Here is a 53,700-nt window from a genome sequence, read left to right on the forward strand (position 1 = left end):
CCCTGCGCCGCGCGCGGCCCCGGGCCCCAGGCCACATGATCGCGCACCATCGCAGGTGCACCGTCATCCTCGGGCCGGCAGGCACGCACCAGATCGAGGATCATCTCGACCACCGCATCGCCTACGGGCATCCGCCGCACCACCTGTTGCGCCGCCATCAATGTGTCGGCGTCGAACACCTGATGGGCAACCGCTTCTTCGGTGCCGGTTGTGGCCAGCAAGATCCCCTTCTCGGTCTCCCGATCCGGGTAGTTCACGTCAATTTTCACCAAAAACCGGTCCAGCTGTGCCTCTGGCAACGGATAGGTGCCTTCCTGTTCAATCGGGTTCTGCGTGGCCAGCACATGGAAGGGGCGCGGCAGCGGATGGTGAACGCCCGCGACCGTCACCTCCATTTCCTGCATGGCCTGCAACAGCGCTGATTGCGTCCGCGGACTGGCGCGGTTGATCTCGTCCGCCATCAACAGCTGACAAAAGATCGGCCCTTCGATGAAACGGAACGACCGTGCCCCGTCGCCGCCGGTTTCCAGCACCTCGGACCCCAGAATATCCGCTGGCATCAAGTCCGGCGTGAACTGGATGCGCGACCCGCTCAGCCCCATGACGGTTGAAAGCGTGTCGACCAGCAACGTCTTGCCCATCCCCGGCAACCCCATCAGCAACGCGTGCCCCCCCGACAGCATCGCGGCAAGCGAAAGGTTCACGACCTCTTCTTGTCCTATGATGCGCGTGGCGATGGCGGCCTTGGCCTCTGCGAGCTTTGCCCCGAGATTTTCGATCTCTTCAATGAGCTTTTCGGGGTCAGACATGGCAATGCTCCGATGAATGGTTATGTTCTCCTAGTAAAGACAACTATTGCGGCAAGCTCAAACGGCAAAAGCCAAACCCGGACAAATGATCGTGAAAGCCACCCCCGACAGCCTGATTGCGGCAGCCAAAGCCGCCCAGAAAGACGGCAAATACCCACCCGTGCACCTGTGGAACCCCGATTTCTGCGGCGATCTGGATATGGAGATCCGCCGGGACGGCACCTGGTTTTATCTAGGCACCCCGATTGGCCGCTTTCCGCTGGTCAAACTCTTTGCCTCGATTCTGAAGCTGGAGGATGGCAAGTATTTCCTCGTGACGCCCGTCGAAAAGGTGGGAATCCGGGTTGTGGACGCGCCGTTCGTTGCCGTGGATATGGATGCCGCCGGAACCGGGCGTGATCAGGTCATGACCTTCACCACCAATGTCGAGGATGTGGTCATCGCCGGGCCCGAAAACCCTATCCGCGTGGTGCGGGACGAGAGCGGAGAGCCTTCGCCCTACATCCATGTGCGCGCCGGGCTGGAGGCGCTTATCGACCGCAAGACATTCTACCGGATGATCGACCTGGGCGAAGCCCACAAGGTTGATGGCATCGAAATGTTCGGCGTCTGGTCCTCGGGTCAGTTTTTCCCGATCATCCCGGTGGCCGAGCTGGAGGGTTGAGCGGTTAGCCGCCTTGCCCCCGCAGGCAGCCGGTTGATGCGCTGAAGGGGAAGGACCAGTAGAACCGGCTATACGCCCTCTGAGGATTGCTGAACTGCGCGCAAAGCTGGAATTCGTTGCTGGCAATCCGGCGGTAGGTGAATGGCTCTCCGGTTACAGGGTCCAAAAGCGCATTGGTGGGCAAACGGGTATGTCCCGGGCAATACTCCAACAATGCCTCGATTGTCAGCACAGCAGGCAGGCCGGGTGCAGGCGTGTGTGAAGACCTTGTGTTGCAGTTAAGGACCGAGCTGATGCGTGTCAGGCCGTAGTAGCGGAGCGTGTCATGCTGATCCCGCTGCGCTTGTTCCAGCCCCCCGACGGACCAGAACCCGCCCACCATCGCCAGCACCACCACCCCGGCCACACTGGCCCCGAACCAGCGCACCGAAACCCGGCCCTGCCCCCATTCCGCGTCGCGCAGGTAGTACGTGAAAATTGAGGCCGCCACGACGCCCACGCTGAGTGACTTCAGCAAGAACTCCTGCGTCGCATCTCCGTTCAATAGCCGGTAGATCACATAGGCTGCATCCCCCAGAAACGTCAGCGCCGAAATCAGCAACGCCAGATAGGTCAACCATTTTCGCAAGGCCGATCGGCCCAGAGCAGAACCACCTTCCGCGTGCCGTTCCGACAAACGCATGAGCCACAGAAACAGCGGCATCGCCAGCACGAGCACCGAAAGCGCCCATCGGATCTGCCCCTCTACGGCCAACACGCGATAGTAGGTTTGTCCGTATTGCGGCACCCTAAGATCAATCATTGCAAACAGCAGCGAAATCAGATGCCCCGCCGTCAGGCCAAGCGCCAGGAACATCAGCGCATATAAGAATGCATCGCGTGACGCGAGATATCGGCGCGGGCGTGGCACTGGCGGCAGAAAGGGGCCGTCCGCAAAGGCCGCCAATGCGTTGTCAATGTCCCGCCGGCTCCATCCTGCCCTCGCTAGGGCCGAGGCAATCTCCTCGCGACTGCGCCCGGCGCTCAACGCCTCGCGGGTGAACTCAATCAGCTCCCTTATCGCGGCCATATCCAGTCCTCCATCTTTGGACAGTCTAGCCGACCTCGCTGTGTCCTATCTTGATCTGGCGCAATCCGGTTCGCTGCCAAACCGATGGGAGGCTCGCCATGTCTTCCCGCCGGGTCAGCGTGCGCCACCAGCCCCGTCTTTCCGCTTCTCGTTTGCCGTTCCCAGAATCCCTGCTACCTTCGCATCATGCGCGCCGTGATAGTCTTCATCTTCCTCGCAACCCCCGCCCACGCCTGGCAGTCGGGCTACGAAGGGCATCTATGCACGCTGACCCATTCCGAACCAGCAGTCGAAGTCCGGCTCACCTTTGACCCTGCAGGGCCGCTCTATACCATTACTGTGACCGCACCGGAGCCATGGCCCGAAGCCCCCTATTTCGGAATCCGTTTCGCCGGGGCAGAGCCCAACACGATCACCACTTCGCGGCACCAATTGGACACGACGGGCCGTAGCCTGACAGTCACCGACCGTGGCTTTTCCAACGTTCTGGACGGTCTGGAATTCAATGAAACCGCGAGTGCTTTTGCAGGTCTGAGCGCCGTGGATATCGACCTGGACGGTGCCGCACCCGAAGTGCAGGCTTTCCGCGCCTGCACCACCGCGCCATCCGCCTGAGCCGCTAGACCCCGCGATTGTGGCCCGGAAATCCCTCCAATCGCAGCGCAATAGATGATGGGGACTGAGACCGCGACTTCAGTTGCCCTGAACCCCATGCGGGTCCTTGACCCCGACCCTATCCAGAGGCGCCACACTCCGCGCAACTCGCGGGTCGGTGCTCAGGTCAGTTCCGCTGCCGTAGCCACAATCGCCACCAGCAACCGGGTCGCCTGTTCCAGCCGGTCGAAATCCATCAGCTCCGGCACATCGCCACTGGTGTGATAGGGCGGACCTTCGGCACCACCGTCATATAGCCCGATACACGGGAAGCCCTCGGCCTCGAACGGCATGTAATCGCTGTCCCAGATATCGGTCTGGGCGGTCGCAAGGCTCGTATGCTGCCCTGCCAAGGCCACGGCCATCTGCCCATAAGCCCCCGCCGCCGCATTGTTGGCGGGCGTTGCGTTGCCTTGATCATATTCGATGAACAAAGGTGCTGCGGGGTTGGGCGGGCGATATCCCAGCATGTCCAGGTTGACCATCAGCTCCAGCGGCCAGCGCTGTTGCGTGGCCACGGAGGCGCACCGGGCAGACCCGATCAACCCCTGTTCCTCACCGGTGAAGCCCACGCAGACAATCTGTCGGCTAAAGGTCAGCCCCGACAGGATACGCAGCGCCTCCAGCATAGCGGCAATGCCCGAGCCGTTGTCATTGGCACCGGGCGCGGACACAGCCGGATTTTCCGAGGTTGTATCCAGATGTGCGCCCACAAGGATCACCTCGCGCCCGTCCAGCGGATCGCCCCAGATCACGTTGTTGCGGACCATCCCGGCAGGCAGCGTCACCGGCTGACGTGTAATCGCCCCGCCAGGGCCAGCCGCGCCAAAGGCGCCCGCCATCCAATCCTCCACCGCGCCATAGCCCGGTCCCTCGCTCCACCTTGTGCCAAATCCTGCAAGGCTCCCCACATCCGCACGCAGCCGCGCCGGGTCGACCTGCGCCACCAGATCCGCCACCGCAGGGTTCATATCCGGAACCCGGAACTGCACCTCCGGGCGTGGCACCTTGCCAGGAGCGGCCTGTGCAAAGGCCCAGTTCGGCAGGCTGGCAGCTGCCAAGGCCCCGGCAATCAGCGTTCTACGATCGGTCATTTGTATTCCGGCTCCCGCCCCTGCATCCGCGCCATGACGGTTTCCACCTGATTGGGTGCGCCCATGATCCCGGCCTGCAACTCTGCTTCCAGCCGCAGTCCTTCCGCTGACCGGTTTTCCCACAGCGCATCGACCAAAGCCTTGCTGGCGCGCACCGCATCAGGGGATCGCGCGGACAACTCCTGCGCGAAGGCCATCGCCGCCCCATGGGGTTCATCGCTGACCCGAGTTACCAGCCCTTCGGCCAGCGCTTCCTCTCCGCTCATCACCCGTGCCGTCATGATCAACGCCTTGGCCCGGTCGGCGGGCATCAGCTTCGGCAGGCTGAGCGATATGCCCATATCCGGGATCAGCCCCCATTTGGCTTCCATGATCGACAACTTCGCCCCGGGCGCGGCAATGCGGAAATCCGCGGCCAGCGCCAGCTGGATACCCGCCCCAAAGCAAACCCCGTCAATCGCGGCAATCACCGGCACAGGCAGATTGGCCAGAGCCATCGCGGGAGCCTGAAAGCGGTTGGCAACGCCATCGGGCGGCGCCAGCATCTCGGCCTTGATCGCATCAAGTTTGCCCGCAAAGCCCATCAGAACCGAGGTATCAATCCCGGCGCTGAAATCGCCGCCCTCACCCGACAGAACCACCGCACGCAATCCCGGCTGACCGGCCAGCTTCGTGCAGGCGGCCACCAGATCCGCCAACAGCTCCAGCGTCACGGCGTTCTTCTTCTCGGGTCGGTTGAGGCGCAGTTCCGCCACCGGGCCTTCCGCGTTCAAAATCTCGATCAGGGCCATTGGCACCTCCATATCATGCCCTGCATGGGACGCCGCCCTGGCCCGACCGTCAAGCCTGACCGCGCGTCGGATCACCCCCGCGCGTGCAGAATCCGCCCGATGAGGTTCAGCAACAACTGAGCGGCAAGGATCGAGGTCGTGTCCGTGTGATCATAGGCCGGTGCCACTTCGACCAAATCGACACCCACGATCCGCTGCCTCTTTGCCAGCGCCGCCAGCAGCTCCAGCACCTCGTAATATAGGAACCCCCCGTGGCTCGGCGTGCCGGTGCCGGGCGCAATGGAGGGGTCGAACCCGTCAATGTCGATGGTCAGGTAGATATCCACCTCCGCCGGAATGCGCGCCAGAACCGCCTCGGTCCCCAGCGCGCGCATCTGCCGGACGGACAGGATGTCAGAGCCCATCCGCGCAGCGTCCTCATAGCCTTCCTTCGCAGTGGAGGACACATTGCGAATACCCAATTGCGTCAGGCCGGTGACATGGTCCTGCTCTGCCGCGCGCCGCATCGGGTTGCCGTGGCCATGCCGCACACCGTGGCGTTCATCGACAAAATCCAAATGGGCGTCGATCTGCACGATATGGATCGGCCCATGCCCGTCAAAGGCCCGCACGCAGGGGATGTTGATCGAATGATCGCCCCCCAGCACCACGGGCAGAGCGCCCCTGGCGAGGATCGCCCGAACGCCTGCCTCGATATTGGCGTGGCTCTTTTCGGTGTCGGTATGAACGATATCGGCATCGCCCAGATCGACGATCCGCGTGCCCGCGCCCAGGTAAGTCACCCCATCCTCATGGTCATAGGCCCCGGCATGACCGAAGGAAAACAAAGTCGAGGCCTCGCGGATCGACCGAGGCCCGAACCGCGCGCCGGGGCGCCACTGGGTGCCGAAATCGAAGGGGGCGCCAAGGATAGCGACATCGGCCTCCAGCCTCTCCCAATCGGGCTGGTACTCGTATTTCCCGAAGGTCGCGATGCCGGTGAAGGGCAGGTTCAGCCGCCCGCTCTCATATCCATGTGCCATGTGCCGTCCCTTTCAAACCTGCAACCAGCTAACCGCCCGGCGCGCAGGCTGGCAAGGGGCGGCCAAAATCCTTGCAAGGATTTTCCAACGCTCTTGCAAGAGCGTTCCCCGCTTGACGGCGATCCCCCGCCCGTGTCCCCTGTTGGCGCAAGTGGAAAGGGGCAGCATGACACCGGATCTCAGTAAAGGCGCGGCCTGGATGAGGGGCGAAATCGTCCCCATTGCCGAGGCCACCATCGGCGTCACCGACTGGGGCGTCACCCATTCCGACATCACCTATGACGTGGTGCCCGTCGTAAACGGCGCCTTCTTCCGCCTCGACGCCTATCTGGACCGGTTCATTGCCTCGATGCGGTCTCTGCGCATGGACGCCGGCCTCACCCGCGACGACATTTGCGCGGCCCTTCACGAGATGGTCCCCGCTTCCGGCCTGCGCGACGCCTATTGTGCGATGGTCGCCGCTCGCGGTGTGCCGCTCATCCCCGGCAGCCGTGATCCCCGCGACTGCGGCAATCATTTCTACGCCTGGTGCGTGCCGTATATCCATGTCATCAAGCCGGAGACGCTGGAAGAAGGCGCAAGTCTCTGGGTCTCCGAACACATCCGGCGCATCCCGGCCGACAGCGTCGATCCCCGCGCCAAGAACTACCATTGGGGCGACTTCACCCAAGGGCTCTTCGAGGCCAAGGATCGGGGGTATGAAACCGTTGTCCTGCTCGACCATCAGGGCAACCTGACCGAAGGACCCGGCTTCAACATCTTTCTCGTCGAAGGGAACACCGTCTACACTCCCGACACCGGCGTGCTGGAAGGCATCAGCCGCAGCACCGCTTTGGAAATCTGCGTCGAAATGGGCTTTGAAACCCGCGTGGAGCCCGTCCCCGCCAGCCGTCTGGAGACCGCTGACGAGGTCTTCCTCACCTCTTCCGGCGGTGGCGTCCTGCCAATCACCAGGGTGGGTAACCGCATCTATGGCAACGGCAAACCAGGCCCGGTTGCGACCCGGTCGCGTAAGACCTACTGGGCCTGGACCGCACGCAGTGAGTTTCGGACCGAAATCGCCTATCCCACGTGATCCCCACGCGCCCCGATCACATCTTCTGTTTCAACTCAAATCCAGTTTGACAGACTCGCAAAAAAGGCGCTGGCATCGCCCTCGCGCTGCCTGCCCGGCGCGGGGCCCGATCCCCTTCCATTTGCAACCGGACAAGGGCAGGCCGGACCTCAGACAGGATGATCCGCCATGATGATGGTGCGCTGCTATCTCGCCCCTTCCGCGATCGAAGGCCTTGGCGTCTTCGCCGGCTCAGATATCCGCAAAGGGGCCGTTGTCAGACTGTTCGACGACCGCTTCGACACCGCCTACGACAAAGAGGAACTGACCCGCGTTCCTCGCCATTTCCGCGAATTCCTCGAACGCTACACATACGATCACCCCCGCGACCCGGACTATATCGTGCTCGATTGCGACGAGGGCCGTTTCATGAACCACGCAGCGCTGCCCAATGTCGATGTCTCCAACCCCTCCCGGTGTGTCGCCACGCGAGACATAAAGGCGGGTGAGGAACTGACCTGCGATTACGCCGCCTTCGGCCATGGCACGGTTGAGCTTCACCCCTCACGCCACCGCATCGGTCAGATCATCGGCACCGCCTGACCCCTGCATTCTGGTAACAAAACCTCCGTGGTCCGGGGTTGACCCCGAAGTGGCTCTTTGAGACCCCCCGCGCAAAGGGCGGGTTGAAAAGGGCCGACCCCGGTTCGACGCAAAAGGCGGCGAAACCGCCCCGGTGACTGTACGGGGGGGTGCACACGATGTACGCATGACACCGCCGGAATTTAGCCGGAGCGACGCTCAGTGCGCCTCGGCCCAGTTCGCCCCCTGGCCTGCGTCCACTGTCAACGGAACCGACAGCTTGACCGCCGGCTCAGCCGCCCCCTCCATGACCTCTCGCGCCTTCGAAATCAGGGCATCCGTGGCATCCTCTGCCACTTCGAAAATCAATTCGTCATGCACCTGCAACAGCATCTTCGCAGGCAAGCCCTCTATCGCATCCTCCATACGGATCATTGCCCGCCGGATCACATCCGCAGCCGTGCCCTGAATGGGCGCATTGATCGCCGCGCGATGCGCAAAGCCCGCACGCGGCCCCTTTGCGTTGATCTCGGGTGTGTGGATCTTTCGACCAAACAGGGTCTGTACGTAGCCCTTTGATTTCGCGAACTCTTTCGTTGCGTCCATATAGTCCCGGATGCCGGGGAACCGCTCGAAATAGGTATTGATGAACTCCTGCGCCTCGCCCCGTGGGATGCGCAGGTTGCGCGCGAGGCCAAAGCCCGAAATCCCGTAGATCACCCCAAAATTGATCGCCTTCGCGCGGCGCCGGATCTCTGGCGTCATGTCTTCCATCGGCACGTTGAACATTTCAGACGCGGTCATCGCGTGGATGTCGTCACCGCGTTTGAACGCTTCCTTCAGCGCGTCGATACCCGCAATATGGGCAAGGATGCGCAGCTCGATCTGGGAATAGTCGAGCGAGACCAGAACGTTGCCCGGTTCCGCCACGAAGGCCTCGCGGATGCGCCTGCCCTCTTCGCTGCGCACCGGGATATTCTGCAAATTCGGATCGGTCGAGGCCAACCGCCCCGTGGATGCCCCCGACTGGATATAGCTGGTATGCACCCGGCCCGTGTCGACGTTGATGTGGTCCTGCAACGCATCCGTGTAGGTCGACTTCAGCTTCGACAGCTGGCGCCAATCCAGCACCCGGGCGGGCAGGTCATGCCCGACAGAGGCCAGATCTTCCAGCACATCGGCACCGGTCGCATAGGCCCCGGTCTTGCCCTTCTTTCCGCCCTCTAACCCCATCTCATCAAACAGAATTTCACCCAGTTGCTTGGGGCTGCCGACATTGAAGGAACGCCCGGCAAGCTCGTGGATTTCCGCCTCCAGCCCCGCCATTTTCTGGGCGAAGGCGTTGGACATGCGGGAAAGCGTATCGCGGTCGACCTTGACGCCGTGCCGCTCCATCCGCGCCAGCACCGGCACCAGCGGGCGTTCCAGCGTCTCATAGACCGATGTCACCTTCTCGCGATGCAGCTGCGGCTTGAAGCTCTGCCACAAACGCAGGGTGATATCGGCATCTTCTGCGGCGTATTTCACGGCGTCTTCAATAGCGACCTGATCGAAGGTGATCGCGGATTTTCCGCTTCCCAACAGGGACTTGATCGGAATGGGCTTATGGCCAAGATAGCGTTCTGACAGCGCATCCATGCCGTGCCCGTGCAGCCCCGCATGCATCGCGTAGGACATCAGCATCGTGTCATCAATCGGCGCGACCTCGATCCCGTAGTTGGCGAAGATCTTGGCGTCGTATTTCATGTTCTGCCCGATCTTGAGGACGCTAGGGTCCTCCAGCATCGGTTTCAGCAGAGCCAGAGCGTCTTCCAGCCCCATCTGACCCTCGGCCAGCGCGGACCCGCCGAAAAGGTCGCCCTCGCCTTCCTTGTGCTGCAAAGGCACATAGGCCGCCTGCCCCGGTTCCACCGACAGGCAGACTCCGACCAGATCGGCGGTCATCTCGTCCAGACTGGTGGTTTCCGTGTCCACCGCCACATAGCCGCGCGCGTGGGCTTTGGCGATCCAGGCGGCCAGCGCGGTGGCATCGCGCACGCATTCGTAGGCGTCGGCGTCGAACGGCACCGCCTCGGGCGCCCCGGTGTCCTCGCTGTCGGCCACGGCGGCGGGTTCGGGAATTTCGGGTGCCTCCATACCCAGTTGCGTGGCAATCCGCTTGGTCAGTGTGCGGAACTCCATCTGAGCGAGAAACTCCAGCAACACCTCTGGTTCCGGATCGCGTAGCTCCAGGTCGTCGAGCGTCACCGTCATCGGCACCTGATCGTCGAGCGTCACCAACTGCCTGGACAGGCGGATCTGGTCGGCGAAATCGATCAGTGTCTGCCGTCGTTTGGGTTGTTTGATCTCTTCCGCGCGCGCCAGCAGAGTATCCAAATCCCCATATTCGTTGATCAGCAAAGCGGCGGTCTTGATCCCGATTCCCGGCGCGCCCGGCACGTTGTCGACGCTGTCGCCGGCGAGCGCCTGCACATCGACCACACGGTCAGGCCCGACGCCGAACTTGGCCTCCACGCCTTCGCTGTCAATTCGGCCGTTTTTCATTGCGTCGAGCATCTCGACGCCGCCGCCAACCAATTGCATCAGATCCTTGTCGGAACTGATGATGGTACAGCGGCCTCCCGCTTCTCTAGCCTGACGGGCAAGGGTTGCGATGATGTCGTCAGCCTCATAATTCTCCTGCTCAATACAGGCGATGTTGAAGGCGCGCGTGGCCTCTCGGGTCAGGGGGAATTGCGGCACCAGATCTTCTGGCGCGGGTGGGCGGTTGGCTTTGTAAAGATCATAGAGATCGTTTCGGAAGGTCTTGCCGGAATGGTCGAAGATCACGGCCACATGGGTGGGCGCATCGGGGCCCTTGTTGTCCTCGATCTGCTTGAACAGCATGTTGCAAAAGCCAGACACCGCCCCGATCGGCAACCCGTCGGATTTGCGCGTCAGCGGCGGCAGCGCGTGATAGGCGCGGAAGATGAAGGCCGAGCCGTCGACCAGATGCAGATGATGCCCTTTTCCGAATGCCATGTGCCGTCCCTGTACGCGTTGATCAGGGTCCATGTGTAACGCGGGGTTCAGGCTTTGGCGAGGGTCAGGCGACCTGTGCGGCGTGGATAAAGATGGCCACGAAGAAGACAGTCGAGGCGGCCACCACGAAGCCATGCCAGATGGTGTTGTGAAAGCGCATACGCGACAGCAGCAAAAACGCCGTTCCCGCCGAATAGAGCAGTCCGCCCACCACCATCAGCACCACAACCGGGGTGGACATCATCGCCAGCAAATCCCGCCCGCCGATCACAACGGCCCATCCCATGCCAAGGCAGATCAGTGTACCGATGACCGTGGACCATTTGCGCACCAGAAAATTGCCGATGGTCGCGACAACAGCAACACCCCAGATCACCGCCAGCATGGCCTGTCCCGCGCCGGACAGCAGCGCAAAGGGCGTGTAGGTTCCAGCGATCTTCAGGTAGATGGCAGCGTGGTCAAAGCGGCGCAGCAGGTCGCGCCAGTCGGGTTTTGGAAGGTGATTGTAAAGCAATGAGGCGGTCAGCATCGCAATCAGCGTCGCGCCATAGATCGACACGCCCACGATCCCCGGCGCGCCCGTCTGCCACATGGCGGTCAGGGTGATCAGCACCGGCACCGCGCCAATCGCAAGGATCAGCGCCGCAAGGTGGACGATGGCATCGCTCAGCAATTCCGCCCGGGTATAGAGCCGGGACGCATGTGGCATCGGAACGGGATCGGAATGTATCGCCATATGCCAAAGATAACACCGCACCGTTCACCGACAAAGCGGGGCGGGCGGATGACCTAAGGGCAAGTGCGTGGATCGGCGGGGATCAGCCGTCCTGTTTGTCAGCGACCGAGGCGTGGGCGAATTTCTTGTCGCAATAGCCGCACTCGACCTCACCGGTGTCACGATCCAGCGACAGCCACACGCGCGGATGCCCAAGCGCGCCTTCGCCGCCGTCGCAGGCCACACGCCAGCTGGTCACAACTTCGGTTTCGGGGGCTTCGATGGTCATGGCTCGCGATCCTTCGCAACAAACGGGGGCTTGCAACGTCTCGACATATGGCAAATCGGCCCGCCCCCGGCAAGGCCGATCCGTTTGCCCTGCGTCAGTCCGCCCTTTTCAGCATTCGGCCAAGGGGGCGGCCGCTGAGGATATGCATGTGATAATGCGGCACCTCCTGCACGCCGGTTTCGCCGGCGTTGGAGATCAGGCGATAGCCCTCGCCGCCTTCGCCCGGCTGGATGCCCAGTCCTGCGCAGATTGCGCCGACAACGCGCGTGAAATCGGCGATCTCGGCGTCGGATGCTTCGGCTGCGAAATGGTCGTGGTTCACGTAGGGCCCCTTGGGGATGACCAGCACGTGATGCGGGGCCTGCGGGGCGATGTCGTTGAAGGCGAGCGTGTGCTCGGTCTCCATCACGGTACTGTTGGGGATCTCGCCGCGCAGGATTTTGGCAAAGATGTTCTGGTCGTCATAGGCGTAGGCCATGCGGGTGTTCCTCAGTCATCAAACAGGTAAGGGGTTTGGGCGATTTCGCGGGCGGCGTCCATATCGAGGTTGAAGAACTCTGCCAGAACGGCGGCGTTCTCCTCGGGGCTGCGATCCTGATGAATGCGGAAATGGTTGCCAAAGCCCGCCTCGCGGATGCGCACGCCTTCATAGTCGAATTCATGGCGCAAGGTGGGCAGCAGATGTTCCACCACTTCGGGCGGTGTTTCCTCACGCGCCAAGCCGACGCGATGCGCGTGGCCGATCAGGTAATCGTCATCGAAAGTGCACTGAATTTCGAGAATCCGGTTGTTCGACTTGTCCGACATGAAATCGCGCATCAGGTCGACATTGTTGGGATCAAGGCAGATCATCAGCCGATCCACTTCGTAGTAGTCAAAGAGCAGCTTCATCACCGCGCGGCGGTGGCGGTTGCGCTTGTCCAGCGTGCGTTCCAGCCCGCCCAGATGAGGGATCTCACACCCCGCCTCGTCGAACATATATTCCAGCCCGCGCGTGCGGGTGACGCGTTTCGCAGTGGCCAGCAGACGTTTGGCGACGTGCCACTTCTTGCAGACCAGCATCAGCAATTCGCGGTCCTGCCCGAGCGTGCTTTCGTTTTCCCAAAAGCGCGGTGCAAAGCGGCGGCCGATGCGGCCTCTGCCGGACAGGAACTCGAACAGTTTTTTACCCTCGTCCGAGATCGCGAAATCGCGCCGGTCCGAGGCCCACAGCTCCCCCAGACGTTCCTTCAACTCAGTCGATTCGGGGCTGATCTTGCGCGCAAACAGAAAATCCTGACTGAGCAGCAGGTCGAAATGGTCGTTATAGAAAGTGACCGGCATCCCGTAATCGGTGAACATCAGAAAGGTCAGCGTGCGCGTCTCGATTTCCCGAACGGCCACCAAATGATTCACGAGCGTTTGAAAAAAGGTCTCGTCCGGAATCCAGGTTGTGCGGAAGAAGCGAACCACATCGGGGCGGTCCTTGCAGAATTGCAGGATCTTCTCGATCGTGGATCGGCGCAGGCACCACCACTGGCTGCCGATCATGATCTGCACGTCATCGGGGATCGCACGTTCCAGATGCAGTTTCTTCTGCATGTCCATCAGCCAGTAGAATAGCCGCTTGTGCTTACGTTCATTGACCAGATGGCGGTAGACGAGCCGTTCTCCCCGCATCCCGGTCTTGATCCAGCCGGAGGTGAAGAAATCGAAGCTTTCGATATAGTCCTTGTCGTGCCTGTCCAGAAAATCATGGGCGTAGGCTGCCGATTTGATGGAGTTGCAGTCGCCCGACAACATGTAGAAGTGAGTGGCGTCCGGGAACGCCTCTACCGCTGCCTGCACCGCATTTAGCGTGGCTTGAACCAGCGACCATTCCCCCCACCCGCATTTGATCCGCCGTTTGGCGAAAGTAACGGACGGATTCTGGTCCAGCGCCTCGCGGATGCGGAGATAGCTGTCGGCACCGGCACGAGCGTCAAAATGGATGGAAATACAGTCACCAGCCGCCGTCAAACGACGCGCCTGCAGGATGATCGCCTCAGGGTCTTTATGACACAGCAATATGAAGGCAATTTTTGCCATGTGCGAAACAGACGCCTCAAACTTTCCTTATTGTTGTGCCATTACTAGTTGATAGCAGGTAAAGACAGCCTAGAGTTTCATAAAAGCCCGATCAATCCGTGGTTCGGGTAAAAAACCGTCGGAGGAAAGGCAGTATGGGTTTCCCTGGGACCTGGATGACAGAGAGCGAAAGCGTCGTCTATCGGGTGGTTCCGAAATGTGCCTGCTCGACCATCGGGCAGATCATGTATTATTCGGACAATGGCAAGTTTTTTGACGGTGATATTCACGATGCCAAGGATGGCATGCACAAATGGGCCTTTGATGCGTCTCAGCCGCTGATCGAAGCCAATGTGCGCGGGCAAAATTCCTATGCTTTCACCTGCGTGCGCAATCCCTACACCCGTATCCTGTCGAGCTTTTTTGACAAGATCTGCGGTATTCAGCGGAACGGCAAGCGCTACCGCGGCAACCTGGTGCCGCTTCTGATCCAGAAATACGGGATCGAAGTGGGCGGCGATGACGGCAAGGACGATTTCGACCAGATCGCCAGCTTCCGCCGGTTCCTCCTATTCGCACGCGACACGATCCGCTGGCGCCGCCCCATGGACCCCGACATCCACTGGTCGGCCATGTCTGGCCATATCTCGACCTTCATCGTGAATGGCGGGCGCTACAACAACATCTTCTGGACCGAGAAGTTCAACGACGGGATGCAAAGCGTTCTGGACAATATCGAGATGAAACACGACGTGGTGCTGTCCGACGTGCCCCGGTTCAACGAATCCGAAGGCCACGGACCAAAACGTGCCCACCCGGTCGAGGACTATTTCGACGACCTGTCGATGCATCTGGTCTATGAAATCTACAAGAAGGACTTCCAGCTCTTCAAATACGATTTCGAGAACCCGGCCAACAAGATGCCCGTGGGTGAGATCGACCTGGACGAGGTTCATGCGAAACTGGGCGATTGACCCTGTGACATCCCGCGCGGCTGCGCTATGACGCGCACCGGGAACACAGGAGAGCCTGCACATGAAAGCACGCGTCAAATGGGCCGAGAACCGGACCTTCATCGGCAAATCCGGCACCGGACATAACTTCGTCTTCGGCACCAAGGAAGAGGACGGCACCACACCGGGCCCCAGCCCGATGGAACTGGTTCTGATCGGCACCGGGGGGTGTTCGGCCTATGACGTGGTGTCGATCCTGGAAAAAGGGCGCGAACCGATCGAGGATGTGGTGGTCGAACTGGACGCCGATCGGGCCGAAGGGACGCCCGCCGTCTTCACCCGCATCCACATGCATTTCATCGTGACGGGCCGGGGCGTGAACCCCGCGAAGGTCGAGCGCGCCATTCAGCTGTCGGTGGAGAAATACTGCTCCGCCTCGGCGATGATGGCAAAGACCGCCGAGGTCACACATGGGTTCGAAGTCATCAACACCGCTGCCTGATACCGTCGCTTTGGGTGCTACTCCCAGACAGGGCTGACCTGTCGGCAATCGCTACAGCCGACGTTCAGCCGGACGGGGCAGGAATAGTTGTCCCCGTCCCTGTTCACGATGAAAAGGTAGGCATAGTCGCCGGAATAATTGTCCTGAAACCAGGATCCGGACGGTGTGCCATTGGCCTGATTTCCCCAATCGGACCCGTTCCAGTCACCCGTGATCGAATAGTAGCATGTCGCCTGCTGCTGGCCATGGGACTCGGCTGCTATTGGCGAAGCCGCCAGACACAGCGCAAGCGCGGGGTAAATCAGTTTCATCTGGAGAGTCTCCTTTAAAGGGGGCCCGAACGGACACCCTGACCGAGGCACGACACGCGGCCGTTGCCAGCTTCGGACCGTGCAAAAACACGTGACCAAAGGATCAGCATCACATCTCCAGCCCGATGACGCAGTAAAGCACGTCTCAGGAGAAACTCATACGAGTTTTGAATTGCCGGCCGCTCAGTGCAGGCCTGCCTCGGCAAAGACAACGGAAAGAGGCCGTTGTGGGCGGGGGCCGATATGGCCGATCACCTCTGCCGCTGCGGCAACGCCCATCTGACCGCAGGTCTTCAGGTCCCGGCCCGTGGCCAGCCCATAGATGAACCCTGCGGCGAACTGGTCGCCCGCGCCGGTGGCATCGACCGGGGTCACTTCCGTCACCGGCACATGCACTTCCTGATCATCGGCCCGGATCACCACGGGATGGCCCGACCGGGTGCAAACCACAAGCGGGCAGACCATCGCCGCCTCCTGCAGGGCGGTAGCGAGGTCCTTTGTCTGGTAGAGCGACAGCCACTCTTCCTCGTTGCCGAACACGAAATCCATCTCGTCCTCGATCAACTGCTTGAAGCTGTCGCGGTGACGGTCCACGCAAAACGGATCCGACAGCGTCAGCCCGGCCTGCCCGCCCGCATGACGGCAGGCGGCAGCGGCGGCGCGGAAGGCGGTCTTGCCCTTGTCCTTATCGAAGAGGTAGCCCTCTAGGAAAAGGTAACGGGTGTTTTCCATCACTTCCGGATCCACGTCGTCAGAGGAAAACTCGGCCCCCGCGCCCAGGTAGGTGTTCATGGACCGCTCGCCATCGGGGCTGACGAAGATCATCGAGCGCGACGTAGGCAGCGGGTCGTCATCCGTGGGCGGGTTCGGAAAGGCGGTGCCCTCCTCTACCATCTTTTCAGCGTAGAACTGGCCAAGCGGGTCGTTCTTCACCCGTCCGACGAAAGCCGTTTCCAGCCCGAGGGTGCCGATCCCCGCCAGCGTATTGCCGACCGACCCGCCGGGGGCCTGAACCCGATCACTCATCGCGGAATAGAGCAGTTCCGCCCGCTCACGTTCGATCAGCTGCATGATGCCCTTTGTGATGCCCATATTGGCCAGAAAATCGTCGTTGCCGTGTGAAATCACATCGACAATCGCGTTTCCGATGCCAACCACGTCATATTTCTTTGTCATTCGGTTTTGTCCTCGAAGGCACAGAGATCTTGGATCAGGCAGGTCGCGCAGCCGGGCTTGCGCGCCTTGCATTTGTAGCGGCCGTGCAGGATCAGCCAGTGATGGGCGTGTTGCTGAAACTCGACCGGAATATTGTCCTCGATCGCGCGTTCAACCGCATCCACATCCTTGCCGGGACAGATGCCCGACCGGTTTCCGACGCGGAAGATATGGGTGTCCACCGCCTGCGCCGGATATCGCCACCACATGTTCAGCACCACATTGGCGGTCTTGCGGCCCACGCCGGGCAAAGACACAAGCGCCGCCCGACTGGAGGGCACCTCGCCGCCATACTCCTCGACCAGGATGCGGCTCAGTTTCATCACGTTCTTGGCCTTGTTGCGGTAAAGGCCGATGGTCTTGATGTGTTCGATCAGACCCTCTTCGCCCAGATCCAGCATCTTCTGCGGCGTATCCGCGATCTCGAAGAGCTTCGCGGTGGCCTTGTTTACCCCCACATCCGTCGCCTGCGCCGACAGCGCCACCGCCACCACCAATGTATAGGCGTTGGTGTGGTTGAGTTCGCCCTTCGGTTCCGGTTCGGCAGCTTGAAACCGGGCAAAGATCTCGTGGATCGTGTGGTAGGGGAGTTGTTTGGCCATGAACGCTTAATGCCCGTCCGGATCAGAAGGGTAAAGCCCCTCAGAGCCGCCTTGCCCCAAACAGATGGGCTTTCTGGGGAACGGCGTAGCCCTCATCGCTCAGGTATGGGGACAAGCGGCGTTCAATGTCCCAGAACACGGTTTCGGCGCGGGTCTCACCCAGGGCCACTATGTCTTTTCCCGCCGGCAATGACATGACCTGATCCTTCGGATTGCCGAACCGGCGAAACAGCTCAACCGTGTCCCGCCGTTCAACGGCAAACCCGGCCTCACCCAGAAGCGTTGCAATCATGTCGCCGTCCCTGAACGAAAACGGAGCCCGCGCCTTGCCCGCTGCATCTGCTTCACCTGCTGCCTCAAGCGCGTCTGCAATTGACCCGTTGAAGGGTGAGATCTCCGCCCAACAGGTGACATAGAACACCCCGCCCGGTTTCAAAACACGTGCGATTTCGGCAAGAGCAGCTGGTTTGTCGGGAAAGAACTGTAGCCCCTGCTGCACAAAGGCAATGTCAAAGGTTTCCCCGTCGCAGGGCATATCCACCACGTCCGACGCAAACCAAGTGAACCTGTGGCGGGAGTGGGAGGGTTCAGACCGCATTGCGACAGCGACCATGGCCTCGCTGATATCCGTCCCAACGATATGCCCCGTGCCCGGCAGATGCTCGGCAATGATGCGCGCTGCAACACCCGTCCCACAGGCGATGTCGATAACATGCCCGCCCTCAGGCAAGTCGATCTTCGCCATGGTCGCCCGCGCAAGCGGTTCGAACATCGCCGGAACGGCCTTGTTTTGATAATCGGCAGCGGCCGCTGCGGTTATGTCGAAGTTCTTGTTCTGGGCCACAATGCGTTCTCCAAGTCCTCGGGACATCAAGTGTAGCCTGTCACATCATGTTCGTCATGGCCCGCACCTGGGGGGCATCGAAGAACGTCAAAACTCTGGGCAGTAATACTCCGGCAGCGGCATATTCGGCAGATCGCAGCCGCAGTGACCTTCGGGCAGCGTGATCCTTTGCACCTCGACCCCCAAGGCCCGAATGTCCCGCGTCAGCGCGCGCAAGGTGACGGCCTGCTCGGAAAAGAGCGCATCGCTCATCAGGTCATAGGCATCATAATAGCGATCGTCCCAGCTATCGGGTTCTTCGATGGCAATCCCCTGACGGCTGGTGCATTCGACAAGAACCGATCGCGCCTCGGTACGCCCGTCGACAACGTGTTGCTCGGTGAAATGCACGGCCCCCGCATTGTCTCCGTTCAGGTAGGCGATACCACCGCCATCCAGCGGGCAATCCGGTAGCGGGATCACACAGGCCATGGCCGGAGTCGCAAGGACGGCCATAACGGCTGCGGCGCAAAAGGCCGTGGCGGGTTGGGACTTGGACATGGAACGTGTCCTTCTGTTGTCGCGCCTGAAACCTCACTTGGTCACGTTTGCTTGGGCAAAGACCTCCGGGGCGATTGAAATCAGAATTGACCGGTCCGTCGCTTCGAGCCCAAGCTTGCTGCAGAGTCGTTCAGACGGGGCATTCCCGGCGCGTATCCCGGTGAAGAACCCGGTCATGCCGTGCCTGTCGACCATACGCACCATCGACTCTGCTCCGAGCAGGATGGCGAGCCCCTGACCGCGAAAGCGATCATCCGTCGCCAGCATTCCCCACCAGAACTCGCGTCCCCGGCTACTGTCTGGATGGAATTGCGCCACGCCAGCGGATGTGGCCACCACCTCTCCATCATCAGTCTGCGCATAGACGCAAACCGCCGGTCGTGTAAGACCGCGCAGGAATTGCCCCATGGGCAACAAAACCTCGCAGGAGGCTGTCACCCGGTCCAGTTGCTGCATGACCACGGCAGGGGTATCGGCATCGACCTGCCTAATTTGCAGGCCCTCGGGCAGGGACCGGCTGGCCAGCACCGCTTGCGCGGCCCGAATGGCCCTGTCCCGACCTACCCAACTGACATATTCATCAAGTGCGAGCCCCGCCGCTTCCAGCGCTGCCCGGCGCGCAGCAGCGTCCGCCGCCGAAACACCTTCGCAGGACGAGACCCCTTGAAGGCGCGCCAGCGAAATCTGCTGCGCGAGCGACGTCGGCGCCGGATCGGTCACGCCGACCGCTCGGCCATGACAGCAATAGGCGGGATCGTCTTGAAGCAGCGTCCACATCGCCGCCGCACGCCGTTGTAGCCCCTTTTGGGCGGGCGACCCAAAAAATTCATCGAGCATATACTAATCCAAAAATGCCAATCTGAACGAGCCTAGCAGGCCGCTTGTCGTCTGTCTCGCATCAAAGCGGGGGATGCCCGGGGCACTGCAAGAAGATGCGCAAGAAACGGGTCGCGGGGATAGGCGAGGCGCATTACATCTGGGGGCAGGAGACGCACCAAATGACCCCACCCGACGACACCGCCTACCATTTCAACGTGATCCGCCGCGCGCTAGACGTGATCGATGCGGCCCCCGGTCCGGGGCCTTCATTGGAAGATTTGGCCAAAAGCCTTGGGATGAGCCCCGCCCATCTGCAACGGGTGTTTTCCCGTTGGGTCGGCGTCAGCCCCAAACGCTATCAGCAATATCTGACCCTCGACCACGCCAAGCACCTGTTGCGCGACCGGTTCACGACGCTCGCCACGGCAGATGAAGTCGGGCTGTCCAGCTCTGGCCGGCTGCACGACCTGTTCGTGACGTGGGAAGCGATGAGCCCCGGCGACTACGCGCGCGGGGGGGACGGCCTGGAGATCTATTGGGGCTGGTATGAAAGCCCCTTCGGCCCGACCCTGATCATGGGGACGGAAAAGGGCATCTGCGGCATCGCCTTCGCCGCCGAAACGGGGCCAGAGGCCGCGATGGAAGACATGCTGGGGCGTTGGCCCCATGCCCGCTTCACCGAAGATCCGATGGCGTTGAAGCCCTGGGCAGATGCGGCCTTTGGTGCTGAAAAGGGCGAGGCGCGGCTCTACCTGATCGGCGCTCCCTTTCAGATCAAGGTGTGGGAGGCGTTGCTGCGCATACCCACAGGCCATGTCACTACCTATTCGGAGATCGCGAGCGCTGTGGGCAATCCCAAGGCCGTGCGCGCCGTGGGCACTGCCGTGGGGCGCAACCCGATCAGCTGGCTCATTCCCTGTCACCGCGCCTTGCGCAAATCAGGGGGGCTTGGCGGCTATCACTGGGGCCTGCCGGTGAAACGCGCCATGCTGGCCTGGGAAGCGGCGGAGGAGGACGCGCGCGAAAGCGCTTAGGCGTCAGGCTTGCGCGCGGTGATGGAGAAATAGGTTATCGCGAAGAAGAAGCGGCCCTGCCGTGCGAGCGTTCGCTGTTCTTCGGCCCATGCCTTCGCCATATCCGCGGCCTCCGGCTCGGTCTGAATGGCATAGTTGGTCATCAGAATGATCATCATGTTCGCCAGACCGTCCGGGCGCAGGCTGGTGTCGGTGAACGTGATGGGGCGCACCGAGTCCACATTGTATCCGGCGTGGGTCAGGATCGATGGCAAACGCGCGGGAACGATCCGGTCTACCAGATGACAATCCCAGATCTCCTGCATCCGCGCCATTCGCTCGGGCTGGTCACTGAACCAGGCCAGCATGTCCCAATGCGCATCGCCCACAACCAGCCGACCGCCGGGGCGCAAAACGCGGAACAGCTCTGCCGAGACGGCGGGAAGGTCATCGAGATACTCGAAAACCTGCAGGGACACAGCCTTGTCGAAACTCGCTTCGTCAAAGGGAAGGCGTTCCGCTGCCCCATCCCGAATATCTACATTGGACAGCCCCGCGCATCTTTCCTGTGCCAAAGCGCGCATTTCGGGGCTGGGATCGAGGCCAACGACCTGTCCGCGTGGCCCAACAGCGCGCGCAAGCTCCTGCGTCAGCAAGCCGTTTCCGCAGCCAAGGTCAAGGATGCGATCACCAGAGACCGGCGCCACGTCGTCAAAAACCCTGCGCCTTCGCCGGGTAATATCCGCGCCTTGATACGCCGTTTCCAGGATTTCCGCCGTTTCAGCATCAAATGTCAGCAATGGCGCCCCCCTATCCGGACTACTACCATAGCACGGAAACAGGTTCCGCTCTTCTTGGGTTACCCGCCCGCCCTGATCTGCTCCATCTCGGCTTTCAGAGCTTCCTCAAATTCTTCCCGGAACTCTGCCACCCGCGCGATATATTCCTCGTTCTCATGCGGGGGCACGTCCAGGCGGTGAACGTCCGCCACCCGCAGCATCGCCTCGCGGTCCTGGGCATTGAAGGCCGAGATCATGGCTTCTGACCGGTTGCGGTCTATCCCGAAAGCCTCGATCACCGATCGCCCCATCCTCAGGCTGCTGTCATAGGTTTCACGGATGATATCGCGGCAGCCATGTTGCCAGAGATCATAGACATGGTCGCGGTCGGTTGCGCGCGCAATCACATGGACGTTCGGATAGGTAGACGTGACGTGATGGACGATCTGGGTGATCCCTTCGCGGTCGTCGATTGCCACCACCAGCACTTTGGCCTCGGCAATCCCCGCCGCGTGCAGCAGATCGGGCCGCGTTGCATCGCCGTAGTAAAGCCGCGCACCGAAGCGGGCCATGATATCGAGCCTGCGAGAGGAATAGTCGATCACCGTCGTCTGATGCCCCGCCGCCCGCGCGATCCGGTCCACCAGCCCTCCGATCCGGCCAGCGCCTGCAATGATGACGTTAGAGCCTTCGGGCATTTCATCGGCTTCACGCTCGGCCTCTAGCGTATACCGGGGGCGGATCACCTTGTCATAAAGGATGAAGAGAGCCGGGGTCAGCAGCATGGACAAGGCCACCACCAGCAGCAGCTGATCGGCCAGCGCCGCCGGTATGACCGCATTTACCACGGTAAAGGAGAGCAGCACAAAGCCGAATTCGCCCGCTTGTGCAAGGCCGAGTGCAAACAGCCATTTGTCGGCACCCCGGATCTTGAACAGCATCGCCAGAACCAGCAGCACAGCTACTTTCAGCGCCATAAGACCAAGCGTCAGGGAAATTGTGGTTCCCAGGTTTTCAGCCAGAAGGGCAAAGTTGACCCCGGCCCCCACGGTCATGAAGAACAGGCCAAGCAGCAGCCCGCGGAACGGGTCGATATCGCTTTCCAACTCATGCCGGTAGGGCGAGTTCGCCAAAACAACACCGGCCAGAAACGTGCCAAGTGCCGGGGACAGCCCCACCAATGACATCAGCAGCGCGATGCCGACCACCATCATAAGCGCGGTTGCGGTGAACAGCTCTCGCAGATTGGCGACCGAGATAAAGCGGAAGATCGGCGTTGTCAGATAGTTGCCGCCCATAACCACCACACCAACAGCACCAAGCGTGACCAGCGCCGTCTGCCAGCCATTCAGGCCATCAACAAGGCTAAGCCCTGGCCCGTGACCACCGTCTTCCCCGTGGCCCGCCCCATGGCTCAGCGCGTCGACCAACTCGGGCATGGCCAGCAGGGGAATGAAGGCGAGCATCGGGATAACGGCGATGTCCTGCGTCAGCAGCACTGCAAAGGAAGACTGTCCACCATCGGAACGCATCAGCCCCTTTTCATTAAGCGTCTGCAGGACGATGGCCGTCGAAGACAGCGCAAAGACAAGCCCGATCGCCAAGGCAACTGAAAAAGGCTGACCAAGGGCCAGGGCCACGGCCATGACTGCTGCTGCCGTAAGGCCTACCTGCCCGCCACCAAGCCCTAAAAGCTGTGCGCGCATCGACCAGAGATTCTTGGGCTCCAGCTCCAGACCCACCAGAAACAACATCATGACCACGCCGAACTCTGCGAAATGCTGGATCGAGGTCACATCCACATGCAACAAGCTCAGCACCGGGCTTATGACAATGCCGGCAATCAGATATCCCAGCACCGACCCAAGCCCGAGTCTTGAGGCGATTGGTACGGCAATCACACCAGCAATCAGAAAGATGAACGCAAGCAGCAAAAAATCGGTCATAGATGTCCCCTTTACGAAGGGCAGAGCCTAAGGCAGAAACCAGTGAATGCAACTGGCGATTGCAGTCCTCAGCCTGTTGAATCGGGCCGCCCGAAGTGCGCGGGTTTCCGCCTGATAACAAGTTACTGCTGCCACAGCGAAAATCCGCTGCTATAGTCGCGCGGAAACCCCCGCAAAAGACCGGGTCCGGACTATTGGGAAAGGCAGCCATATGAAAACCCCCACCCGTATTATCTCTCTTAGCCTGATTTCGGTCATGGGTCTCGCCGCCTGTGAACCGGCTTATCTTCAGGATCCGAACCAGAACCGCACCCGTGACGGGGCGGTGATCGGTGGTATGCTCGGGGCCTTCCTTGGCGCTACTGCCGACAATGACAACCGGGGCCGCAATGCGGTGCTTGGGGCCGCCGCAGGGGCCCTTGTGGGCGGGGCGATCGGCCATTCGCTGGATCAGCAGGCCGCCGATCTGCGCGCCTCGATGGCCAATGAAAACGTCGTCATCGACAACCGAGGCGATCACCTTATGGTCACCATGCCCGACGGCATCCTGTTTGACACCGACAGCGCCGCGATCCGCGCCGGGTTACAGGCCGATCTGCGTGCCATGGCCCGCAACCTGCAACAATACCCGGCCTCGACGGTGGACGTGATCGGCCACACCGACAACGTCGGATCGGCCGAGTATAATCAGGATCTGTCAGCTCGCCGCGCCAGCGCGGTTGCCGGGGTGCTTCTGGAGCAGGGCGTCGACCCGGCCCGCGTGCGCAGCTTTGGCCGGGGAGAAAACGAACCGGTGGCCACGAACCTGACGCCCGAGGGCCGCCAACTGAACCGCCGTGTGGAAATCATCATCCGCCCGACCAACTGAGCTTACGCTTTCACTGGACTTCCCTTGATCTGGTCACTTAATCTGACCAATCAGAGGGAGGTCCACGAATGCCATTCCAACGCATCGACGCAGAGAAGCTGTCGCAATCGGTTGTTCGCCAGATCGAGCAATTGATCCTGCGTGGTATTCTGCGTCCGGGTGAGCGCTTGCCGTCCGAACGCGAATTGTCGGAACGGCTCGGCGTGTCACGACCCAGTTTGCGGGAGGCGATTGCGGAACTTCAGGACCGTGGCCTTCTGGCCACCCGCGCGGGGGCGGGCATTTACGTGGCCGACGTTCTGGGCAGCGCCTTTTCCCCCGCCCTGATCCGGTTGTTTGCCGCCCATGATCAGGCAGTGCTGGACTATATCGGCTTCCGCCGCGATCTGGAGGGGGTTGCCGCCGCCCGCGCCGCCGTGGCTGGAACGGAAACCGATCTCAAGGTCATCAACACAATCCTGCGCAAGATGGAAGTGGCGCACACCAAGCGGAACCCGGCGGACGAAGCGGAGCTTGACGCGCAGTTCCACCTGGCAATCATCGAGGCCAGCCACAACGTGATCATGCTGCACATGATGCGGTCTATGTTCGATCTGCTGAAAGAGGGCGTCTTTTACAATCGCCAGGTCATGTTCCGGCAGCGTAACACCCGTGACATCCTGCTGGAACATCACCGTGCCATTAATGACGCCATCCAGGCCCGCGACCCAAACGCGGCGCGCGAAGCCGTGCATGTCCACCTGACCTTCGTGGAAGAAGCACTGGACCTGCAAAACAAGATCGCCAAGAACGAAGAGATCGCCAAACTGCGCTACGCGCATGAGCAGGAACGCTAGGGAACCCAAGCCGGCGGTCGCCGATTACATGCGCCAACCCCTGCCAGATTGCCTCCTTGCTTCCGAAAATGGGCCACTCATGGCAGTCTTCGCCGGATCAAAGGAGGGTCTGAGTGATGGGCTACTATGATCTCGGTGACTACAACCGGAAAGTTTCAACAGCCTCTGACAAAGCACAAAAGTGGTTTGATCGGGGCCTTATCTGGACCTACGGCTACAATCACGAAGAAGCGATTGTCTGCTTTCAGAAAGCCCTGGCCGCCGATCCGGATTGCGCCATGGCGCATTGGGGAATCGCGTATTGCATCGGGCCCAACTACAACAAGCCGTGGGAAGCGTTCGAGGACGAGGAAAAGCCTGACTGCATCGCTTTGGCAAAAGCTTCCCTTGAGGCCGCATCCCGGGTGCTTGATAGAGTGACACCCGTTGAACAGGCGCTGATCGAAGCGCTTTCAACCCGCTACCCAGCCTCGTCAGAAATCGAGGATTTCGGACCTTGGAATGATGCCTTCGCAAACGCAATGAGGAAGGTTCACGCCGACTTCGGTCACGACCTCGACGTTTGTGCCATTTTCGCTGAGTCGTTGATGAACCGAACCCCATGGCAGCTTTGGGATCTGCCGACAGGGAAACCGGCGGAAGGCGCCGACACGCTCGAGGCCATCTCCGTGCTCGACACGGCCTTTGAATCGCTTCCGGGTGCGTGGGAACATGCGGGGCTGCTGCATATGTATGTCCACCTGATGGAGATGTCGCCGCATCCCGAACGCGCGCTCCGCCATGGAGATGCCCTCAGCACCATGGTGCCTGATGCGGGCCATCTTCTTCATATGCCCACCCATATCGACGTTTTGTGCGGCGATTACATGAACGTCGTGCTTCGCAATCACACCGCCATCGTGGCCGACCGGAAATTCCTTGAACGCGAGGGCCCCGACAACTTCTATTCCGTCTATCGGTGCCACAACTATCATTTCAAGATCTACGGCGCGATGTTCCTCGGGCAACCTACGGCCGCGCTGGAAGCCGCCGAAGAATTGATTGCAACGCTCCCGTCGGACACCCTTCGCCCCATGGCCGATTGGTTCGAAGGGTTCATCCCGATGAAACAGCATGTGCTGATCAGGTTCGGGCGCTGGCAGGATATCCTCGATCAGGACATGCCAGAGGATGAGGAGTTGTTCAGCGTGACAACCGCCATGATGCGCTATGCACGGACGGTTGCCTTGGCAAATCTTCACAAGATCTCGGATGCCGAGCGTGAACAGGCCGCGTTTTACGAGGCACTGGCACGGGTGCCCGAAACCCGGATGCTGTTCAACAACACCTGCCGCGACATCCTGAAGGTGGCCGAGCAGATGATGCTGGGTGAGCTCGCTTATCATAAGGGCGAGCATGAGACGGCTTTCGCGCATCTGCGCAAATCGGTCGAGATTGACGACAACCTGCCATACGACGAACCGTGGGGATGGATGCAGCCAACGCGCCACGCGCTTGGGGCCCTTTTGCTTGAACAGGGACATACAGACGAAGCAGAGGCGGTGTATCGCGCCGATCTGGGGCTCGATTCAACGTTGAGCCGCGCCTGTCAACACCCCGGCAATGTCTGGAGCCTTCACGGCCTGCATGAATGCCTGACCCGGCGCGGCGAAACGGTTGAAGCAGCTCATATCAAATTGCAGCTCGACAAGGCCGCCGCCCGTGCAGAAGTCCCGATCAAGGCATCGTGTTATTGCCGCCAAAAGGCGCTGGCAGCAGAGTAGCCATTGGCAAACGCAAAGGGGTCTTATCTGCCACCGCGCTCTATGATGCGCAATGGCGGCGTTGGCGACCAGCGCCCTCCACGCATGTTCACCTGCTCAAGGGGCATCGCTATTCCGGCGAGCCGCCGATCAGACCACGGTGGAAGTCCGTCTCGATCGTTTTGAACATCAACAGGTTCGGACAGGTCACGCCAAGCCACACCGCGCGCTGACTTCCAAAGACTGCTGATACCTCGACCCGCATTGCCCTCTGGCGACGCCCATGCCTCACTTTTGCACCGCCAAGCTAAGCTTCGCGCATAAGAGGGTTGGGGGAGCTGCAAGACGGCCTGAAGGGTTGAGGCCTGCGCCTGTTACACAACTTAAGGTAGCGACGATCCCGATTGGAACGGGTCACTCTTTCATCAAGCTTTTACCTTGAGCATGCCCGGAAATGGGCATGTTGAAGTGCGAGATTGTTGTTGATGACTCTATTCACAATGGAAAAGAACAATGAATTCGACAAAAGCCTTTCACTTCGTCACATCCGAAGACGGTGCCGTGACCGTCGACTGGGTGGTGCTAACCGCCGGCCTTGTTGGACTGGGCCTGGCCGCCATGGCAGTCACGTCTGCTGGTGTTGAAAACCTCTCTGGCGACATTCGCGGCGAACTGACCAGCATGGACGCAGGGCCGACATTTGGGCTGGCTGCGTGGGCTGCTGGCGCACCACTGTACTTCTCGCAGGCGGATTGGGACTCAAATCGTGACTTCTTCGCTACACGCGATGTAGCCACAAACACTTTTGGAGCGACCGAAGCACTAAGCCTTGATGCAGATCCCGGCCGTTCTGATCGCCTCTATCAGCTTGACCAAGCGGGAGCGACGATCGCTGCAATGACCGCCAACGGTGAAGACGTAGGCGCATTGCAAGCAGAATACGACGCCTTGTATGCCGAGCTGTCCTCGGCCACTTGATCCCAATTGGTTCGATGCGTGCTGTCAGGTTTGATGCAACTTGTGGTCATCTGAATACACCACGGCGCGTCTAAAGCGGGCATCGAACCCACTTTGAAGCGACGACACTTCTCCGGCGATCCCCATTAAAAGGCGATCCCGTTTTGCCAGTCGCGAGAATGGGCGCGGGAGAACGCCTCGTCACTATCATGGCGCCCTGCACCCGGAAACAATCCCGCATGACGCGTTTCAAGGACGGTGGCGACGCGGTTTCGAAACCGCGTGACAAAGGGCTTTCGAAAGCCCTTCCGCCCTACTCCGGCGAGCCGCCCGCAAAGGCGTTGCCGTTCTGCCAGTCGCAGGCTGCATCCTGCATTTCCAGGTGCAGACCAGTGCGGTCGCAGGGATGCGCACGGGCGAGGTCTTCGTTGAAACTGATCCCTAGCCCCGGTTCGTCCGGCGCCGTGACAAACCCGTTCTCTACCCGGATCGTGCCGCCGATCAGATCACGGTGAAAGTCCGTCTCGATCGTTTCGACCATCAACAGGTTCGGACAGGTCACGCCAAGCTGCACATTGGCCGCCCATTCCACCGGCCCGGCATAAAGATGGGGCGCGATCTGCGCGCCGAAGGTTTCGGCAAGGGTCGCGATCTTCTTGCCTTCCCAGATGCCGCCCGCCCGGCCAAGCGCCGGTTGCAGGATCGTCGCCGCGCCCGCGCGCAGCACGTCGGCGAATTCTGCCTTGGAGGTCAGACGTTCGCCGGTGGCGACCGGGATGCGCACCGCGCGGGCGACCTCGGCCATGGCGGCGTGGTTATCCGGCGGTGTCGGTTCTTCGAACCACAGCGGGCTATAAGGTTCCAGCGCCTGCCCCAGCCGGATTGCGCCGCCCGGCGTGAACTGGCCGTGGGTGCCAAAGAGAAGGTCCGCCTTGTCGCCCACGGCCTCCCGGATCGCCTTGCAGAAGGCAACCGAGCGGGTGATGTCTGACATTGCGGGCATATGGCCGCCGCGCATGGTGTAGGGGCCTGCCGGGTCGAACTTCACCGCCGTATAGCCGCGCGCGACGCAATCGTCGGCGGCCTCTCCGGCCATCTCGGGCGAAATCCAGAATTCGGTCGGGTGGTGATGGGCGAGCGGATAAAGATAGGTATAGGCCCTCAGCCGCTCGTTCATCTTGCCGCCGATCAGGGCCCAGACCGGGCGGTTGCGCGCCTTGCCGAGGATATCCCAACAGGCGATTTCCAGCCCTGCATAGGCGCCCATGACGGTCAGATCGGGCCGCTGCGTAAAACCCGAGGAATAGGTTCTGCGGAAGATCCGCTCGATATTCTCAGGGTTCTCCCCCTCGAAATAGCGCTGGAACACGTCCGCGATGACAGCGCGCATCGCCTCTGGTCCCACCGAGGACGCATAGCATTCGCCATAGCCCATGATTCCGCAGGCGGTGGTCAGCTTCGGCACGATCCAGTAGCGCCCGCCCATACCGGGATTGGGTGGCGCGATGACAAATATCTCAAGATCGGCCAGTTTCATTCAGCTGCTCCCTTAGCTGTGCTTGCGTCACCCTGCCCCGCCCGGCACGGTTGGGCAAGGAGGGTCTGGAATGGATGCTATCGAGATTCGCCGCCTAGGCTTGGAAGATGCCGACAACGTCCTGTCTGTCCGCGACGGGGTGTTCGACGGGCCGGTTCGCCCCGACCGACTGAAGCAAAAGCTCTCGGCACCGGGGCAGCTGCTGATCGGGGCATTTTCCGATGGCGAGCTTGTCGGAATGGCGTCCGGCGCTGTTGTACTGGAACCGGACAAGGAGCCGAGCTTTTACCTGGACGAAATCGGCGTCCACGAAGACTGGCGGCGGCGCGGGATCGGGCTGGCTCGTGCGCGTTGCGTGCTGACTGAAGCCCGCGCCATGGGCTGCGAAACGGTCTGGCTGGCGACCGAGGAAGACAACATCCCCGCTCGCGCACTCTACGCCCGCCTCGGAGGGCAGGCGCAGACAGGTGTCGTCGTCTATTCCTGGGACTGACCGGGTCAGGCTCCGCCGAGCAGGATCACGTTACGCCGGGCGTGGCCCGTCTTGGTATCGGCGATGGCCTCGTTGATCTGGTCGAGCGTCCAGCGGTTCGAGATCAGCTCATCCAGCTTGAGCCGCCCCTGGCTGTACATATCCACCATCCAAGGGATGTCGCGGGGCAAAACCGCGTCACCCATCTTAGAGCCTTTCATCCCCTGCCCTACGGCCGCGATGATCACCGGTTCGTATTCCGCCATCGCTCCGCTATGGGGCATACCCACGGCATACATCATGCCGCCACGCGCTAGCAGGCGCAGGGATTGTTCATAAGCCGGGATCGCGCCCACGGTCACGAACACCGCGTCAGCCATCTTGCCATTGGTGATCTCGGCGATGGCCTTCCAAGGTGTCTTGTCACTGGCGAGAACCCCGTCCGTGGCACCGAAAGCTTTGGCATCGTTCAGCTTTTCCTCTGACATATCCATCGCGATGATGCGGGCAGCACCCGCGATACGGGCCCCTTGAATGGCATTGAGCCCAACCCCGCCCGCACCGATTACAACAACATTCTGCCCCGGGCGCACTTGGGCCGTGTTAACCACCGCGCCGACGCCGGTGATGACCCCACAGGCCAGCAGGCTGGCCACATCGGCGGGCATCTCGTCAGGCAGCGGTGCCAGCTGGCTTTGATGGACCACCACTGCTTCAGCGAAGGCCCCGCATTCCATCGCCTTGGTTGCGGGGGTGCCATCGGTCAGGCGAATGGCGGGTTCCACCGGCTGGTTGCCGTCGCAATAGACCGGAGCTCCAGAAGCGCAGGATCCACAAGTTCCGCAGGACTTTATCAGTGTCACCAAGACCTTCTGGCCGACCGCATAGGCGGTAACACCGGGCCCGGTCGACGTAATGCGGCCCGCGGCCTCGTGGCCATACACCGCAGGCAGATCACCGCCCCAACCACCGTCGATGTAGGAGATGTCGGAATGACAGATGGCAACGGCGTCGAGGCGGACTTCGACCTCGCCCTGACCGGGCGCGCGCAGGTCGATCTCTTCAATTGTCAGCGGTTCGCCAAAGGCGCGGCAGACGGCGGCTTTTACTCGGGTCATATGAAGACTCTCCCTGCTTTTTCACGGGAGAGTGCTGTGGCTTGGTGTGCTGTGCAAGCCCCTGATGCGGCATTGAGTCGGTTCCGTAGCGACATTGTCGGCGTGTCAGGCTGGCTGTCACCCCTCTTGCACCCCCGATAGACCCCTCGGACATAGGGCAGGCCGGTTTCGCCGCCTATCGGCGTCGACCCGTGGGCGGCCCTTCTCAACCCCCGGCTGGCGCAAGAGGGGGAGAATGCCACCGGCGTAAGTCTTTGAACCAGGAAGACGGCCGGGTTGCGGTTGGCAGGCAGGTGTCGGAGAAGGGAGGGACATTTGGAGGTTTGGTGATGGCACGGATCGGGCTTGGCACCTTTGGGTTGAATGTAGTAGAAAGCGGCGACACGCACGGTGCGCCGGTGGTTTTTGCCGGGGCGCTTGGGACCGAGCTGTCGATATGGGACGAGGTCTGCGCGCGTATGCCCGCAGGGTATCGTTTGATCCGTTACGACCTGCGCGGGCATGGGGCAAGCGATGTGCCGCCGGGGCCTTATTCCATGGGCGCCATGGTCCGCGATGCTGAAGCGCTGCTGGATGCGTTGGAACTGCGCGACACGGTTTTTGTCGGGATGTCGGTCGGGGGGCTGGTGGCCCAGGGGCTGGCGGTGAAGCGGATGGATCAGATCCGGGCACTGGTGCTGTCGGGTACTGCGTCCAAGATCGGCACCAAGGCTGGCTGGCAGGATCGGATCGAAACGGTTCGAACGGCGGGTATGACCGCAATCAGCGATGAGCTGATGGCGCGATGGTTCTCGCGGCGGGTTCGGGCCGAGGGCGGCGATGCGGCGATCCGTGCAATGATCGAACGCCAAGACCCGGAGGGCTACATCGGGGTGTGTGCCGCCATCGCCGGGACCGATTTCATCACCCCGACAAGCGGGCTGCGATTGCCAACGCTGGTGACCGTGGGAAGCGAAGACAGATCGACCCCGCCTGACCTTGTGCGAGAGCTTGCGGATCTGATCCCCGGATCGCGGTTTAAACTGCTGCGGGGAGCAGGGCATCTGCCTTGCGTGGACTCGGCGCCGCTTTTCGCCGAAAAGCTATCAGAGTTCCTTACCGCCATTGGCCATGGAGAGACGGCATGAGCATCAGCCCCTTCGACAGCGCAATGCTGCGTGATCTTTTCACGGACCGAGATGTCGCGACGCTGTTTTCGGACACGGCAGACATTCGCGCCATGTTGGTGGTGGAGGGGATGCTGGCCAAGGTGCAGGGCGATTTGGGGGTGATCCCGGCCGACAGCGCGGCGTTCATTCACCGATCATCGCTGGAGGTGCAGATCGACCCGGCGGGCCTGTCACTGGCCACCGGCCAGAACGGTGTCTGCGTCCCGGCCCTGATCGCGGCCTTCCGCAAAGAGATGGAAGCGCCCGAACATGCGCAATACGCCCATTGGGGCGCGACATCCCAAGACATTATCGACACCGGCCTGGCCTTACGGATGCGTCAGGCTTTGGCGTTGATCGAGGCGCGGGGGGACCGGATGGCACAGGCGCTGGCGCGGCTGGCCGGGGACCATGCGGGTACGCCGATGGTGGCGCGCACCTATGGGCAGACTGCCAACCCCACCAGTTTCGGGGCCGTTGCGGCGGCCTGGGGCTGGCCCTGGCTGGACCACAAGGCGCGACTGGCCGCCTTGCGGCCCCGGCTTTTGGCAGTCACCCTGTCGGGCGCAGCAGGGAATGGGGCAGCACTCGGGCCAAAAGCGGCAGAGACACGGGCACGACTGGCCGAAGCTCTGAAGCTGGCCGATCCGGGCCGATCCATCCACTCAACACGAGACCATGTGGCGGAATTGGCTGGGTGGCTGACCCTTGTGGCTGGGACCATGGGCAAGATGGGTGAGGATCTGTTGCTGTTGGCGCAAAGCGACGTGGGTGAGGTGCGATTTACGGGCGCGGGTGAAAGCTCGACCATGCCGCAAAAGCAGAACCCTGTCGGCGCATCGGTGCTGATTGCGTTGGCGCGCCACGTGCAAGCGTTGAACGTGGCCGTTCAGGGCGCGGCGTTGCACCGGCAGCAGCGGGACGGAGCAGCGTGGTTCACCGAATGGCTAAGCCTGCCCGCGATGATCATGGGGGTCGCCAAGGGGCTGTCGGTTGCTGCCGATCTGGCAGAAACACTGGACCCACAGGCCGACGCGATGTCCGCGCGGCTGAACGATCCGCTCGGGCTGATTCATGCCGAGGCACTGTCCTTTGCACTGGCTGCGCATATGCCACGCCCCGAAGCGCAAGCGGTGGTGAAAACCGCCTGCAAGGACGCTATCGCAACCGGCACGCCGCTGCTGTCGGTATTGGAACGGACCCATCCGGGGCTTGGCCTGGCCGAGGTGACAGACCCCGCTCGGGCCATGGGGGATGCCCCGTCCGAGGCGCGCGCCTTTGCGCAAGCGGTGGCTGATGCGTAACCAGCTACCGCTCTATTTCATCCTGTCGACCGTGGTTCTGGATGCCATGGGGATCGGCCTGATCATGCCCGTGATGCCAGGGCTGATCCGAGAGGTTCAACATGTGGATCTTGCGGATGCCGCGATTTGGGGCGGTATTCTCGCCGCCGTCTTCGCGGTCATGCAGTTCCTGTTTTCCCCGGTGCTTGGCAATCTATCGGACAGGTTCGGACGGCGGCCGGTCTTGCTGATCTCGATGGGGATGCTGGCGCTGGACTATGTGATCATGGCGCTGGCGGGCACCATTGGCTGGCTACTGATCGGGCGAATCCTTGGCGGCATTACCTCGGCCACCCATGCGACGGCCAATGCCTATATGGCTGATATTTCCAAGCCAGAGGAACGGGCGGGCCGGTTCGGGCTTATTTCAGCAGCGTTCGGCGTGGGGTTTGTTCTGGGCCCGATGGTGGGCGGCTTGCTGGCCGGGTTCGACACGCGAATGCCCTTCTGGGTCGCGGCGGGGCTGGCGGCGGCGAATTTCGGTCTGGGACTGGTGGTCTTGCCAGAATCCCTGCCACGCTGGAAACGGCGCGCGTTTGAGTGGGCGCGGGCCAATCCGCTTGGCGGGCTCAGGCAGATCGGGAAATTGCCAGGGCTTGGCTGGATGCTGCTGATGCTCTTCTTCTACAGCGTGTCAGGCTATGTTTACCCCGTGATCTGGGCCTATTTCACCCAAGCCTCCTTCGGGTGGGGGGAGGCTTTGGTCGGGCTGTCCCTGACATTATACGGCGGCGCGATGATCATCGTGCAAGCCTGGCTGATCCGGCTTGTTATCCCCCGGCTGGGAGAGGTGCGGGCCATTCTGTGGTCCATGATCCTGGATTGCGTCATGCTGTTTGGGATCGCCCTGTCACCCTGGGGCTGGCTGATCCTTGTTTTCACCCCGATTGCCGCCATCGGGACCATCGCGACGCCTGCAATTTCAAGCTATATGAGCGCGCGCGCCAGTGAGGATCAGCAGGGCGAGTTGCAGGGGGTTCTGGGATCCGTGAATGCGCTGGCAAGCGTGGTGGCGCCGCTGGCCATGACGCAGGTGTTCTTCCTGTTCACCCGCGACGGTGCCCCCATCCATTTCCCGGGCGCTCCGTTCATTCTGGCGCTGTTGCTGATGCTGGTGGCATTGGCGCTGTTCCGGGTCGGGTTGAGGTCAGGGGATGACGCCGGCAAGCTATAGCTTTCCTGTCGGCATCACACCCAATCACACAGCCTTGCCCCCATCTGGCCAGCTTGGAGCCTGAGGCCAACCCCTTGGGGAAAGGACTTCCGAATGCGCGCCGGTTCCCTGATCTTCTCCCTCGTCGCCAAGGCCATTGTCTGGGCTATTGACCTGCCGATGACGTTTGGCGCGTATCCGTAGTGGTCGGGCTCATGCTCACGCGCTTGGGTGCAGCATCGACCGAAACCTGATTGCGCGAAAAGCCGCGTGGCGTCTGCATTGGGGGTGTACAGTGGGTGTATGCGGGGTGTAGAGGCTGCCGGCGATCTCAGGGGGCTTTGGAATCAAGGCTCCCGCCCGGCTTCCGAGAGCAGATCTTATGCCGCTCGGATTCAGCGCCGCATTCCCATCAGGCTTCAGGAAAAGAGCCCTCCAAAATGACCGCCAGACAGAAACCCCAATCAGCCCCCGCTTCGGCCCCCTCTCCGCGACCGCGGCCGGTGCAGTTTGACGATTGGGCCATGATCTAAAATCATGGAAACGAACGGAAAAGCAGGGGGCGTTATGGCACCGCCCCCTGCTTCTCTTCCGACTGCCAAAGGCGTACTTTGCGTCCCGTGAGTATTTGGCGCAAAGCGATCTGTCTGACAGGGAACAAGTTGCGTCCACTGTGGGGCAGAGACGCCACCCATCCATGTTCCAGCCAAAAGACCTTGTCCCCGGATTAGTCCATCTTATGCGAAGGATAGTGGGAAATTAGACGCGCATCCGTATGCCTGCGCTCTCCTTTCGTATAGCCCACTTCGCTCACCAGGAAGCGCGGTTCAGATACGATTTTCCTTGCTATTTGCCTCGTCGACCCCCATATGCGCCGTGCGACCGTTACCGCATTTCGACCTCTGTCTCCCTAAACCGGCTTCAGTCTCGACCTGCTACCGACTGACGCCAGAGTTGCCGCATGCTGCGGGCGACGCTTAATTTAGGAGACCACGGATATGGCCAATGGCACCGTGAAATGGTTCAACACCACCAAAGGCTTCGGCTTCATCGCACCCGAAACGGGCGGCAAGGACGTTTTCGTCCACATCTCCGCCGTTGAACGTGCTGGCCTGACCGGCCTCGCTGACAACCAGAAAGTGACCTACGATCTGGAAGCTGGCCGTGATGGCCGCGAAAGCGCAACGAACATCGCCCTGGCCTAATCGGCCTAACGCGACAGAATTTCGGGATGGGGCGTGGCGCAGGCTGCGCCCCTTCTTCTTTGCCATAGGCACCCCTTGCATCGCATAGCGCCATTGCCCATTTATTGCCAATGTCAACTAGACGGAGCTCCCATGTCCGCCCCTGCCAAACTCACCTGTCTTGAATGCGCAGCGGTCAACCGCGTTCCGACCGACAAGCTGACTTCGGGTCCGAAATGCGGAATTTGCGGTGCGAAATTGTCGGATGGCAAAGTAAAGGCGCTGGACCCCGCGACATTGGCCAAGGCCACCAAGTCCGATCAGCTGCCCTTGCTGGTGGATTTTTGGGCCCCCTGGTGCGGACCCTGCCGGATGATGGCGCCGCAGTTTGAACAGGCGGCCAGGTCGCTTGCCCCCCATGCGCGTTTCGCCAAGATCGACACGCAGGATTTCCCGCAAGTCAGCCAGAAATTCGGAATACGCGGCATCCCGCTGCTGATCTTATTTCAGAATGGCCAGGAAATAGCGCGCTTGAGCGGTGCGCGCCCTGCGGCGGATATTGTCACTTTCGTGCGCAGCCATGCAAAGGCCAAAGCCTGATCCAAAGCAGCAGTCAAAATGTTTGAACCATCCGGCGGGTGGCGGCGACCTATGCGTATACGCAAGATCACACCGCCCGAAAGGATTGCCCCATGCCCGCCCCTGCCCGCCAATCCGGTTCCCTCCCTCGGACCCCCGGCGAAAAAGGCACGAAGCGCCCGACCGGGTTCCGCTTCACCGATTGGGCGATGATCTGAGTTGTTTCTGCCTGTTGACTGCCACCCCGGAAGAACCCTGTCTTCCGGGGTTTTTTCTGACATTCGCGCCGTAGTGAACCGACTATGCAGGCAGTTCCGGCACCGGTCTTGGTTTGCCGTTTTCATCGATTGCAACAAAGGTGAAGAACGCCTCTGTCACCTTCTCGCGCTCGCCCACTGCTCCGCGCTTGACCCATGCCTCAACCTCGATCCCCATCGAGGTACGGCCCACGCGGCCGATCCGTGTATAAACGCAGAGCACGTCGCCCACAGCCACGGGCCGGATGAATTTCATCGCGTCAACGGCCACCGTAGTGCAGCGACCCCGCGCGCGTTCGCGGGCGAGAATGCCGCAGGCAATGTCCATCTGGCTCAGCACCCATCCGCCAAAGATATCGCCATTGCCGTTCATATCGGCAGGCATGGCCACCGTGCGAAGTGTCAGTTCGCCTTGAGGGTCTGTCGTTTGCTCACTCATCTTGCCTGCCTTTCCTCTATCGTTGCCAGAGTGGCACCGGCGGCACGGACAAACAAGGCTGGCATCGCGTCTCGGCTGCGCCTATCTTTTTTCTTGTATTGAGAGAATTGGAGTTTCCCATGCGCCTCATTTCCGCGCTTTTCGCCCTTGCCCTGACCGCCCCCGCCGCACTGGCGCAAAGCGTCGAAGAGACCGAGCTGGTCCACGCCCTGTTTCGCAGCATGAACCCCCAATCCATCACTTATAACCGAGAGGTCTGCGGCTATATCGTGCGCACGCCCACAGGGCAGCTGGATGTCAGCAAGGTCAGTTGGGGCGGGGAAGCCTCCTGTGCGACGATCCCGGTAGAGCCCGGCTATCAGATCATCTCCTCCTGGCATACCCACGCCGCCTGGGGCCCAGGGTATGACGGAGAAGTGCCGTCGACCATCGACGTAGAGGGCGACATGGCCAGAGGGATCAACGGGTGGGTGGCAACACCGGGTGGAAGGCTGTGGTTTATCAACGGGCAGACCGGCTTCATGTACCAGGTCTGCGGGCGGGGATGCCTGCCATCTGATCCCGGCTTTTACCCGGAAGAGCATGGGCCAGTGGAAAAGCAATACACGCTGGCGCAGCTGCGTCGCCGCTTTAACGAAAGATAGAAAGAAGGCGCCGGGTTTTCCGGCGCCTTGCTTTTGTTACTCGGCCGCTTCCAGGTAATCGGTCAGCGGCGGGCAGGTGCAGACCAAATGCCGGTCACCATAGGCATTGTCCACCCGGCCAACCGGCGGCCAGTACTTATCGACCCGGAAGCTCGCGGGTGGGAAACAGCCCTGTTCACGGCTATAAGGCCGGTCCCAGTCTCCGATCAGCGCATTCACCGTATGGGGTGCGTGTTTCAGCGGGTTGTTTACCGCATCCATCTCGCCCTTTTCGATCGCCGCAATCTCGTCGCGGATGGCCAGCATCGCGGTGATGAACCGGTCCAGCTCTGCTTTGGTTTCGCTTTCCGTCGGTTCCACCATCAGCGTGCCGGCAACCGGCCAGCTCATCGTTGGCGCGTGGAAGCCGTTGTCGATAAGACGCTTGGCAATGTCGTCGACGGTGACATGGGCGCTGTCAGCAAAGGGGCGGGTGTCAAGGATGCATTCATGCGCAACACGGCCACCCTTGCCCTTGAACAGCACGTCATAAGCCCCTTCCAACCGTTTGGCGATGTAGTTGGCATTCAGGATCGCCACCTTGGTCGCCTGCGTCAGCCCCTCGCCGCCCATCATCAGGATATAGGCCCAGGAGATCGGCAGGATCGAGGCCGAGCCAAGCGGCGCGGCGCTGACCGGGCCTTCGGTTCCGCCAGTTTCCGGGTGACCGGGCAGATGCGGAGCCAAATGCGCCTTGACGCCGATAGGGCCCATGCCGGGGCCGCCGCCGCCATGTGGAATGCAGAAAGTCTTGTGCAGGTTCAGGTGGCTCACATCGCCGCCGATATCGCCCGGACGCACCAACCCCACCATGGCGTTCATGTTGGCCCCGTCGATATAGACCTGCCCGCCATGATCATGAGTGATCTGGCACACCTCGCGCACGGTTTCCTCGAACACGCCATGGGTCGAGGGGTAGGTGATCATGCAGGCCGCCAGCTTGTCGCCCGCGGCAGCGGCCTTGGCGCGGAAATCTTCCACATCGATATCGCCGTTCTCGGCCGATTTCACCACGACCACATCCAGTCCGACCATCTGGGCAGAAGCCGGGTTGGTGCCATGGGCCGATACCGGGATCAGGCAGATATTGCGGTCGCCCTGCCCGTTTGCGCGATGATAGGCCTGAATGGTCAGAAGCCCCGCATATTCACCCTGCGCGCCCGAATTGGGCTGAAGGCTCATCGCGTCATAGCCAGTGATCTCGCACAGTTGCGCGGACAGGTCCTTGGCCATTTCAGCAAAGCCCTGCGCCTGTTCGGCGGGGGCGAAGGGGTGCATGTTGGAAAACTCTGGCCATGTGATTGGCATCATCTCGGCGGCTGCGTTCAGTTTCATGGTGCAGGAGCCAAGCGGGATCATCGCCCGATCGAGCGCCAGGTCCCGGTCCGCCAGACGCCGCATGTAGCGCATCATTTCGGTTTCCGCCCGGTTAAGGTGGAAGATCGGATGTGTCAGATACTCGGACTGGCGCAGAAGCGCATCGGGCACCCGGTATTCCGCCGTCAGCCCGGCCTTGCGGCCATGGATGCCGAAGGCGCGCCAGAGCCGCTCGATCGTCTCGGGCCGCGTGGTTTCATCCAACGAAATCCCGATCCGAGTTTCACCGATCCGGCGAAGGTTGATCCGCTCGCGACGCGCCGCGTCGATGATCGCGCCCTGCAACGGGCCGGCATCCACGGTGATCGTGTCGAAGAAGGCCTCGGGCTCGACCTTGAAACCCTTCTCCTCCAGCCCGCGCGCCACGCGTACTGCCTTGCGGTGCACCCGCTGCGCGATGGCCTTCAGCCCCTCTGGCCCGTGGAACACGGCATAGAAGCTGGCCATATTCGCCAATAGCGCCTGTGCGGTACAGACGTTCGAGGTGGCTTTCTCACGTCGGATGTGCTGTTCGCGGGTTTGCAGCGACAGGCGGTAAGCGGGATTGCCTTGCGCATCTATGGATACACCGACGATGCGGCCCGGCATGTTGCGCTTATAGGCGTCCTTGCAGGCCATATAGGCAGCCGAGGGACCGCCAAAGCCCATGGGCACGCCAAAGCGCTGTGTCGATCCAACGGCGATATCGGCCCCCATGGCGCCCGGTTCCTTCAGCACGGTCAGCGCCAGAGGGTCCGCAATGACGATGCCGATGGCTTTCGCTTCATGCAGGCGGGCGATTTCGTTGCTGAAGTCGCGGACATGGCCGTAGGTGCCCGGATATTGGAAGATTGCGCCGAATACGGCCTGAGGGTCCAGATCGTCGGGGCAGCCCACGATGATCTCGATCCCAAGCGGTGCAGCGCGGGTCTTCATCACCGCGATGTTCTGTGGGTGGCAGTTTTCGTCGACGAAGAAACCAGTGGCTTTCGACTTTGCAACGCGCTGCGCCATGGTCATGGCCTCGGCCGCTGCCGTCGCCTCATCGAGCAGGGATGCGTTTGCGATATCCAGACCAGTCAGGTCCGTCACCATGGTCTGGTAGTTCAGCAACGCCTCTAGCCGGCCTTGGGAAATCTCGGGCTGATAGGGCGTATAGGCCGTGTACCAAGCCGGGTTTTCCAGAATGTTGCGCTGAATCGCGGGCGGGCAAACGGTACCGTAAAAGCCCTGTCCGATCATGGTCGAGTAGACCTTGTTCTTCTTTGCCACCTGCCGCATGTGATAGAGCAGCTCGCGCTCTGACTTTGGCTTGCCGAAGTCGAGGGGAGTTTCCTGGCGCAGGCTGGCTGGAACGGTCTGTTCGATCAGCTCGTCCAGATCCTTCACCCCCAACACCTCGAACATCTCCGCCATTTCCGAGGGCGAAGGACCGATGTGACGGCGGTTGGCGAAGTCGTAGGGTTTGTAGTCCGTGGGGGTGAAGGCCATCTGGGTTTCTCCTCAGTCGATCATCTCTTTGTAGGCGTCCTCGTCCATGTACTCTTCCATCTGAGCCAGGTCGGTCGCCTTGATCTTGAAAAACCACGCCTCGCCCATGGGGTCGTCATTGACCATGCCGGGGTTGTCGGCGAGTGCGTCGTTCACTTCCACGATCTCGCCATCAAGCGGCGCCATGATGTCAGACGCCGCTTTCACGGATTCGATCACCACGATGTCATCGTCCTTGGCCACCTGGGTGCCGGCCTCAGGCAGTTCCACGAACACCACGTCGCCAAGGGCAGTTGCCGCGTGCTCGGTGATGCCGACGGTCACGATATCGCCATCGGCGCGCAGCCATTCATGTTCTTCGGTGAATTTCATTGGGAGTCTCCCTTTCGTTGGATCAGCGTTTGTAATCGGGTTTATGGAACGGCAGGTCGGTCTGCGCGGCGGGCAAACGCTTGCCGCGAACCTCGCCGTAAAGGGTAATGTCGGCAGGGACCGAGCTGTCAATCAATCCCATGGCAATCGGCGCCCCGATTGAGGGGCCAAAGCCACCCGACGTGATCACGCCTACCTGATTGCCGCCCTCTGCCGCGTCGAACAGGGCCACGCCGCCGCGCATCGGCGCGCGGCCTTCGGGGCGCAGGCCCACGCGGCGCCGGGGGGCACCATTCTGCATTTCGTCAAGGATGCGGTCCGCACCGGGAAAGCCGCCCTCGCGGTCGCCGCCCGCGCGGCGCACCTTGTTCACGGCCCAGGTCATTCCGGCCTCGATGGGGGAAATATCTTCGGCCAGGTCATTTCCATAGAGCGGCATCCCAGCCTCCATCCGCAGGCTGTCGCGGGCACCAAGGCCAATGGGCATGACCTCTTCCATCTCCAGTAACGCACTTGCGAACGCTTCGGCAGCATCGGCAGGGACCGAGATTTCAAACCCGTCCTCGCCGGTGTAGCCAGAGCGGGAAATCCACAGCTCTGCGCCGTTCCAATCCACCTGCGCCACATCCATGAATTTCATGTCGGCAACATGCGGCACCATCCGCGCCAGCGCGGGTTCCGCCAGCGGCCCTTGCAAAGCCAGCAGCGCGCGGTCGGTCACTTCGACAACGCCCTCGATGGTGGCACGCATATGGGCGATGTCATGTTCCTTGCGAGAGGCATTGACGACAAGGAACAGATCCCCCGCCCGCCGCGCGATCATCAGGTCATCCAGCACACCGCCCGCGTCATTGGTGAAGAGGCCATAGCGCTGACGGCCTTCCTTAAGGCCGATCACATCGACCGGAACCAGAGCCTCCAGCGCCGCATCCGCCGCCAGTGGCAGCAGCACCTGCCCCATGTGGCTGACGTCAAACAGACCCGCCTTTTCGCGCGTATGCTGATGTTCGGCCATGACGCCAGCGGCGAATTGCACGGGCATTTCGTAGCCTGCGAACGGCACCATCTTGGCGCCCTGCGCCTCATGCAATGCCTTCAACGGCAAATGTTTAAGATCGCTCATGCGGCCTCCCCTTTCCTCAACCGGGGCTGGCCCGGCATCGCTAAAACATGCGTAATCCGCATGTCACGATGCCCCCTCTGTCCTTTCGCCTGAGATCGTTATCCCTTCGGCGGACGCGATTGGCGCGCCTCTCTCCAGAGTTCAGATGTCCGAGCAGGTCCTGCTGCCTGAGAGTTTACCGGGGCGGTTGCTCCTTCGGCACCGGCGCGAGACCGGATTCTCCCTGCTTGAACGAGGGGCAGAATACCGATCTTTTTGATTCCGACAAGCCCTTGCATGCAACCGCATACGCGGGCATCTCTATTCCCATGTCCGACCCGTTTTTCTTTGGCTATGGCAGCCTCGTGAACCGATCCACCCATGCCTATCCCCGCGCCGCGAAGGCGACGGTGACCGGGTGGGCGCGAGAATGGAAGAAATCAAAGCTGCGTCGCGTGGCCTTCCTGACCGCTGTCGAGGCGCATGGCGAGGAGATTGACGGGCTGATCGCCGCCGTACCCGGCGCGGATTGGGTGGCACTCGATGAACGCGAACGGGCCTATCACCGGCTGCCCGTTGCGAAGATCCGCCATGACCACCCGCCATTACCCGATATCCAGATCTATCGCGCAAGCGCAGATCATATAGAAGAATCGGGCGATCACGTCTTGCTGCAAAGCTATCTGGACGTGGTCGTGCAGGGCTATCTGCGGGAATTCGGGGCCGAGGGCGCCGACCGCTTTTTTGCCACCACCCATGGCTGGGACATGCCAATCTGTCAGGATCGCGCCGACCCCGTCTATCCCCGCCACCAGAGACTGACCGATGAGGAGCGTGATTTCGTCGATGGCCGCTTGGCGCGGCTTGGGGTGGCCTTTACCGACAGACGCCCCTGAACTGGCTGACAGTTTGAGTTCGACAATCGGCACAGGGGCGCTAAGCTTCTGGAATTGATATGTCGGGGGCAGGTGAATGACGCTAGAGATCATCGGGGCCGGGTTCGGCCGCACCGGAACCGAGTCTTTGAAACGTGCGTTGGAGATGTTGGGGTTTGGCCCGTGTCACCACATGCACGAGGTAATGGCACGACCGGAGTTAAACCAAAAATGGCGGGCCATCGCAGCGGGTGCGGACCCTGATTGGGATCAGGTCTTTCAAGGCTTCCGCGCGACGGTCGACTGGCCCTCCACTCATTACTGGGACGTGTTGGCGGACCACTACCCGGAGGCCAAGATCATCTTGTCCGTCCGCGATTCAGAAAGCTGGTTCAATAGTATGCAAAATACAATTCTGCCGGTTCTGAGGGACAGCACCGATCCCGAAAGCTTTGGCACGGCAGTTATCCGGGCCCAGGTCTTTACCGGCAGGCTGGATGATCGGGACCATATCATTGGTGTCTATGAGGATCACATCGCGCGGGTGAAGGCCACGATCCCGTCCGAGCGTCTGCTGACCTATGAGCTTGGCAGCGGATGGGGGCCGCTATGCGCGTTTCTGGGCTGCGAGGCTCCGTCCGAGCCTTATCCGTCTGGCAACCGGCCGGATCAGTTCCACGAGAAAATCGCTGCAGCCGACGCAGCAAAGGGCGTGGAATAGAAAACGCCCCGGCCTTTCGACCGGGGCGCTTCCTTAACCTCTCGGAGCAGCTTAGTCGCGCTCTTCGATGATTTCGACCATATGCGGGATCTTGGCGATCATGCCACGGACGGAAGGGGTGTCTTCCAGTTCGCGGGTCTTGTGCATCTTGTTCAGGCCCAGACCGATCAGCGTCTGACGCTGGATGGCGGGGCGGCGGATCGGGGAACCGATCTGCTTGACGACGATGGTTTTTGCCATGGGTGCGTCTCCTTACGAATCTGCGGCTTCAGCAGTGGCTTCCGCTTCCGGCTTGCGCAGGATGTCGGCCACTTTCTTGCCACGGCGTGCCGCAACCATGCGCGGGGAGGACTCGTTACGGAGACCGTCCAGCGTGGCGCGGATCATGTTGTAGGGGTTCTGGGACCCGGTCGACTTGGCAACCACGTCCTTGACGCCCAGCATCTCGAACACGGCGCGCATCGGACCACCGGCGATGATACCGGTACCTTCCGGAGCGGTGCGCATGGTCACCTTGCCAGCGCCGTGATGGCCCTTGACGTCATGATGCAGGGTGCGGCCTTCCTTCAGCGGCACACGGATCAGCTGACGCTTGGCCTGCTCGGTCGCCTTGCGGATCGCCTCGGGCACCTCTTTGGCTTTACCCTTGCCGAAACCGACGCGGCCACGCTGGTCGCCGACAACCACGAGGGCTGCGAAACCAAAGCGCTTACCACCTTTTACGGTCTTGGAGACCCGGTTGATCGCAACCAGACGATCTGCGAATTCGGGCGTTTCTTCCCGTTCCTGACGGCGGCCACGGCCCCCGCGGTTTTCACGTTCTGCCATTGATGGCATCCTTTTCCTGGTGGCGCGCCCTGCACGCCGGTTTGTCTCAATCGAAGTGGGCCGGAACCGGCCCCCCGATCATCGAGGCGGCACCGCAAGGCGCCGCCTGCAAGAGACCCGAAACGGGTCTTAGAACTTCAGACCACCTTCACGCGCGGCGTCGGCCAGAGCCTTCACCTTGCCGTGGAAGAGGAAGCCGCCACGGTCGAAGTAGCAGTCTTCGACGCCAGCAGCTTTGGCACGCTCGGCGATTGCCGCGCCCACCTTGGTGGCTGCTTCGACGTTGTTCTTGCCGACTACGCCCAGATCCTTCTCCATGGTGGAGGCGGAGGCCAGGGTGACGCCATTCACGTCGTCGATCAGCTGAACGCTGATGTTCTTGTTCGAGCGGTGAACCGACAGGCGCGGACGCCCATTCGCGGTTGCCCGCAGCTTGTTCCGGACGCGCAGGCGGCGTTTCTGGAACAGGACTTGTTTGCTGTTTGCCATTTTTCGCGCCTTTACTTCTTCTTGCCTTCCTTGCGGAAGATATACTCATCCTTGTAGCGGATGCCTTTGCCCTTATAGGGCTCGGGCTTGCGCCATTCGCGGATGTTTGCTGCAACCTGACCGACCTCTTGCTGGTCGATACCTTCAACGATGATTTCGGTCGGCTTCGGCGCGGTCACGGTGACACCGGCGGGAACCTCGAAATTCACGTCATGCGACAGACCAAGCGCCAGCTTCAGGGTGTTGCCCTGCATCTGTGCCCGGTAACCCACACCCTGGATCTCCAGCTCTTTCTTGAAGCCTTCGGTCACGCCGGTCACCAGATTGGCGACCTGGGTGCGGGACATGCCCCACTGCTGACGGGCCCGCTTGGACTTGCCGCGCGGAGTTACCGACACTGCGTTGTCTTCAATGGTGATCGTCACATCGTCGGTTGCGGTGAAGCTGCGGGTGCCTTTCGGCCCCTTCACTTCAACGGTCTGGCCGGAGACGGATGCCGAAACACCCGACGGCAGCTCGACCGGTTTCTTACCAATACGAGACATTGCCAGACCTCCTTAGAACACGGTGCAGAGCACTTCGCCGCCAACATTGGCGCCGCGTGCTGCTGCATCCGACATCACGCCCTTGGACGTGGAGACGATGGAAACACCCATGCCCTGACGGACCTGCGGGATGTCGTTGACGCTCATGTACACGCGACGGCCGGGCTTGGACACGCGCTTGACTTCGCGGATCACAGGCTCGCCCTCATAGTACTTGAGGCTGATTTCGATGGTGGGATGGCCCTTTGCATCCGTGCCACGTTCGTAGCCGCGGATATAGCCTTCGTCGGCCAGCACATCCAGAACCCAAGCGCGCAGCTTCGATGCCGGGGTCGACACGGTCGACTTGCCACGCATCTGGGCGTTGCGGATACGGGTCAGCATATCACCGATAGGATCGTTCATCATGTCAAACCCTCCTTACCAGCTCGACTTGACCATGCCCGGGATCTGGCCATACGAGGCCAGTTCACGCAGCATGATCCGCGACATTTTCAGCTTACGGTAGTACGCCTTGGGGCGGCCGGTCAGCTGGCAACGGTTGTGCAGACGGGTAGCCGAGCTGTTGCGCGGCAGTTTCGCCAGTTTCAGACGAGCCTTGAAGCGCTCTTCCATCGGCAAGTTCTCATCGTTCGCGATTTCCTTCAGCGCAGCGCGCTTGGCGGCGTATTTTGCCACCAGACGTTCACGCTTCAGTTCGCGTTCGATCATTGCTTTCTTAGCCATGTTCTACTTCCTCTCCGCGGCTCAGCTGTTGAACGGCATGTTGAAATGCTTCAACAGCGCCTTAGCTTCCGCGTCGGTGTTCGCGGTGGTGGTGATCACGATGTCCATACCCCAGACCTCATCGACCTTGTCGAAGTTGATCTCGGGGAACACGATATGTTCCTTCATGCCCATGGCGTAGTTGCCACGGCCATCAAAGGACTTGCCCGACACGCCGCGGAAGTCGCGGATACGGGGCATTGCAATCGTGATCAGGCGATCGAGGAATTCGTACATGCGGTCGCCACGCAGGGTGACCTTGGCGCCGAGCGGCATACCTTCACGAACCCGGAAACCGGCGATCGACTTGGAGGCCGTGGTGGTCAGAGCTTTCTGGCCAGCGATTGCAGTCAGGTCTTCCTGAGCCGACTTGGCTTTCTTGGAATCGCGAACCGCTTCGGCCCCGCAGCCGATGTTCAGGACGATCTTGTCCAGGCGCGGGATCTGCATGTCGTTCTTGTAGCCGAACTCTTCCTTCATGGCAGCGCGGATGCTGTCCTTGTAGGCGGCCTTCAGACGCGGGGTGTAGTTTGCGGAATCAAGCATCGATCACGTCCCCCGTGGTCTTGGCGTAACGGACCTTCTTGTCGCCTTCCATGCGGAAGCCAACGCGGGTTGCTTTGCCATTTGCGTCGAGAAGCGCCAGGTTCGACAGATCGATCGGCATTGCCTTGGGAAGGCGGCCGCCCTGATCGGTCTGGCTCTGACGGGTGTGACGGATGGCCATGTTGATGCCCTCCACCACGGCTTTGCCGGCCTTGGGGTTCACGGAAGTAATGGTGCCTTCCTTGCCCTTGTCCTTGCCGGCCAGCACGACGACCTTGTCGCCGGTTTTCAGCTTAGCAGCCATCTTACAGCACCTCCGGGGCGAGCGAGATGATCTTCATGAAGTTCTTGGCACGCAGTTCGCGCACAACCGGCCCGAAGATACGGGTACCGACCGGCTCACCTGCGTTGTTCAGGATCACGGCGGCGTTGCGGTCAAAGCGGATGGCGGTGCCGTCTTCACGGCGAACTTCTTTGGCGGTGCGCACGACGACGGCCTTGCGGACGTCCCCTTTCTTCACGCGGCCGCGCGGAATGGCTTCCTTCACCGAGACGACAATGATGTCGCCAACGGAGGCGTATTTACGCTTGGAACCACCCAGGACCTTGATGCACTGCACCCGGCGAGCGCCGGAGTTGTCAGCGACATCCAGATTGGTCTGCATCTGGATCATGTGGTTTCTCCCGACCTGTGGGGGCTGGTCTAGTTTGTTCCCCCAGGGTTTCGTTCAGTCTGAAAAGCCGGTGCCTTAGTTGGCAACGACCTCCCAGCGTTTGGACTTCGAAATGGGGGCACATTCCTGGATACGGACGGTGTCACCCACCTTGAAGGTGTTGTTTGCATCGTGAGCCCGGTACTTCTTGGATTTACGGATGGTTTTCTGCAGCACGGGGTGCTTGAAGCGGCGCTCGACAGACACGGTGATGGTCTGTTCGTTCTTGTCGCTGGTGACGGTGCCGGTAAGGATACGTTTGGGCATTGTCTTACGCCTCCGCCGCGGCAGCAGCCGCTTTTTCGTTCAGTACGGTGAGAACACGGGCCGCATCACGGCGCACGGTGCGCATACGCGCGGTGTTCTCGATTTGGCCGGTGGCCTGCTGGAAACGCAGGTTGAAGGCTTCTTTCTTAAGATTGGCAAGCTCGTCGCGGAGTTGATCCGGCGTCTTGTCACGCAGTTCCTGGGCGTTCATCGCCTTTTCCTTTTCTACAATCACCAGAAGGCGCCTCGAGTTGTTGAGGGTAACCTTGGCCCTGGTGGTTATATGACAAACGACGAATCCCCGGACAGGGCCCGGGGACTCGGCAGATGCCGCTCTATAAGAGGGTTGGGCACAGGGGGCAAGGGTTAGATTGAAAAACCTTTGTCGTAAGGCTGCGATGCCTCTCGCGTGAAGTCGCGCCTTAGTTTAATAGCACGTTTATGCCCAATATCTCCTCCCTCTTCGTGACCCGCCTCTACCGCGCCCGCTTGTCGGAATTCGCCCCCGCCATCGACCCGCAGGAGCTGGACAATTCCTGCATCGTGATCGCCGAGGATGACGAGGCGGGGCAGGAGTGGTGCGAGGAGAATGGCTATCCCGGCTATACCTCCTACGCCTCGCTCACCGACCTGCCTTGGCGCTTTCCCATCTTCGCGGATCTGGTGAAGGTGCTGGATCAGCATGTGGCGGCCTTTGCCGAGGATCTGGAATTCGACCTCGACAGCCGCAAGCTGGTGTTGGAGGATCTGTGGATCAACATCCTGCCCGAGGGTGGTATGCATTCCAGCCACCTGCACCCGCATTCAGTCATTTCAGGCACCACCTATGTGGCCATGCCCGAAGGGGCCAGCGCCCTGAAGCTTGAAGACCCGCGCTCAGGCCGGATGATGGCCGCCCCGGCCCGGCTCAAAGGCGCGCGGGAGGAGCTGAAGACCTTCATCTATGTGAAACCCGATGTGGGCGACGTGCTGCTTTGGGAAAGCTGGCTGCGCCACGAGGTGCCGATGAACATGGCCGAAGAGGAACGCATCTCGGTCAGCTTCAACTACCGTTGGGAGTAAGCCCCGCGCGCCCGGCCAGCAGGCGCGCAGGAGTTTGATCAGACCATCGCCAAAATGCGCGCCGGACCACCACTGCCGCCCCGGAACTTGGGCGCGCCGATGAAGATCGTGGCGCCGGACGCGGGCAGCCGGTCCAGGTTGGCGACATTCTCGATCCCGAAGCGGCCCGAGGGCAGCCAGGAATAATGCGTCGCGAAATCCTGCGAATTGCCGGGGTCGAGCGACAGCGTGTCCACCGCGATGGAGCTTGCGCCGGTCTCCTCCATCAGCATTTGCGCCGCTTCCACGTGGAAGCCGGGATAATGCTGCATCTCGCCATCGAAATTGCGGAAGCCGTCGGTGTCTACCTTGGCACCCCAACCGGAATACATAGCCACGCAGGCATTGTCGGGGATATCGCCATTATCAGCGATCCAGGCGCGCAGATCGTCGGGCGTTACGGTCGTATCTGCATCTTCCGCCGCGCGGGCGGCGATGTCGATCACGCAAAGCGGCGCAATCAGGTTGCCAACCGGGATTTCGTCAACCGACAGCCCGTCAGCCGAGAAATGCAACGGCGCGTCGATGTGGGTGCCGGTGTGTTCGGCGATATGCAGCTGGAACAGGTTGAACCCGTGTTCGGAGAAATTGAACTCCTGCTCCATGGCAAAGCCCGGTGCGCCGCCCCAGGTGGGGAAGTCATGATGCAGCGCATGGGTTAGGTCCTCGATCGCCCCGTGCCCCGCCGCCATGGCAGGCAGTGCGGTCGTGGCTCCGACGGCTGCAGCCGCCCCTGCCCCTGCCGTCGCCTTGAAGAAACTGCGACGCGACAGCATCCGTTCCTTCACCGCGTTCATCACACAGATATCGCACATGAGCTTTCTCCCTGTTGTTGGATGACATGGAGCTTAGCGTGGTTTCGGGATTCTCCCTATAGGTGTGTGGAAGCGGACATTTCGCGGCTGACTTCTTGACCGATGCGCGCCGAACCCCGATCTTTCCCCTTGTTAGGACACGCGTCATTTGGGCGGGGATATACGCCCCCCACATCAGAAAGGACATTTCAGATGCAATGCCATGAGGTTGACTACGAGCTCTTCGGCGACGACATGCAGATCGTCGAGGTGGAGCTTGATCCCGGAGAGAAGGTGATCGCTGAGGCGGGGGCCATGAACTACCTCGAAGACGGGATCGGGTTCGAAAGCCGTATGGGCGACGGGGCGCAGCCCACCGGCGGGATCATGAATTCGCTTCTCAATGTCGGAAAGCGGGTGCTGACTGGGGAATCCATCTTCCTCACCCATTTCACAAATAACGGTCAGGGCAAGAAGCGCGTGGCCTTCGCCGCCCCCTATCCCGGCAAGATCATCCCCGTGAATATGGCCGAGATCGGTGGGGAGCTGATCTGTCAGAAGGATGCCTTTCTGTGTGCCGCCTTCGGCACCACCACCGGCATCGCCTTTCAGAAGAAGCTGGGCGTCGGGTTCTTCGGGGGCGAGGGGTTTATCCTTCAGCGCCTGAACGGCGACGGCATGGCCTTCATCCATGTGGGCGGCACGGTCATCAAGCGAGAGCTTGCAGCCGGCGAAACCCTGCGCGTCGATACCGGATGTCTTGCCGCGATGGATGGTAGCGTCGGTTATGACATCGAACGGGCCGGGAACCTGAAGTCGATGGTGTTCGGTGGCGAAGGCATCTTCCTCGCCACCCTGAAAGGCCCCGGTACCGTCTGGCTGCAAAGCCTGCCTTTCTCACGCCTCGCCGACCGCATCATGCGCGCGGCAGGTCCGGATGGCAGCAGGGGCGAAGGGTCTGTCCTTGGCGGCCTGGGGGATATGTTCGGGGATCGTTAAGCGCGCGCGGGGAAGCGCCTTCGAAGGCGCTTTGACCCGATTTCGAAATCGGGTGGGAAGGCGGTTCGAACCGCCTTGGCCCCGCCTCTGGTCAAACCGTGCCCGTGACCTGGATGGACAGCGCAAAAAAGAAAACCCCCACCGATCTCTCGGCGGGGGTTTTCGATGTCGTAGGGTGGGCAGTTTGCCCACCACTTACCAGTCTTCGCGGACCACGGTGCGGGTCTTGATCGGCAGCTTCATCGCAGCCAGGCGCAGGGCCTCGCGTGCGATCGGCTCGGACACGCCGTCGATCTCGAACATGATCCGGCCGGGCTTGACCTTGCAGGCCCAGTAATCGACCGAACCCTTACCTTTACCCATACGAACTTCTACGGGCTTAGAGGTCACGGGCAGATCGGGGAAAATCCGGATCCAGACACGACCCTGACGCTTCATGTGACGCGTCATGGCCCGACGGGCGGCTTCGATCTGACGGGCGGTGACCCGCTCGGGTTGCAGCGCCTTCAGGCCGAAGGTGCCGAAGTTCAGGTCAGACCCGCCCTTCGCTTCACCGCGGATACGGCCCTTGTGCTGTTTGCGGAATTTTGTGCGCTTCGGTTGCAGCATTTTCTTCTACTCCTTAGCGATCACGACGGCCGCGGCCACCGCCCTGAGGACGCGGTCCGCCACCTTCCTGGGCTTCAGCGTGGCGACGGTCACGGGCAGCGGGATCGTGCTCCATGATTTCGCCTTTGAAGATCCAGGTCTTGATGCCGATGATGCCGTAGGGCGTGGACGCCTCGGCATGTGCATAGTCGATGTCGGCGCGAAGGGTGTGAAGCGGCACGCGGCCCTCACGATACCATTCGGTCCGTGCGATTTCAGCGCCACCCAGACGGCCGGCAACGTTCACGCGGATGCCGAGGGCACCCATACGCATGGCGTTCTGCACGGCGCGCTTCATGGCACGACGGAAGGACACACGACGTTCCAGCTGCTGCGCGATGGATTCTGCAACCAGGGCAGCGTCCAGCTCGGGCTTGCGGATCTCAACGATGTTGAGGTGCAGTTCCGACGCGGTCATCGACGCGAGCTTTTTGCGCAGGGTTTCGATATCGGCGCCTTTTTTGCCGATGATCACGCCCGGACGTGCGGTGTGAACGGTGACGCGGCACTTGCGGTGCGGACGTTCGATGATCACACGGGACACACCCGCCTGCTTGCACTCTTCGTGGATGAACTCACGGATCTTGATGTCCTCCAGCAGGAGGTTCCCGTAGTCCTTGGTATCGGCGTACCAGCGGCTGTCCCAGGTGCGGTTCACCTGCAGGCGCATGCCAATCGGATTAACCTTGTGACCCATTAGGCTTGCTCCTCAACTTGACGCACCGTGATGGTGAGTTCCGAAAACGGCTTCACGATCCGGCCAAAGCGGCCACGGCCACGCGGGCGACCGCGCTTCATGACCATGTTCTTGCCGACATAGGCTTCGGCGACAACCAGTTCGTCCACATCGAGATTGTGGTTGTTCTCGGCGTTGGCGATAGCGGACTGAAGGCACTTCTTCACGTCTACGGCGATCCGCTTCTTCGAGAAGGTCAGATCGGCCAGGGCCTTGTCGACCGACTTGCCGCGGATCATCTGTGCGACGAGGTTCAGCTTCTGCGGGCTGGTGCGCAGCATACGCAGCTTTGCCATCGCCTCGTTGTCCGCCACGCGGCGGGGATTCTTATCCTTGCCCATGGCTTACTTCCTCTTCGCTTTCTTGTCGGCCGCGTGACCATAATAGGTCCGCGTCGGCGAGTATTCACCGAACTTCTGGCCGATCATGTCCTCGGTGACGTTCACCGGGATATGCTTCTTGCCATTGTAGACGCCGAAGGTAAGGCCCACGAACTGGGGCAGAATGGTGGAGCGGCGCGACCAGATCTTGATGACCTCGTTGCGGCCCGACTCACGAGCTTTTTCGGCCTTCTTGAGGACGTATGCGTCGACAAAAGGACCCTTCCAGACGGAACGCGACATGGATCAGCGCCCTTTCTTCTTGGCGTGACGCGAGCGGATGATCAGCTTTTGCGACGCCTTGTTCTTGTTGCGGGTACGAGCCCCTTTGGTCGGCTTGCCCCAAGGGGTAACCGGGTGACGGCCACCAGAGGTCCGGCCTTCACCACCACCGTGGGGGTGATCAACCGGGTTCATCACGACACCACGCACAGAGGGGCGGATGCCCTTGTGGCGGTTGCGACCGGCTTTACCGATATTCTGGTTCGAGTTGTCCGGGTTCGACACGGCACCAACGGTGGCCATGCATTCCTGACGCACCAGGCGAAGTTCGCCCGAGGACAGGCGGATCTGGGCGTAGCCACCATCACGACCGACAAACTGGGCATAGGTGCCCGCGGCGCGCGCGATCTGGCCACCCTTGCCGGGCTTGAGCTCGATATTGTGGATGATCGTCCCGATCGGCATGCCCGAGAACGGCATTGCGTTGCCCGGCTTGATGTCAGCCTTGGCAGACGCGATCACCTTGTCGCCAATACCAAGACGCTGCGGCGCGAGGATATAGGCCTGCTCGCCGTCTTCGTACTTGACCAGGGCGATGAACGCGGTGCGGTTGGGGTCATATTCGATCCGCTCGACGGTCGCGGTGACGTCGAACTTGTTCCGCTTGAAATCGACGATGCGATAGAGACGCTTTGCCCCACCGCCGCGGCGGCGCATCGTGATCCGTCCGGTGTTGTTCCGGCCGCCCGACTTGGTCAGACCCTCGGTGAGGGCCTTGACAGGACGTCCTTTCCACAGCTCCGAACGGTCGATCAGAACCAGCCCACGCTGGCCCGGCGTCGTCGGCTTATACGACTTGAGTGCCATGTTTACTGTCTTCCGTTTTCTGTGCGGGTCATGCGGCAGCTGCTGCGAGACCCTGATGTTATAGGCCCCCGTAGGTGCCCGTCGTGAATGTCCTTGCGAACAAAAGCAGAGCCCCGGACGAATCCGGGGCCTTGCCGATGGGGTCTCTTAGGGGGTTCGGGGGGTGGGGTCAAGCACCGTCGGTGACAAAGGGAGCACGCCGTGGGATCGCCAGACCGCGGGATGGCGAGACA

General features: G+C 61.2%; 63 protein-coding genes and 1 riboswitch. Of the genes, 22 read left to right on the top strand and 41 right to left on the bottom strand.

Features of this window, described 5'->3' with window-relative positions; genetic code table 11:
• On the bottom strand, positions 1 to 809 hold an 809-nt coding region (locus ACROHD_RS14200), incomplete at its 3' end, for an AAA family ATPase (protein WP_432678794.1).
• A gap of 85 nt (positions 810 to 894) precedes the next feature.
• On the opposite strand from ACROHD_RS14200, the gene ACROHD_RS14205 reads away from it, so the two are divergent.
• On the top strand, positions 895 to 1,473 hold the full coding sequence (locus ACROHD_RS14205; RefSeq protein ID WP_432678796.1) for a DUF1285 domain-containing protein: 579 nt from the start codon (positions 895 to 897) through the stop codon (positions 1,471 to 1,473).
• 4 nt (positions 1,474 to 1,477) lie between these two features.
• Here the strand turns inward: ACROHD_RS14205 and ACROHD_RS14210 are convergent, their stop codons facing one another.
• Entirely contained in the window at positions 1,478 to 2,542 is a 1,065-nt protein-coding gene (locus tag ACROHD_RS14210; protein WP_432678797.1) for a DUF5671 domain-containing protein, read from the bottom strand.
• A 186-nt stretch (positions 2,543 to 2,728) separates the two neighbouring features.
• Here ACROHD_RS14210 and ACROHD_RS14215 point away from each other — a divergent pair, with 186 nt between their 5' ends.
• Positions 2,729 to 3,157, top strand: coding sequence for a hypothetical protein (locus ACROHD_RS14215; protein WP_432678798.1), 429 nt, complete (start codon positions 2,729 to 2,731; stop codon positions 3,155 to 3,157).
• 161 nt (positions 3,158 to 3,318) lie between these two features.
• On the opposite strand, the gene ACROHD_RS14220 is transcribed toward ACROHD_RS14215, so the two are convergent.
• The 3 genes from ACROHD_RS14220 to speB all read right to left on the bottom strand — a co-directional run bounded on the left by ACROHD_RS14220 (position 3,319) and on the right by speB (position 6,103).
• The gene (locus tag ACROHD_RS14220; protein WP_432678799.1) at positions 3,319 to 4,290 is read right to left on the bottom strand and encodes a M28 family metallopeptidase; all 972 of its coding nucleotides are present in this window, start codon (positions 4,288 to 4,290) and stop codon (positions 3,319 to 3,321) included.
• Entirely contained in the window at positions 4,287 to 5,081 is a 795-nt protein-coding gene (locus ACROHD_RS14225; RefSeq protein ID WP_432678800.1) for a crotonase/enoyl-CoA hydratase family protein, read from the bottom strand. Before ACROHD_RS14225 ends, ACROHD_RS14220 begins: the two co-directional genes overlap by 4 nt.
• A gap of 71 nt (positions 5,082 to 5,152) precedes the next feature.
• Positions 5,153 to 6,103, bottom strand: coding sequence for an agmatinase (speB, locus tag ACROHD_RS14230; RefSeq protein ID WP_432678801.1), 951 nt, complete (start codon positions 6,101 to 6,103; stop codon positions 5,153 to 5,155).
• Between the two features lie 166 nt (positions 6,104 to 6,269).
• Between speB and ACROHD_RS14235 the strand changes: the two genes are divergently transcribed.
• Entirely contained in the window at positions 6,270 to 7,178 is a 909-nt protein-coding gene (locus ACROHD_RS14235; RefSeq protein WP_432678803.1) for an aminotransferase class IV, read from the top strand.
• Positions 7,179 to 7,346: 168 nt separating this feature from the next.
• Entirely contained in the window at positions 7,347 to 7,760 is a 414-nt protein-coding gene (locus tag ACROHD_RS14240; RefSeq protein WP_432678804.1) for an SET domain-containing protein, read from the top strand.
• 198 nt (positions 7,761 to 7,958) lie between these two features.
• Here the strand turns inward: ACROHD_RS14240 and polA are convergent, their stop codons facing one another.
• From polA to ACROHD_RS14265, 5 genes are all read right to left on the bottom strand, one after another.
• Positions 7,959 to 10,760: a DNA polymerase I gene (gene polA, locus ACROHD_RS14245; RefSeq protein WP_432678805.1), complete on the bottom strand. Its 2,802-nt coding sequence runs from the start codon at positions 10,758 to 10,760 to the stop codon at positions 7,959 to 7,961.
• 64 nt (positions 10,761 to 10,824) lie between these two features.
• Positions 10,825 to 11,469, bottom strand: a complete 645-nt coding sequence (gene trhA / locus ACROHD_RS14250; protein ID WP_432678807.1) for a PAQR family membrane homeostasis protein TrhA — start codon at positions 11,467 to 11,469, stop codon at positions 10,825 to 10,827.
• 109 nt (positions 11,470 to 11,578) lie between these two features.
• Positions 11,579 to 11,764 carry a zinc-finger domain-containing protein gene (locus ACROHD_RS14255; protein ID WP_432678809.1) on the bottom strand — a complete coding sequence of 62 codons (186 nt, stop codon included), beginning with the start codon at positions 11,762 to 11,764 and terminating at the stop codon, positions 11,579 to 11,581.
• 94 nt (positions 11,765 to 11,858) lie between these two features.
• Positions 11,859 to 12,242, bottom strand: a complete 384-nt coding sequence (locus ACROHD_RS14260; protein WP_432678811.1) for an HIT domain-containing protein — start codon at positions 12,240 to 12,242, stop codon at positions 11,859 to 11,861.
• A gap of 11 nt (positions 12,243 to 12,253) precedes the next feature.
• Positions 12,254 to 13,831 (bottom strand): DUF5928 domain-containing protein, encoded by a 1,578-nt coding sequence (locus tag ACROHD_RS14265; RefSeq protein WP_432678812.1) that lies wholly within the window; start codon positions 13,829 to 13,831, stop codon positions 12,254 to 12,256.
• Between the two features lie 134 nt (positions 13,832 to 13,965).
• On the opposite strand from ACROHD_RS14265, the gene ACROHD_RS14270 reads away from it, so the two are divergent.
• Together ACROHD_RS14270 and ACROHD_RS14275 are read left to right on the top strand one after the other, a co-directional pair.
• Positions 13,966 to 14,784 (top strand): sulfotransferase family protein, encoded by an 819-nt coding sequence (locus ACROHD_RS14270; protein ID WP_432678813.1) that lies wholly within the window; start codon positions 13,966 to 13,968, stop codon positions 14,782 to 14,784.
• A 61-nt stretch (positions 14,785 to 14,845) separates the two neighbouring features.
• The gene (locus tag ACROHD_RS14275; protein ID WP_432678814.1) at positions 14,846 to 15,265 is read left to right on the top strand and encodes an OsmC family protein; all 420 of its coding nucleotides are present in this window, start codon (positions 14,846 to 14,848) and stop codon (positions 15,263 to 15,265) included.
• Positions 15,266 to 15,282: 17 nt separating this feature from the next.
• On the opposite strand, the gene ACROHD_RS14280 is transcribed toward ACROHD_RS14275, so the two are convergent.
• The 6 genes from ACROHD_RS14280 to ACROHD_RS14305 form a co-directional block, all read right to left on the bottom strand.
• Complete coding sequence (locus ACROHD_RS14280) at positions 15,283 to 15,576, bottom strand: hypothetical protein (RefSeq protein ID WP_432678815.1); 294 nt, start codon at positions 15,574 to 15,576, stop codon at positions 15,283 to 15,285.
• A gap of 183 nt (positions 15,577 to 15,759) precedes the next feature.
• Positions 15,760 to 16,752, bottom strand: coding sequence for an adenosine kinase (locus ACROHD_RS14285; protein ID WP_432678816.1), 993 nt, complete (start codon positions 16,750 to 16,752; stop codon positions 15,760 to 15,762).
• Positions 16,749 to 17,393, bottom strand: a complete 645-nt coding sequence (nth, locus tag ACROHD_RS14290; protein WP_432678817.1) for an endonuclease III — start codon at positions 17,391 to 17,393, stop codon at positions 16,749 to 16,751. The genes ACROHD_RS14285 and nth overlap by 4 nt, the downstream gene beginning before the upstream one ends.
• A gap of 40 nt (positions 17,394 to 17,433) precedes the next feature.
• Positions 17,434 to 18,264, bottom strand: coding sequence for a methyltransferase domain-containing protein (locus tag ACROHD_RS14295; RefSeq protein ID WP_432678818.1), 831 nt, complete (start codon positions 18,262 to 18,264; stop codon positions 17,434 to 17,436).
• A 60-nt stretch (positions 18,265 to 18,324) separates the two neighbouring features.
• Positions 18,325 to 18,777 carry a hypothetical protein gene (locus ACROHD_RS14300; RefSeq protein ID WP_432678819.1) on the bottom strand — a complete coding sequence of 151 codons (453 nt, stop codon included), beginning with the start codon at positions 18,775 to 18,777 and terminating at the stop codon, positions 18,325 to 18,327.
• A gap of 33 nt (positions 18,778 to 18,810) precedes the next feature.
• On the bottom strand, positions 18,811 to 19,614 hold the full coding sequence (locus tag ACROHD_RS14305; RefSeq protein WP_432678820.1) for a GNAT family N-acetyltransferase: 804 nt from the start codon (positions 19,612 to 19,614) through the stop codon (positions 18,811 to 18,813).
• A gap of 161 nt (positions 19,615 to 19,775) precedes the next feature.
• Here ACROHD_RS14305 and ACROHD_RS14310 point away from each other — a divergent pair, with 161 nt between their 5' ends.
• Complete coding sequence (locus ACROHD_RS14310) at positions 19,776 to 20,630, top strand: bifunctional helix-turn-helix domain-containing protein/methylated-DNA--[protein]-cysteine S-methyltransferase (protein WP_432678822.1); 855 nt, start codon at positions 19,776 to 19,778, stop codon at positions 20,628 to 20,630.
• On the opposite strand, the gene ACROHD_RS14315 is transcribed toward ACROHD_RS14310, so the two are convergent.
• Together ACROHD_RS14315 and ACROHD_RS14320 are read right to left on the bottom strand one after the other, a co-directional pair.
• On the bottom strand, positions 20,627 to 21,409 hold the full coding sequence (locus ACROHD_RS14315) for a methyltransferase domain-containing protein (protein ID WP_432678823.1): 783 nt from the start codon (positions 21,407 to 21,409) through the stop codon (positions 20,627 to 20,629). The two genes, ACROHD_RS14310 and ACROHD_RS14315, sit on opposite strands and share 4 nt — an antisense overlap.
• A 59-nt stretch (positions 21,410 to 21,468) precedes the next feature.
• The gene (locus ACROHD_RS14320) at positions 21,469 to 23,334 is read right to left on the bottom strand and encodes a cation:proton antiporter domain-containing protein (protein WP_432678824.1); all 1,866 of its coding nucleotides are present in this window, start codon (positions 23,332 to 23,334) and stop codon (positions 21,469 to 21,471) included.
• A gap of 211 nt (positions 23,335 to 23,545) precedes the next feature.
• Between ACROHD_RS14320 and ACROHD_RS14325 the strand changes: the two genes are divergently transcribed.
• The 4 genes from ACROHD_RS14325 (at position 23,546) to ACROHD_RS14340 (ending at position 27,758) form a co-directional block, all read left to right on the top strand.
• A complete protein-coding gene (locus ACROHD_RS14325) occupies positions 23,546 to 24,202 on the top strand; it encodes a YiaD family glycine zipper/OmpA-like lipoprotein (RefSeq protein ID WP_432678825.1) in 657 nt (218 codons plus the stop codon).
• 68 nt (positions 24,203 to 24,270) lie between these two features.
• Positions 24,271 to 25,038: an FCD domain-containing protein gene (locus ACROHD_RS14330; RefSeq protein WP_432678826.1), complete on the top strand. Its 768-nt coding sequence runs from the start codon at positions 24,271 to 24,273 to the stop codon at positions 25,036 to 25,038.
• Between the two features lie 116 nt (positions 25,039 to 25,154).
• The gene (locus ACROHD_RS14335) at positions 25,155 to 26,801 is read left to right on the top strand and encodes a tetratricopeptide repeat protein (RefSeq protein ID WP_432678876.1); all 1,647 of its coding nucleotides are present in this window, start codon (positions 25,155 to 25,157) and stop codon (positions 26,799 to 26,801) included.
• A 492-nt stretch (positions 26,802 to 27,293) separates the two neighbouring features.
• The gene (locus ACROHD_RS14340) at positions 27,294 to 27,758 is read left to right on the top strand and encodes a hypothetical protein (protein WP_432678827.1); all 465 of its coding nucleotides are present in this window, start codon (positions 27,294 to 27,296) and stop codon (positions 27,756 to 27,758) included.
• A 292-nt stretch (positions 27,759 to 28,050) separates the two neighbouring features.
• Here the strand turns inward: ACROHD_RS14340 and ACROHD_RS14345 are convergent, their stop codons facing one another.
• The gene (locus tag ACROHD_RS14345) at positions 28,051 to 29,274 is read right to left on the bottom strand and encodes a mandelate racemase/muconate lactonizing enzyme family protein (RefSeq protein ID WP_432678828.1); all 1,224 of its coding nucleotides are present in this window, start codon (positions 29,272 to 29,274) and stop codon (positions 28,051 to 28,053) included.
• A 70-nt stretch (positions 29,275 to 29,344) separates the two neighbouring features.
• On the opposite strand from ACROHD_RS14345, the gene ACROHD_RS14350 reads away from it, so the two are divergent.
• The gene (locus ACROHD_RS14350; RefSeq protein WP_432678829.1) at positions 29,345 to 29,767 is read left to right on the top strand and encodes a GNAT family N-acetyltransferase; all 423 of its coding nucleotides are present in this window, start codon (positions 29,345 to 29,347) and stop codon (positions 29,765 to 29,767) included.
• A gap of 5 nt (positions 29,768 to 29,772) precedes the next feature.
• Here the strand turns inward: ACROHD_RS14350 and ACROHD_RS14355 are convergent, their stop codons facing one another.
• Positions 29,773 to 30,864 carry a Zn-dependent alcohol dehydrogenase gene (locus ACROHD_RS14355; RefSeq protein WP_432678830.1) on the bottom strand — a complete coding sequence of 364 codons (1,092 nt, stop codon included), beginning with the start codon at positions 30,862 to 30,864 and terminating at the stop codon, positions 29,773 to 29,775.
• 329 nt (positions 30,865 to 31,193) lie between these two features.
• Between ACROHD_RS14355 and pcaD the strand changes: the two genes are divergently transcribed.
• From pcaD to trxC, 5 genes are all read left to right on the top strand, one after another.
• Positions 31,194 to 31,991, top strand: coding sequence for a 3-oxoadipate enol-lactonase (gene pcaD / locus ACROHD_RS14360; RefSeq protein WP_432678831.1), 798 nt, complete (start codon positions 31,194 to 31,196; stop codon positions 31,989 to 31,991).
• Positions 31,988 to 33,316, top strand: coding sequence for a lyase family protein (locus ACROHD_RS14365; RefSeq protein WP_432678832.1), 1,329 nt, complete (start codon positions 31,988 to 31,990; stop codon positions 33,314 to 33,316). Before pcaD ends, ACROHD_RS14365 begins: the two co-directional genes overlap by 4 nt.
• Complete coding sequence (locus ACROHD_RS14370; RefSeq protein WP_432678833.1) at positions 33,309 to 34,529, top strand: TCR/Tet family MFS transporter; 1,221 nt, start codon at positions 33,309 to 33,311, stop codon at positions 34,527 to 34,529. Before ACROHD_RS14365 ends, ACROHD_RS14370 begins: the two co-directional genes overlap by 8 nt.
• Before the next feature lie 977 nt (positions 34,530 to 35,506).
• Positions 35,507 to 35,713, top strand: coding sequence for a cold-shock protein (locus ACROHD_RS14375; RefSeq protein WP_432678834.1), 207 nt, complete (start codon positions 35,507 to 35,509; stop codon positions 35,711 to 35,713).
• 132 nt (positions 35,714 to 35,845) lie between these two features.
• A complete protein-coding gene (gene trxC, locus ACROHD_RS14380; RefSeq protein WP_432678835.1) occupies positions 35,846 to 36,292 on the top strand; it encodes a thioredoxin TrxC in 447 nt (148 codons plus the stop codon).
• Between the two features lie 279 nt (positions 36,293 to 36,571).
• On the opposite strand, the gene yciA is transcribed toward trxC, so the two are convergent.
• The gene (yciA, locus tag ACROHD_RS14385; protein WP_432678836.1) at positions 36,572 to 36,967 is read right to left on the bottom strand and encodes an acyl-CoA thioester hydrolase YciA; all 396 of its coding nucleotides are present in this window, start codon (positions 36,965 to 36,967) and stop codon (positions 36,572 to 36,574) included.
• Positions 36,968 to 37,086: 119 nt separating this feature from the next.
• Here yciA and ACROHD_RS14390 point away from each other — a divergent pair, with 119 nt between their 5' ends.
• Positions 37,087 to 37,611 (top strand): DUF4329 domain-containing protein, encoded by a 525-nt coding sequence (locus ACROHD_RS14390; protein WP_432678837.1) that lies wholly within the window; start codon positions 37,087 to 37,089, stop codon positions 37,609 to 37,611.
• Between the two features lie 36 nt (positions 37,612 to 37,647).
• On the opposite strand, the gene gcvP is transcribed toward ACROHD_RS14390, so the two are convergent.
• Genes gcvP through gcvT form a run of 3 tightly spaced genes read right to left on the bottom strand, consistent with a single transcriptional unit; the run spans position 37,648 to position 41,992 of the window.
• Entirely contained in the window at positions 37,648 to 40,497 is a 2,850-nt protein-coding gene (gene gcvP / locus ACROHD_RS14395; RefSeq protein WP_432678839.1) for an aminomethyl-transferring glycine dehydrogenase, read from the bottom strand.
• A gap of 12 nt (positions 40,498 to 40,509) precedes the next feature.
• A complete protein-coding gene (gene gcvH / locus ACROHD_RS14400; protein ID WP_432678840.1) occupies positions 40,510 to 40,869 on the bottom strand; it encodes a glycine cleavage system protein GcvH in 360 nt (119 codons plus the stop codon).
• Between the two features lie 22 nt (positions 40,870 to 40,891).
• On the bottom strand, positions 40,892 to 41,992 hold the full coding sequence (gene gcvT / locus ACROHD_RS14405; RefSeq protein WP_432678841.1) for a glycine cleavage system aminomethyltransferase GcvT: 1,101 nt from the start codon (positions 41,990 to 41,992) through the stop codon (positions 40,892 to 40,894).
• A gap of 145 nt (positions 41,993 to 42,137) precedes the next feature.
• A riboswitch (glycine riboswitch) is annotated at positions 42,138 to 42,227 on the bottom strand.
• Between the two features lie 73 nt (positions 42,228 to 42,300).
• Here gcvT and ACROHD_RS14410 point away from each other — a divergent pair.
• Positions 42,301 to 42,867, top strand: a complete 567-nt coding sequence (locus tag ACROHD_RS14410) for a gamma-glutamylcyclotransferase family protein (protein ID WP_432678842.1) — start codon at positions 42,301 to 42,303, stop codon at positions 42,865 to 42,867.
• Between the two features lie 76 nt (positions 42,868 to 42,943).
• Positions 42,944 to 43,567 (top strand): sulfotransferase family protein, encoded by a 624-nt coding sequence (locus ACROHD_RS14415; protein WP_432678843.1) that lies wholly within the window; start codon positions 42,944 to 42,946, stop codon positions 43,565 to 43,567.
• A 51-nt stretch (positions 43,568 to 43,618) separates the two neighbouring features.
• Here the strand turns inward: ACROHD_RS14415 and rpmD are convergent, their stop codons facing one another.
• The 11 genes from rpmD to rpmC form a co-directional block, all read right to left on the bottom strand.
• Positions 43,619 to 43,807 (bottom strand): 50S ribosomal protein L30, encoded by a 189-nt coding sequence (rpmD, locus tag ACROHD_RS14420; RefSeq protein ID WP_071688940.1) that lies wholly within the window; start codon positions 43,805 to 43,807, stop codon positions 43,619 to 43,621.
• A gap of 12 nt (positions 43,808 to 43,819) precedes the next feature.
• The gene (gene rpsE / locus ACROHD_RS14425) at positions 43,820 to 44,395 is read right to left on the bottom strand and encodes a 30S ribosomal protein S5 (protein ID WP_420397048.1); all 576 of its coding nucleotides are present in this window, start codon (positions 44,393 to 44,395) and stop codon (positions 43,820 to 43,822) included.
• A gap of 129 nt (positions 44,396 to 44,524) precedes the next feature.
• Entirely contained in the window at positions 44,525 to 44,884 is a 360-nt protein-coding gene (gene rplR / locus ACROHD_RS14430; RefSeq protein ID WP_432678844.1) for a 50S ribosomal protein L18, read from the bottom strand.
• An 11-nt stretch (positions 44,885 to 44,895) separates the two neighbouring features.
• The gene (gene rplF, locus ACROHD_RS14435) at positions 44,896 to 45,429 is read right to left on the bottom strand and encodes a 50S ribosomal protein L6 (RefSeq protein ID WP_432678845.1); all 534 of its coding nucleotides are present in this window, start codon (positions 45,427 to 45,429) and stop codon (positions 44,896 to 44,898) included.
• Positions 45,430 to 45,441: 12 nt separating this feature from the next.
• Positions 45,442 to 45,834, bottom strand: a complete 393-nt coding sequence (gene rpsH / locus ACROHD_RS14440; RefSeq protein ID WP_071688975.1) for a 30S ribosomal protein S8 — start codon at positions 45,832 to 45,834, stop codon at positions 45,442 to 45,444.
• A gap of 15 nt (positions 45,835 to 45,849) precedes the next feature.
• On the bottom strand, positions 45,850 to 46,155 hold the full coding sequence (rpsN, locus tag ACROHD_RS14445; protein WP_432678847.1) for a 30S ribosomal protein S14: 306 nt from the start codon (positions 46,153 to 46,155) through the stop codon (positions 45,850 to 45,852).
• Between the two features lie 21 nt (positions 46,156 to 46,176).
• Entirely contained in the window at positions 46,177 to 46,740 is a 564-nt protein-coding gene (gene rplE / locus ACROHD_RS14450) for a 50S ribosomal protein L5 (protein ID WP_432678848.1), read from the bottom strand.
• Positions 46,733 to 47,044: a 50S ribosomal protein L24 gene (gene rplX / locus ACROHD_RS14455; protein WP_432678849.1), complete on the bottom strand. Its 312-nt coding sequence runs from the start codon at positions 47,042 to 47,044 to the stop codon at positions 46,733 to 46,735. Before rplX ends, rplE begins: the two co-directional genes overlap by 8 nt.
• A gap of 1 nt (position 47,045) precedes the next feature.
• Entirely contained in the window at positions 47,046 to 47,414 is a 369-nt protein-coding gene (rplN, locus tag ACROHD_RS14460) for a 50S ribosomal protein L14 (protein ID WP_007427594.1), read from the bottom strand.
• 75 nt (positions 47,415 to 47,489) lie between these two features.
• Positions 47,490 to 47,720, bottom strand: a complete 231-nt coding sequence (gene rpsQ, locus ACROHD_RS14465; RefSeq protein ID WP_432678850.1) for a 30S ribosomal protein S17 — start codon at positions 47,718 to 47,720, stop codon at positions 47,490 to 47,492.
• Between the two features lie 4 nt (positions 47,721 to 47,724).
• Positions 47,725 to 47,931 (bottom strand): 50S ribosomal protein L29, encoded by a 207-nt coding sequence (rpmC, locus tag ACROHD_RS14470; protein ID WP_432678851.1) that lies wholly within the window; start codon positions 47,929 to 47,931, stop codon positions 47,725 to 47,727.
• Positions 47,932 to 48,161: 230 nt separating this feature from the next.
• On the opposite strand from rpmC, the gene ACROHD_RS14475 reads away from it, so the two are divergent.
• Entirely contained in the window at positions 48,162 to 48,782 is a 621-nt protein-coding gene (locus tag ACROHD_RS14475; protein WP_432678852.1) for a 2OG-Fe(II) oxygenase family protein, read from the top strand.
• 38 nt (positions 48,783 to 48,820) lie between these two features.
• Here the strand turns inward: ACROHD_RS14475 and ACROHD_RS14480 are convergent, their stop codons facing one another.
• Entirely contained in the window at positions 48,821 to 49,636 is an 816-nt protein-coding gene (locus ACROHD_RS14480; protein ID WP_432678853.1) for a cyclase family protein, read from the bottom strand.
• A gap of 192 nt (positions 49,637 to 49,828) precedes the next feature.
• Here ACROHD_RS14480 and ACROHD_RS14485 point away from each other — a divergent pair, with 192 nt between their 5' ends.
• Positions 49,829 to 50,614: a TIGR00266 family protein gene (locus ACROHD_RS14485; RefSeq protein WP_432678854.1), complete on the top strand. Its 786-nt coding sequence runs from the start codon at positions 49,829 to 49,831 to the stop codon at positions 50,612 to 50,614.
• Positions 50,615 to 50,809: 195 nt separating this feature from the next.
• Here the strand turns inward: ACROHD_RS14485 and rplP are convergent, their stop codons facing one another.
• The 5 genes from rplP to rplB are packed head-to-tail and all read right to left on the bottom strand — an operon-like array spanning position 50,810 to position 53,467.
• Entirely contained in the window at positions 50,810 to 51,223 is a 414-nt protein-coding gene (rplP, locus tag ACROHD_RS14490) for a 50S ribosomal protein L16 (protein WP_127556842.1), read from the bottom strand.
• 13 nt (positions 51,224 to 51,236) lie between these two features.
• Positions 51,237 to 51,959: a 30S ribosomal protein S3 gene (rpsC, locus tag ACROHD_RS14495; RefSeq protein WP_432678856.1), complete on the bottom strand. Its 723-nt coding sequence runs from the start codon at positions 51,957 to 51,959 to the stop codon at positions 51,237 to 51,239.
• A complete protein-coding gene (rplV, locus tag ACROHD_RS14500; RefSeq protein WP_432678858.1) occupies positions 51,959 to 52,339 on the bottom strand; it encodes a 50S ribosomal protein L22 in 381 nt (126 codons plus the stop codon). The genes rpsC and rplV overlap by 1 nt, the downstream gene beginning before the upstream one ends.
• Before the next feature lie 3 nt (positions 52,340 to 52,342).
• Positions 52,343 to 52,621 (bottom strand): 30S ribosomal protein S19, encoded by a 279-nt coding sequence (rpsS, locus tag ACROHD_RS14505; protein ID WP_432678859.1) that lies wholly within the window; start codon positions 52,619 to 52,621, stop codon positions 52,343 to 52,345.
• A gap of 3 nt (positions 52,622 to 52,624) precedes the next feature.
• Entirely contained in the window at positions 52,625 to 53,467 is an 843-nt protein-coding gene (rplB, locus tag ACROHD_RS14510; RefSeq protein ID WP_432678860.1) for a 50S ribosomal protein L2, read from the bottom strand.
• Between the last annotated feature and the right edge of the window lie 233 nt (positions 53,468 to 53,700).

Source organism: Nioella aestuarii (assembly GCF_050896395.1).
Classification (GTDB): Bacteria; Pseudomonadota; Alphaproteobacteria; order Rhodobacterales; family Rhodobacteraceae; genus Nioella; species Nioella aestuarii.

Coding starts and splice junctions, on each gene's coding strand:
- ACROHD_RS14205 (WP_432678796.1), top strand. CDS start 895: ATGATCGTGAAAGCCACCCCCGACAGCCTGATTGCGGCAGCCAAAGCC.
- ACROHD_RS14210 (WP_432678797.1), bottom strand. CDS start 2,542: ATGGCCGCGATAAGGGAGCTGATTGAGTTCACCCGCGAGGCGTTGAGC.
- ACROHD_RS14215 (WP_432678798.1), top strand. CDS start 2,729: ATGCGCGCCGTGATAGTCTTCATCTTCCTCGCAACCCCCGCCCACGCC.
- ACROHD_RS14220 (WP_432678799.1), bottom strand. CDS start 4,290: ATGACCGATCGTAGAACGCTGATTGCCGGGGCCTTGGCAGCTGCCAGC.
- ACROHD_RS14225 (WP_432678800.1), bottom strand. CDS start 5,081: ATGGCCCTGATCGAGATTTTGAACGCGGAAGGCCCGGTGGCGGAACTG.
- speB (WP_432678801.1), bottom strand. CDS start 6,103: ATGGCACATGGATATGAGAGCGGGCGGCTGAACCTGCCCTTCACCGGC.
- ACROHD_RS14235 (WP_432678803.1), top strand. CDS start 6,270: ATGACACCGGATCTCAGTAAAGGCGCGGCCTGGATGAGGGGCGAAATC.
- ACROHD_RS14240 (WP_432678804.1), top strand. CDS start 7,347: ATGATGATGGTGCGCTGCTATCTCGCCCCTTCCGCGATCGAAGGCCTT.
- polA (WP_432678805.1), bottom strand. CDS start 10,760: ATGGCATTCGGAAAAGGGCATCATCTGCATCTGGTCGACGGCTCGGCC.
- trhA (WP_432678807.1), bottom strand. CDS start 11,469: ATGCCACATGCGTCCCGGCTCTATACCCGGGCGGAATTGCTGAGCGAT.
- ACROHD_RS14255 (WP_432678809.1), bottom strand. CDS start 11,764: ATGACCATCGAAGCCCCCGAAACCGAAGTTGTGACCAGCTGGCGTGTG.
- ACROHD_RS14260 (WP_432678811.1), bottom strand. CDS start 12,242: ATGGCCTACGCCTATGACGACCAGAACATCTTTGCCAAAATCCTGCGC.
- ACROHD_RS14265 (WP_432678812.1), bottom strand. CDS start 13,831: ATGGCAAAAATTGCCTTCATATTGCTGTGTCATAAAGACCCTGAGGCG.
- ACROHD_RS14270 (WP_432678813.1), top strand. CDS start 13,966: ATGGGTTTCCCTGGGACCTGGATGACAGAGAGCGAAAGCGTCGTCTAT.
- ACROHD_RS14275 (WP_432678814.1), top strand. CDS start 14,846: ATGAAAGCACGCGTCAAATGGGCCGAGAACCGGACCTTCATCGGCAAA.
- ACROHD_RS14280 (WP_432678815.1), bottom strand. CDS start 15,576: ATGAAACTGATTTACCCCGCGCTTGCGCTGTGTCTGGCGGCTTCGCCA.
- ACROHD_RS14285 (WP_432678816.1), bottom strand. CDS start 16,752: ATGACAAAGAAATATGACGTGGTTGGCATCGGAAACGCGATTGTCGAT.
- nth (WP_432678817.1), bottom strand. CDS start 17,393: ATGGCCAAACAACTCCCCTACCACACGATCCACGAGATCTTTGCCCGG.
- ACROHD_RS14295 (WP_432678818.1), bottom strand. CDS start 18,264: ATGTCCCGAGGACTTGGAGAACGCATTGTGGCCCAGAACAAGAACTTC.
- ACROHD_RS14300 (WP_432678819.1), bottom strand. CDS start 18,777: ATGTCCAAGTCCCAACCCGCCACGGCCTTTTGCGCCGCAGCCGTTATG.
- ACROHD_RS14305 (WP_432678820.1), bottom strand. CDS start 19,614: ATGCTCGATGAATTTTTTGGGTCGCCCGCCCAAAAGGGGCTACAACGG.
- ACROHD_RS14310 (WP_432678822.1), top strand. CDS start 19,776: ATGACCCCACCCGACGACACCGCCTACCATTTCAACGTGATCCGCCGC.
- ACROHD_RS14320 (WP_432678824.1), bottom strand. CDS start 23,334: ATGACCGATTTTTTGCTGCTTGCGTTCATCTTTCTGATTGCTGGTGTG.
- ACROHD_RS14325 (WP_432678825.1), top strand. CDS start 23,546: ATGAAAACCCCCACCCGTATTATCTCTCTTAGCCTGATTTCGGTCATG.
- ACROHD_RS14330 (WP_432678826.1), top strand. CDS start 24,271: ATGCCATTCCAACGCATCGACGCAGAGAAGCTGTCGCAATCGGTTGTT.
- ACROHD_RS14335 (WP_432678876.1), top strand. CDS start 25,155: ATGGGCTACTATGATCTCGGTGACTACAACCGGAAAGTTTCAACAGCC.
- ACROHD_RS14340 (WP_432678827.1), top strand. CDS start 27,294: ATGAATTCGACAAAAGCCTTTCACTTCGTCACATCCGAAGACGGTGCC.
- ACROHD_RS14345 (WP_432678828.1), bottom strand. CDS start 29,274: ATGAAACTGGCCGATCTTGAGATATTTGTCATCGCGCCACCCAATCCC.
- ACROHD_RS14350 (WP_432678829.1), top strand. CDS start 29,345: ATGGATGCTATCGAGATTCGCCGCCTAGGCTTGGAAGATGCCGACAAC.
- ACROHD_RS14355 (WP_432678830.1), bottom strand. CDS start 30,864: ATGACCCGAGTAAAAGCCGCCGTCTGCCGCGCCTTTGGCGAACCGCTG.
- pcaD (WP_432678831.1), top strand. CDS start 31,194: ATGGCACGGATCGGGCTTGGCACCTTTGGGTTGAATGTAGTAGAAAGC.
- ACROHD_RS14365 (WP_432678832.1), top strand. CDS start 31,988: ATGAGCATCAGCCCCTTCGACAGCGCAATGCTGCGTGATCTTTTCACG.
- ACROHD_RS14370 (WP_432678833.1), top strand. CDS start 33,309: ATGCGTAACCAGCTACCGCTCTATTTCATCCTGTCGACCGTGGTTCTG.
- ACROHD_RS14375 (WP_432678834.1), top strand. CDS start 35,507: ATGGCCAATGGCACCGTGAAATGGTTCAACACCACCAAAGGCTTCGGC.
- trxC (WP_432678835.1), top strand. CDS start 35,846: ATGTCCGCCCCTGCCAAACTCACCTGTCTTGAATGCGCAGCGGTCAAC.
- yciA (WP_432678836.1), bottom strand. CDS start 36,967: ATGAGTGAGCAAACGACAGACCCTCAAGGCGAACTGACACTTCGCACG.
- ACROHD_RS14390 (WP_432678837.1), top strand. CDS start 37,087: ATGCGCCTCATTTCCGCGCTTTTCGCCCTTGCCCTGACCGCCCCCGCC.
- gcvP (WP_432678839.1), bottom strand. CDS start 40,497: ATGGCCTTCACCCCCACGGACTACAAACCCTACGACTTCGCCAACCGC.
- gcvH (WP_432678840.1), bottom strand. CDS start 40,869: ATGAAATTCACCGAAGAACATGAATGGCTGCGCGCCGATGGCGATATC.
- gcvT (WP_432678841.1), bottom strand. CDS start 41,992: ATGAGCGATCTTAAACATTTGCCGTTGAAGGCATTGCATGAGGCGCAG.
- ACROHD_RS14410 (WP_432678842.1), top strand. CDS start 42,301: ATGTCCGACCCGTTTTTCTTTGGCTATGGCAGCCTCGTGAACCGATCC.
- ACROHD_RS14415 (WP_432678843.1), top strand. CDS start 42,944: ATGACGCTAGAGATCATCGGGGCCGGGTTCGGCCGCACCGGAACCGAG.
- rpmD (WP_071688940.1), bottom strand. CDS start 43,807: ATGGCAAAAACCATCGTCGTCAAGCAGATCGGTTCCCCGATCCGCCGC.
- rpsE (WP_420397048.1), bottom strand. CDS start 44,395: ATGGCAGAACGTGAAAACCGCGGGGGCCGTGGCCGCCGTCAGGAACGG.
- rplR (WP_432678844.1), bottom strand. CDS start 44,884: ATGGCAAACAGCAAACAAGTCCTGTTCCAGAAACGCCGCCTGCGCGTC.
- rplF (WP_432678845.1), bottom strand. CDS start 45,429: ATGTCTCGTATTGGTAAGAAACCGGTCGAGCTGCCGTCGGGTGTTTCG.
- rpsH (WP_071688975.1), bottom strand. CDS start 45,834: ATGAACGATCCTATCGGTGATATGCTGACCCGTATCCGCAACGCCCAG.
- rpsN (WP_432678847.1), bottom strand. CDS start 46,155: ATGGCTAAGAAAGCAATGATCGAACGCGAACTGAAGCGTGAACGTCTG.
- rplE (WP_432678848.1), bottom strand. CDS start 46,740: ATGCTTGATTCCGCAAACTACACCCCGCGTCTGAAGGCCGCCTACAAG.
- rplX (WP_432678849.1), bottom strand. CDS start 47,044: ATGGCTGCTAAGCTGAAAACCGGCGACAAGGTCGTCGTGCTGGCCGGC.
- rplN (WP_007427594.1), bottom strand. CDS start 47,414: ATGATCCAGATGCAGACCAATCTGGATGTCGCTGACAACTCCGGCGCT.
- rpsQ (WP_432678850.1), bottom strand. CDS start 47,720: ATGCCCAAACGTATCCTTACCGGCACCGTCACCAGCGACAAGAACGAA.
- rpmC (WP_432678851.1), bottom strand. CDS start 47,931: ATGAACGCCCAGGAACTGCGTGACAAGACGCCGGATCAACTCCGCGAC.
- ACROHD_RS14475 (WP_432678852.1), top strand. CDS start 48,162: ATGCCCAATATCTCCTCCCTCTTCGTGACCCGCCTCTACCGCGCCCGC.
- ACROHD_RS14480 (WP_432678853.1), bottom strand. CDS start 49,636: ATGTGCGATATCTGTGTGATGAACGCGGTGAAGGAACGGATGCTGTCG.
- ACROHD_RS14485 (WP_432678854.1), top strand. CDS start 49,829: ATGCAATGCCATGAGGTTGACTACGAGCTCTTCGGCGACGACATGCAG.
- rplP (WP_127556842.1), bottom strand. CDS start 51,223: ATGCTGCAACCGAAGCGCACAAAATTCCGCAAACAGCACAAGGGCCGT.
- rpsC (WP_432678856.1), bottom strand. CDS start 51,959: ATGGGTCACAAGGTTAATCCGATTGGCATGCGCCTGCAGGTGAACCGC.
- rplV (WP_432678858.1), bottom strand. CDS start 52,339: ATGGGCAAGGATAAGAATCCCCGCCGCGTGGCGGACAACGAGGCGATG.
- rpsS (WP_432678859.1), bottom strand. CDS start 52,621: ATGTCGCGTTCCGTCTGGAAGGGTCCTTTTGTCGACGCATACGTCCTC.
- rplB (WP_432678860.1), bottom strand. CDS start 53,467: ATGGCACTCAAGTCGTATAAGCCGACGACGCCGGGCCAGCGTGGGCTG.